Consider the following 50,434-nt stretch of genomic DNA (forward strand, 5'->3'; position numbering starts at 1 on the left):
GACTGGAAGTCAAAGCCCGAGTTTGGACAGCCCGCGACAAGGCCATTGATTTCCCCGTTTCACTTCGTGGTTTCACCGCCGCTTACAATCGATTTAAAACGGCGGGGAACAACTGATGGGTTGGCGGTCCCTTTTCCTGACCACAGCGTTGGGTCTCAGTGCGATCCTGCTGACAGCAACTGCCGTTTCAGCGCAAGGCGTCTCGCCGGGTGATTTGCAGCGCATCGGCAACGAAATTCTTCAGCAGCAAACTCAGCAGACCGAAGAACAGGAACAACGCCGCCGGGAGTTCGAAGAACGTGAGGATGTGGTACAGGACCAAGCCGCTGGAGAGGAGCTCTATGTTCCTCCCCCGGGTGGCCCCTGCTTTGAGATCCGCAGTATTGATCTCGAAGGTTTTGAGGCATTCAAACGTGAGCCCGAAGGCTATCGCGATCTGATTGGCACCTGTGCGACAGCAGCCGACATCGCGCAGACATTGAACCTGATCAACACATTCTATCAGGAGTTGGGGTTCATCACGACCCGTGCATACGTGCCTGAACAGGACATTGCAGATGGATCGCTGGCGATCACCATCGTGCCGGGCCGCATCGAAGGCTATGTCTATGGAACCGGCCAGCCAGCGGATGCGCGTCTGAACACGGCCTTCCCTACTGCACGTGGTGACCTTCTGAACCTGCGCGATCTGGAACAGGGGTTAGAGAATATCAACGCGCCCCGGTCGGCCAGCGGCCAGTTCCAGCTCGTGCCCGGAGAAACACCTGGCGGGTCCTTCATTCAGGTTGACGTGCAGGACCGACGCCCATGGTACTTGGATTTCCAATTCGACAATTCCGGTTTTGAGTCCACCGGCCGGATCAAAGGCACCAGCACATTTGGACTCGATAACGGGTTAAACCTCAATGACCAGCTGCGGATCGGAATCACCACCACTCCATTTGAGGAGCGCGGAGAGCGCTATTCGGATTCTATTTCTGTCAACTGGGGCTTGCCGGTAGGCAACTGGCTGTTCAATGCTGATTTTGGAGCGAGCGACTATCGCTTCATCACCCAAGGCATCAACCAGTCCTTTGTCACAGAAGGACGCAGCCAGTACCTGATCCTACTGACTGAGCGCCTGTTGATGCGGAACCAGACATCGAAGGTCTATGCCTACGGTGATCTGAAGCTGAACAGAACCAAAACCTCGATCAACGATATCGAGATCACCAGTCAGCGCCAGCGCCTCACAGTTGCCTCGCTTGGCCTTCGGGGCGAAAGCACCATTTGGCAGGGTCGGCTGTTCTGGAACATAGGCGTGAAAGCCGGGCTTGATGCGCTAGGGGCAGACATTCCTGAACTCAGCGTCATCGATCAGGAATTCCGTCTTGTGAAGATCCGCGCTGATTTCTCTGCTCCGCTTGGAAAAAGCGGGCTTACCTATCGGGGTACACTGGCCGGGCAATACTCGGACGATATCCTACCTGGCATTGAGCAGTTCGGCATTGGCGGCTGGAGCACGGTTCGAGGCTTTCACGACAACAGCCTCTACGGCGATACAGGAATCTATCTCCGCAACACAGTCGAATGGGGTGCCTACAAAGCGCCAAGATTTGAAGTGCGCATAAATGCGGGCCTCGATTTCGGGTATGTCAAACCCTCTGCCTTGCGCCGCTGGTCTCAGGATCACCTGGCCGGTATCAGCCTGGGTGCCGATATCATCATGAACAATCAGGTTACCTTGCAAATGCAGGTGGCGCACGCTTTGAGCCGACCTGACGAGTCCCCACCCAACACCAATCCAGCCTTCGAGTCCGACAAGACTGTTGGGTATCTCAGTCTGAGGTTGCAGTTCTGATGAAGCGTTTTGTTGAGCAAAGTAATTTGGGAAGCCGTAACCATGCGTAGTCGTGTTTTTGAGAAAGTTGTTTCTTCGGTCCTGACGCTTGCGTTGACGATACAACCTGCTTTGCTTCATGCGCAGAACATCCAGCCTGTCGGCCCGAACACTGGTCCGCGCCCACATGTCGACCAGTCGCTAAACGGCACAACGGTCATTAACATCTCGACCCCAAATGGCGCAGGCGTCAGTCACGATGTCTACACCGACTTTCAGGCAGATGATCTGATCCTGAATAACTCGGCCACGATCACCAATACGCAGCTTGGCGGTGTGATTGAAGGCAACGGCAACCTGACACCGGGACAAGAGGCCAATCTTTGGATCGGTGAGGTTGTTGGCGGGAATCAGACCCAGCTGGGCGGCATTCTGGAAGTGGCTGGAAAGCGCATGGATGTGGTGGTCGCCAACGAGTTTGGCATCACCTGCAACGGCTGCGGTTTCATCAACACGGGTCGTGCGACGCTGACAACTGGTAAGCCGCAATTTGCCGACAATGGTGCCCTCACCGGGTTCGACGTACGGCGGGGCACGGTTACAATCGGGGCCGGAGGTCTGAACCCGGAAAATCGGATAGGTCTGACCGACACCAGCCGCGTCGATGTGATTGCCCGTGCCGCAGCGATCTACGGCAAGATGCGTGCAGATCAGCTCAATGTCGTCGCCGGCGCCAACCAGGTGGACTATAACTGGTCTTACGATCCAGAAACGGGCGCGGTGACCGGGATCACCGAGCAGGCCGGTGAAGGTGCGGCCCCTGCATTGGCTGTGGACGTCGCCGCTCTTGGTGGCATGTATGCCAACGCAATCCGTTTGATTGCCACCGAAAATGGCGTGGGCGTGCGTCTGAATGGGGATATGGCGTCCTCAACCAACATTGCGCTGCGGGCTGATGGGCAGCTTACGCTGGGCGCTTCTGCTGGTGGTCATACACCGCAGATCCGTGCGGGCGGGCGCGTCCAGGTCCGCAACCAGGGCCCGATCCTTCTGGAAGGTGCGATCACCTCCGAGAGCGGTGATTTGATCGACATCAGAACCAGCAATGGCGACCTGACCTTCAACGGTCAGGCAGCGGGCGGTGCAATCCGCCTGGAAAGCGCGGGGATGCTGAACATTTCCGGCGCGATTGTGGCGCGCAACGCGTTTGCGGCTGCATCAACTGGCAGCTCTGTGGGGCTGGACGGCAACTCCGAAGTCTTCGCTCAGTCCATTGATGTGAATGCGCTGACACAGCTGACATTCGACGGCAAAGCCGCTGCCCTGGAAGTGGCTTCGCTGACGGCCGGAACTGAGCTTGTAACAGGTGCGGATTCTGAACTGGTTGCGGAGTCTGTGGCTCTCAACGGTGATAACGTCCGGATTGAAGGTCAGGCCCAGGCGCTTGAAATATTGTCTGTTGCAGCGACTTACGGGTCGGTTACTCTCACGGGTTCGTCACGCGGGCAATCTGTAACCATAGCGGGTGATGAGGTCCAGACAAGCGCCGGATCGCAGATCGCTGCCGTCGAATCCCTGTCCGTGACGGCTCAGGGTCAGGCGATCATCGATGGTGATCTGGTCGCAGGGCAGCAGGCAAATTTGTCAGTGACAGCGGGGGATCTCGACCTCCAAGGGCAGATCAATGCGCTCAACACCGATGTCGCTGTATACGGACAAACCAGCCTTGGTGCCGATGCGCTGTTGGTTGGGCAATCCGTGCTGGAGTTTCAGTCGGGTTCACTGAACGGCGGGCTCAATGCATCGCATTTCAACCAGCTGCGCGCCGGTGAGGGCCTTGCAGTCACGCTGAACACAGGTGGGTTGTCTGTCGGCGCCTCAGAACAGGTACTGTTTGATGGAGACCTTCTGCTCGATCTTGGCGGGGAAATAGAAAACCGCGGCACGATCAAAGCCAGCGGTGACCTTCAACTGCGCAGCGGCTCGGATCTGAACAACCTCGGTGGTCTGCTGAAGTCCGGTGACACAATGCAGCTTGTGGCCCGTGATGGCACTGTTCTCAACCAATCTGGACGCATCGAGGCAGATGGTGGTCTGGCCATCGAAGCAGAAACCTTTGACAACCGTTTCGACAGTATTGTGACTCAGCCCTCACAGTCGGGTGTGGAGATATTTGCGGGGACTCCGGACAATAAGACAGCCAGCCGAAGGGTTACAACCAATCCAGCTGATCTCGAACTAGAAAGCTGTTTCACCAGCAGCCGGTCGAATGGCGGTGCAGACAGAGCGAGCAGCTGCGCAACCATTTATAGCTTTGACGGCGTGTTCTCGAACCGGGGCGGTGTTACCTGGAGCACAGGCACCTCTATTGCGGCTTCCGGGGCTAAGCCGGAAATTCTGTCGGGCGCGGGCATTGCAATTCAGGCAGATACTGTGCGTAACGACGCTGGTTTGATCTCTGCTGAAGGCGGCATCGACGTTCAAAGCTCGAGTTTTGCTAACAATGGGTATCAGGACACCCGGGTCACGCACACTGCGACCTACACGAGAAACCTGACCATCGAGATCAACGAGGGCAGCGGTGGAAGTGACGCGGCCTTCACTACACGCACAGAAAGAGTGACCTATTCGCCAGTCTCGCGTGAGACTTCCAACGGAGCTACGTCGGAGATTGGCCAAATACTTGCGGGTGGTTCTGTCAACATCAGCAGCACATCAGTCTTGGCGAATGGCGACATTAGATCCGGAACCTCGAACGTTGTTGCGCCGCGTGATAGTTCCGCCGTGACAAGCGCGCTGCTACCTGAACTGGTTGTCCCTGGATCGTCTCTCACACCGGTTCAACCAGAGCTTCAGGAACTGGCCAACTTGGATACCTTGATTGGAGAGGGTCGGACAAACTTCGGGACAACTCCGGTTTCCTACGAAGACTTTATCTCTTCCGACTATTTTCTGGATCGCCTGCAAATCCAGGATGAGCTGTTCCAGAACATCAATCGACCCGCTGAATGGAATGGATATCCGAGCGACGGCACCTCCTATGAAGGCGGGGACGCAGTTCAGGGTCCGGGGACAGGATTCAACGGTTTTGGTGACCGGTTCGGCTTGTCAGATACAGGCTTGCTCGCTTCCCTGGACAAAGCCAACACCTCAGAAACTGGTGATCTGACAATCGTTGCTGGCCGGGTTGCCGGTTCGGGTGGGTCGCTGATTTCTGAGAATGGCTCATTGTCTCTGACATCCTTCGGGAACATTACATTCGAGGACACCGAACTTGGTGGTGATCTGGTTGACATCATCACAGGCGGGGATTTCTCCGGTAAAGCTCTGGTGATCAGATCGGCTTCTGACACCTCTATATTTGCTGCCGGAAACGTCGTCATCGAAGGTCTGGCGCAGACAGAAGAATATTACACAAACACAAGCGTCACCAAGATCACCGAGAATCTTGCCTCGCGCTTTGACGTGGGTGGTGACCTGTCGATCATCTCCTCTGCTGACATGACGTTAGCCGGTGTTCAGGCCCAGGTCACAGGGGACACGCGTCTGACGGCGGGCGGCAACCTCTATCTGCTCGCTGAGCAATCCGGTGTTCAATACAGCGAAGGCGATGCGAAGAACGGAACGGATCGCCTGACCCTCACCGCCCAGGTTACCCAATTGTCCACTGGCGGCGACTTTATCGCCAACGCGGGCGGTGACGCGGTCCTGATCGGCACTCAGATTGATGCGGGCGGAAAGGCCCATCTGGCGGCGGCTGGCGATGTGGTTCTGGCGGCCGCGCAAGACATCGCCCAATCGGAAACCCGCAAAACCAGCAGCGGCTTCCTGTCGAAGAAAAAGGAAACGCGATCCACGCTAGCCGTCACCAATCGAGGTGTCGGGATCACCGCAGGCGGTGACATCGATGTCGTCGCCGAGACCGGTGACCTGACCACAGCTGGGACAGAACTTGCCAGCGCCACAGGTGATATCAACCTCACTGCGACTGAGGGCAATATCCTCGTTGGCACCTACACCGACGTGTTCGAAGAGACGCATATCAAAGAAAAGAGCTACCTTGGTGGGCTGCTGAGCAAATCCAGCCAGTTGCATACGGTCGATCACATCAACACCGGCACAGATGCGTTGGCGGCCCTGGATCTAAGCATCGTGTCCGGCACTGACACAACGCTTGTCGGCGCAACGCTGTCTGCTGGTCAGAACCTGAACATCACAACAGGTGGTGATTTCTCGGTACAGGCCGCCATCGACAGCCACCGCTCCGAGTTTTTTGAGACCGACATGGGTCTGGTCACCATGACCACGATCACCGAGACCAGCTTTACGGAAACGGCCGTGTTGACCGAATTGCTTGCCGGGCAAGGCATGAGTTTCGACGTCAGTGGCGATGCTGAGTTGGTGGTATACCAAACCGCAGGTGTTGATGCGCCGAACCCGCAAGATCTCTATCCTGAGGAACTTCTGGCCATAGACGGGTTGGAACTGATCAGCCAGGAACTGGCAGATGAGTACTTCTATGAAGAGAAAACGCAGCTCTCGCCTGCGTTTAAGGCGCTGGTGTCAATTGTGGTGGCGGCATATATCGCGCCTCAGCTGGTCGGTGAGTTGCTGCCAAACCTGACCTCGGTAGCCGTCTCCAATGGAGCCAATGCGTTCACTTCAACAGCACTCGTCGAAACGTTGGATGGTGTCGTAGCCGGAGATCTCGATCTGGGCGCGATTTTGGAAGCAGCTGCGTTCTCAGGTGTGTCAGCGGGACTCACATCAGGCATCAACCTGAACATCCCCGAAAACAGCCCGCTGAATGATGCCTTGATCAGTGGCCTTGGCAACCCGAAAGGTCCACAACTTACGGTGGCCGGCATTCTGGAAGGGGCGTTGGACGGCTCAATTTCCTCCGGTCTGAGTTCAGCCGTCTATGGGACTGACTTCGCGGATGGTTTCTCGGCAAGCCTTGTACAGACAGTCACAAACCTTGCGCTGGCAGATGCCCAGTTTGAAATCGGTGGGTTGTTCACTGACGCGAATGGCAACCCCATCAACGGTGGTGAAGGCTCAGCAGGTCATATGCTACTTCATGCACTCGCGGGTTGTGCCGCCGCCGAAGCCACCGGTGCGGATTGTGCGGCGGGCGCGGCAGGTGGAATTGCGGCCAGTATCTATTCCGGAATCGCCGGGAGTAGTTCCCTCAGCATTGAAGAGCAGAATCGATTGGCTTCTGTCGTTGGAGCCGTTGCCGGGTATCTGGTTTCAGGCGGAGACGCGGACAACGTCAGTACAGGATCGTTCGTTGGTCAATCTGCTGTCCTCAACAACTATCTGAAACATACAGATCTGGCGAATATGCAAGCCGCTCTCGAAGCGTGTCATGCGCAAGACGGTGGATGCTCAAAGGCGGATCAACGTGATATTGCAGTTCATTTTGCCAATGTTGGTCTTCAGAATGACCGCGAGCTTGCAAATACCTGCTTCACCAACGAATGCATAGATAGCTTTTTGGCTGAAGCCGTAAGCTATGATGAAGCTATAGCTGCGTTGTCTTCGGAGAGCCCCTATGCAGCACAGCTTCTGAGTGTTTCTGGTGCGCTGTTTGTATCTGGTCCTGCGCAGCAGCAACTCGATCAGAACATAGACTTCCTGAACGGCTATGAGGACTACCAGGAAACTCGCTGCGGTGGCGTGTCCGATGGTGCTTGCGCCGAAGCCTACACTGAGGCTTACGCCGGCTACCTAGACGATGTCGAAACAGTCGAGGCGACGAAGCAGTTTTTAGCGGTGGTAACCGGTGCTGTGGCGCTCGGCCCCTCTGTCTGTGCGGCTACTCCTAGAACGTGCGTTGCGCTGGGTGTTTCTGACGTAATTGAATGCGCCTCTGGCAACATTACATCGTGCTCTCCTGGACCAAACCTTCAGGGCACCGGGATCAAGGTAGAAGGTAGCGTACCCAATAGTGGGCGATTTAGCGGAATTCAGGCACAGAACGCCGATGAAGCTCAATTTCTTCGAAATGCAGAGGCCACATTCGGAGGAAGCGAAACTTGGACAACGGTAACTCGACATCGCGGAGAGTTGGTGGTACAGCGTTCGGATATAGAGTTAAGCCCTCAAAACATCACTAGGATGAAAAATGGCCAAGCCCCTTTTGTTCGAAATGCAAACGGTGCTTGGGAGCCTTTGCAGCTTCACCATGTCGGACGTGAAACGGGGCAGATGATCGAAGTAACTCGTTCCCAGAACCAATACAATCCGACTTCAGGCGGCCCACTTCACATTCCCGGTCCGGGTTCCCCGGTAAGACAACCAAATTATTCCAAATCCTATTGGCAAGAACGATATCAAGATTTTGTTAAATCAGGGCAAATAACTGAGTGAGAGTGCACGACAATGGATGCCAAAACAGAGTTTGATCAGATGTGTGCGACTGGAGAAGTTGCCGGTCCATGCTCAGACAAAAAAATCCATGATGCGGAAGCTGAACTTATGGTTGTTTTTCCAGTTCAGTATCGCGAATTTTTGTCAGAATACGGTGCCGTAGTACTTGATGGTGTTGAAATCTATGGTCTGCCAAATGTTAATGATAGCGAGATGCCGCTCTGGCAAGACGTTGTTAAGGTTTCTCGGCAGCTTAAGGAGTGGCGGCAAGCCGGCAGTGAAGTCCCTGCTTACGTTCCTATCGCGGATGATGGCACGGGAGTTTATTTCTATCTGGACACAAATGCGGGGCCTAAAACGAGGATCATTGCGATAGGTCCAGGCATCGAGCAGGTAGTATCATCTGACTTGTTTGAGTTTGCACTAAGTATTTCTAATGGTGAACTAACTTTTTGATTTCCCCTACCCTGATGAAAAGGCGGGCTGCTTACCGAACTAAACCGTCAAGACCAGCGACGGCGGCAGAAATTAAGCATGATACCTTCAAGTTCACTACGCCAAACGGGGGGCAAGACATCGTGGTCAGGGGACACTAAGAATATGAATGACATCAAATCTAGCGCGGACTTCGCTGATGCACTTTCGTTCTTGTTGGACGGCGAGAGTTTTCCGGCTGAGAATACCGACACACGTAGATTCGTTGAAGCGATGCAGGCTTGGCTGAGGGACGTCGAGGGCAACAATAACTGGTTTGATAAGCCAAGCGATGATTACATCACTTGGTCGGATTTATATAAGCTTTTGCAGGCGGCGTCAGTCTATGAATAGATCATCCCGTCTCCAGTTTCCGGCGAGATCGATCTACTTCAGGTACGAGCGATCAGATTTGTAGTTTCTTGATGTTTCTCGGTGAAGATCTGTGAACTCTAGTAGATTTGTACGGACGCTGTGGATTATTGGACGCTGGAAGCAGTTGGATGTTTCAGCAATATGGTCTCAGTTTCACTACACAGGTATTCCAGATGAAACATCGGTCTCATTTGGATCGGCTGACATCAATCGGACTTCTATAAGTGCATCCAAAATCGAGGAGATTCTTGACGGTGCTCATGTTCCATCATTTGAAGTGTTGGGAGACGGGTTCAGCTTCAGTTATGGACAAAACGCTGGTCAAAATTACGATCACGTGTTCATCAAGTCTAACTTGGCAGTTTTAACCCCTGAGTTTTGCGACGAATTAATCTCATCAACACTAGCGGACGATCTAAATTTCACGCAGGCGCATTTAGTTGATGAAAACTATCAGTACTATCAGAATATTAGTGATCCGCTTGACTTTAAGGCGTTCGGTCTGTCGATGGAGGGCTTGCCCATGAAATCCAACGGTTTGCCATTCCCACTTGAGCAACAGATAGTAGATACCAGCCAAAATCCTGGCCGCTACCGGCTCTGCCTGAATTATGTAGAAGTTGCTGCAGGATACATGTGGTTTGGAGAAAGTTTTTGGAAGCTTATAGGGCGTTCTTCACAATGCGTTCGTGAACGTTTGCCTGCAGAGGTATCTCTAGTACACGCTGAGTGCTGGAAGCTGCGCTCTCAGGTGGGCGTTTTTACCAATAGTTGTACAGCTGAATTGCAAGAAGGCGTACGTTCAGCTCTGTTTGATGACGTTCCGCCAAATGGTTGACGCGCGTCAAATGACCAACAAGAGAAGTGAGTAGCGTCGTCCAATACCAATTTCTGAGAAGATTATCGTGTTTCAGAGACACTTGGGCAGCGAAAGTCACGGCTGTAGTTCCTAATTATTCAACTTGTCGCAGTTCTGTGAAAGTATACTCCGGCTTGCGCTGCGTCGTTCCCGCTCTGCCTCTCCAAGCGCCGCGGTGGATCACTTGGGACAAGCTTTAAACCTGCTTTGGTGAGCCATATGGCTTAGAGACCATACATCGACTGATGATGGGGAGTGCCTAGAAAGTACTTTCTTCTGGGTCAAAGTTCTGCAGTTGAAAGCAAACAACGCCACGATTCAATCTTAGTAAAAGAGAGGTTATAGGCGGACTATTGCCGGTCCGCGCTTGTTGTTCCAGTTCGAATTCAACTCAATTAAGATGTCAATACCTAATGTCGCACCCACTCGGCTGAGCTCAATAACACTCAATCGTTTTTATTGCCTTGAATTCAAAAAAACATAAAAATGGGCTTCAACCTGGCTAACCGTAAGTTTCAAAAGAGATTGTTTGTTTATTTACATCGTATTGAAAGTAAACAGTTATTTTGACTCTTAACTCTATTGTTTGAGCTGATAATTGCCGATTGCGTGCGAATAATTTTCGCATCGCTGTATAGCGCGGTCGTAGTTGAAAATTGTAGCCCGTTCGCCCGAAAATTTAAGCTGTTGACCTGTGAGAATCGCGTCTGCTACGCCGATTCTAGCAATCAATTAAATGTTGCTACTTGAGAGGAAAGAAATCCGATGCGTTCCGATCATGTCCTCATGTTCAAGGCGATTTTGACCCTTTCGGGGTCGTCTATATGCGGCTTTGCCGATCAGATTGGGCGGCATCAGAGTTCGGTACAAAACGTGCTGTCGGGGGCGCGGCGGAGCCGTTTCATCGAGGAGAAGATATGCGAACGCCTTGGCAAGCCTTTTGCAGAGGTATTCGGCAGTGAAGAAGTGAGCGCAAAGAGTGAGGGAGATCGAAAATGACATGATCTAGAAACGAAAACCCCCCACGAAAGCTCTCGCTTACGAAGGGGGATGACAACACTGGGTGCTGTTTGTTTGGTAGCTCTTCATCCCGTGTTTCATAGCAAAAGTCAAGAATGGCGCGCCGCAATATAATATTGCGTCCGATGCCGCTTGTTTTTGCAAAATTTCATTGCCCTTGGTGGCAAACGGGGACGGAGCAGCACATGCCACATCTCGTGCGAAAGGCGCGGCCACACACTGCGATGCCCCCAAAGGAACGAGGAGCACGCAAGTGTATGATCCGATTTTTCTACCATCTCAAAGTCGCGCGAAGCGACAGTATTCGAATAAGTCAAAAGGCAGGTTGAGCGGCGTAGGTCCGGTCAGCACTTCGCGGCATCCGCATCCGTTCTCATTGGGTTTCGAAAGCGGTGTAGAACGTAAAGTGCGTGCAATGCTATTGGCGCGCCCCGACGTCGTCGACATCGTCGACCAACCATTTGAGATCCATGCAATCGATGAAAATGGTAAACCCTGCAAAAGCGTGCCGGACTACTTCGTCGAGTTTGAAGATGGTTCTTCGGCAGCAATCGAAGTCAAACCGACAGAGCGAGTGGTGTCGCTCGACTTCGAACAGCGGTTGGAGTTTTTCAGCCAGTTCTTACGACCAGATCAAGCTGACGAAATCATCCTGATCTCAGATGACTCCTATGAGGAATGGGAGGCAATCAACGCTGAACGTCTTCTGGAGATGCGCAGGGATCTGGACGAGGAAGCGGACGCAGCGATCCGAGAGTTGGGCTTGCGTCTGACATCGCCAACGACGGTGGGCGATCTTGTTGAAAAGGCAAAGATGGGTGGCCGCGCATTTCCGGCCATCTTCCGCGCGATCTACTCCGGCGTTCTTCGTCAGGTCGAGGCAGGAACAATCAATCTTTCAACAATCGTGGAAAATGGAGCAGAAAAATGAGTGGTAAGGTAATTTTCGCGGAGCAAACACAGCCCAAAGTCGACGGGATTTCGAAGCATATCGTGCGCTATGAAAGCAACGCGATGGTGACGTGCTGTTCTGAGACTGGGGGGTTTGAAGAACATACCTACAACGACATCATAGAAGGCCTCAATACGGGGCGCGTGGAAGCTGATCACGCCCATTTTGGGCTGCCTTGCGCGGAATTGCGGGCGAATTTTGAAGTGGAAATGGTTTCAAACCTACCGATCCATGCGCAAAAGAAATTGTTGTTTAAGCAGGCCTATTGCGACGCACTTCTTGAGCTGCTCTCGAGGGGAGATATCAAGCGCACTGAACAAAGCCTTAAAGACAACAGGGTTCTGATCGAAGAACTGGTCAACAAGTTGTTCACAACATCCAGTACCCGGGAACGAAAGAAATACGCTTGTAAGACCAGCTTCTGCGAACGATTTGATTTCCCGAGTGCGAGTCGGGGCCTGAAATGGCTGCGGAGATACGAAAAGATGGGTCGGTCGCCGCTCGCCTTGATCGACAAACGCTATCTCTCTGGGCGATCGGGGCTTCAGATGTGCCATGAGACGCAAGTTTTGATGAATGAGTGCGTGCTTGGATATGCGTCTTATAAACGGCCGTCCAAAGTCATGGTTGCAAAGGACACACAGCGTGCTTTCCGCAAAGCAAATGTTCAGCGTATTGCAGATGGTCGCGAGCCTTTGGACATACCATCGCAGTCGACAATTATTCGGGCAATCAATGCGTTGGAGCCATACCACGTAAAGTGCGAACGAGAGGGAGTTGATGCCGCCAATCGGCACTTTGCAATTGTGGAGGAGGGTGTTGACGTCCTGCGACCGATGGAGCGTCTGGAAATTGATGAATGGAAGGTTGATCTTATAACCTTGCTAGCCAAAGCAGGTATGTTCGGGCGTCTGAGCGATGAACAGATAAATGCGCTGCCGCAAGGCCGTCGCTGGGTATACATTGTCGTCGACGTCCGGACCCGCTGTGTTCTGGGGCTGAAAGTCGCGTCAGATTACAGCCCGGTAGATGCGATTGCTGCCCTGGAAATGGCTACGCGTGACAAAACCGAACTTGCAAAAGCCTTTGGTTGTCAAAAGCCTTGGGATCAGTTCGGCGGAATTTACAGCGTTTCGGCTGATCAAGGCTCGGCCTTCATCAGTTTCGAGTTCAAGCGTGCAGTCGTCGATTTAATGGGAACGGTGTCTTTCCCGCCTGCTGGTGTTCCGAAGCTCCGTGGACATGTCGAACGGTTTTTCAACACTTTCGCGATCGAACTGATGCCACTGCTGTCCGCAAGAACATTTTCAAACGTGGTGCAGAAGGGAGATTTCGAGCCAGAAGCGATTGCCGCGTTGACCGATGACCAACTTGCTGAGGTGCTCATACGGTTCGTGGTCGATGTGTATCACCAAAAACCACATGCTGGTCTGGATGGTCAAACACCGGCAAATTGCTGGGCGGAACAGGTGGAAAAGGTGGGGCGACTTGCCCCACCGGATCGCCGCCACCGCCTTGCTGCGCTGGGACAAAACTACACCCGCACGGTGTCAGGCAGAGGTGTCAGGTTTTGCGGTATCCACTATTCCAGCCCGGAGTTACGCGATCATTTTCTGACTTCGACCAAACGTAAGGTTCAGATCCGAGTTGACCGCAGTGACCTGGGTTGCATCGAGGTTAACTTGGATGGTGGCTGGGTTCCTGCAAAGCCGTTGGCGCAGGGATTTCACGGGTTGTCATTGGAAGCCTGGACACATGCCTGCCAGATATTACGCCGTAAATACAAGGCTGAGGCAGACATTAATCAGTCATGCGTCGATCAGGCGATCGAAGATATCTCCGAATTAGATCGCCAAGCGTGTTTGCGCATAGGTGTCACCCCTCAGGCGATGACGCCGGAACAAGTCAACCAGAACCGCAAAAAGCTCTTTTTGGGTCTGAATGTGATAGCGGGCCAGAAAACAGCCTCCAACGCGAAAAAGCATGGGTTGTTGGGGCTTCGCTTTCCGGGCGGCGGGCGACCGGTCAAAACTGCGGAAATCGAAGTTTCATTGGCTGAAGAGGACGAAGTGCCTGATTTCAATCGGGAACTTACCTGCAAGTTGGAGGATGAGTGATGGAATTGGATCGTTCAGAAGAGATCAGCCAGATAGTGGCTGATCTATCCGCCCGTTTCGTCAGTCACGCTGGCTACAGAGAGTTAGAGCGAGAATTCAATCGCCTCCTTTGGAAGCGTCGCGCAAACATCGCCTCCGGGCGTAGTCCCGAAGCACGAGGACTGATTGTCATTGGGAATTCGGGCAGCGGTAAGACTACGGCCGTGGATCGCTTGATCGCGCGCCATCCTCAGTTGGACCTTGGTAGGGATGGATCAGAGACCCTTGAGGCATTATCGGTTCGTGTGCCCAGCCCAGCCAGTCTGAAGTTTGTCGGTGAGAAAACTCTACACGGCTTTGGGATCACGACCGAACGTAGCAGGACCAGCAATTGGTTTTGGGACAAGGTGCAATTTCATGCGAAAAGCCGGGGCACGCTCTTTGTGCACTATGACGAAGCACAGGATTTCATCTCAAACTCCAAAGGCACCGAAATCAAACCAGTCATGCAGACACTCAAATCGTTCATGCAAAACAAACAATGGCCGGTTGGGTTGGTGCTCTCAGGGTTGCCTTGGTTGAAGGAACTGATGAACCTGGATGCTCAACTGTGGCGGCGCTTCAAACCCATTCATTTCCCGCAAATCAGCTATACAACCCATGGCCCGGATATCATGGCAATACTGGAATCCTACGTGGGTGTCGTGGGCCTGAAGCTGGGTGAAGGCATAAACAACAAATCGTTCTTGCGCCGCCTGATACATGCCGGATCCAATGAGTTTGGCATTACCGTCGAAATGATCGTGAATGCGATTGAGGAGGCCTTGCTGGATGACAGCAGAACCATCAGCATTCACCACTTCGCAGAGATGTATCAGTCGAGGGTTGGGTGTGTCCAAGCTCTCAACCCCTTTGTGGCTGATGATTTCAAAGTGATCGATGCTGGGAAGCTACTGGGCGGGATCGATGACCTCCAATCTGAGAGGATGAGGCAGGCGATCGAAAGCTATCGGAGGGCAAGCTGATGCAAGGAAAGCTTCCTCTTAGCGTTAACCTTGTCGACGGAGAAACGCCCGCGTCACTCGCAGTTCGGCTGGGCCGCAAGAATGGCAGTGAGTATGCTGCAGATTTTTGCCTGGATCGGGGTTTTCGATTGCAGGATGTAGCGGATGGCAGAGCTCAGGCTCTGTCGTCACTCGCCGTGCTTGGCGGAGTGAGCTTGGCTGACTTGAAGCGATTTTCGGTCGAGAGAATAGGCGAAACGCAGTATTCGGTTGCTGGTCAAAGACTGGAAAAAAGATGGATACAACGTTCGCGGCTTCGTTTCTGCCCCCGTTGCGTCGCCGAGGATTTAAGTGGCCCAACGCTTCATGGCTCGGCCCTCCGCGCTTACTGGCATGTTCCATTCATACGGACCTGTCAAAAGCATCAGGTGCCAATTATGGAAATCGACCACATCTGCCATACAAGAGGTCCCCACGATTTCACGGGTCGATTGAAAGACCTTGGGATCAGGCCTGAAAAGCTCGTCCGAAACTGTGGCCGACGCAAACCATCGACGCTTGAAACTTACCTGACCGGGCGGATCGATGGGTTTTCGCGAGATCCGTGGTTGGACGGGTTACCTTTCAATGCTGTCGCAATGGCCAGCGAGGCTCTTGGATTGATGATGGCCTTCGGTCGTGACAGGAAAATAGGCGCCTTGTCACCCGGAGAGCGGATTGAAGCTGGGGCTTCAGGGTTCGGAGTGGTTCGTGATGGAGAAGAAGCCATTCGAGCTTGTCTGGCAAACCTCCACCAACGCGGCGGCGCTCCAACCTGGTTTCAACGGCAATTCTATGGCTACTTCTTTCTATGGTTAGAGGCTTCGCATTCTGAACTTTACGAACCCATCAGAAAGATCATGCGAGATCACATCGTGCAGACTTATCCGGTTGAAGACGGTGAAGTCATATTGGGCGAAGCATGCAAACGCCGACGGGTCTATAGCATCAGGACTTTGAAAGAGGCGACCGGAATTGAGCCTAAGAAGCTCAAACACATTTTACATCAACACGGCTTTCTGGGCAGAGATGAAAAGACTGGCAAGTTCGAAAGGGGTGTTGTCTTCAATGCGGACGACATTGATCCAATAGTCGCGCGTTTCAAAGGGTCAGTTTGCCAATTGGCTGCACGCAGACGTGTCAACGCCCCGCGCGCGCAGTTCGACGTACTCTTGAAAGCTGGATTCATAGAGCCAATTGGCGGGGCGGGTGATGCCCGGCCAAGTTATGATCCTAAAGGACTTGATGATTTCCTTACATCTCTGCAGGAAAATTCGACGCCAGTAGATGCGGACAACGAGCATTGCGTTGATATCCAGACTGCATGCCGTAAGACGGTGACGGGGGCGGCGGAGATTGTTGATCTCATATTGTCCAAGCGATTGAAGTTCGTCGGCCGTCGATTAGGGCAGAAAGGATACTTGTCGTTGCGAGTTGATCCTCGCGAGATAGCTGAGCAGATGAGGTTGGCTGCTCCCAAGGGGTATATGAAACCAGAACTCAGAACTCTTCTGGGTGTGAATGATCCGGCGATCAGATACCTGGCTGATATTGGTTTGCTTCCGACCAGCAAATCTCGCCACCCAATATCACGAAAAGCTATATCTATCGTCACTTACGATGCGATGGACGCGTTCCTGTCGAAGTATGTGCCGGTAAAGCTTATGTCCGAGCTCTGGGGAATTCACATCCGCACTGTGGGGTACGGCCTGTTGAAGCGTGGTGCGACACTGCTACCGATGCCCAAAGACTGCAGCGGTAGGATATTTTTGCGTCATGATCTGCAACGTGTCACCGATCGCCAAGTACCTGATGCAAAATCTGCGATGGAGATGTTCAGCAACTGGGCGAAGATCGAAGGGGTCGGAGATTTCAGACCCCAATGAAACGTTGCTTACGTAAGTGTTTGTAAAACTGACCATTTATGTCACCGGGCCGCGCCGCAGCAGTCAGTGGCCCGGCTAATCAATATCTGTGATCATATCCAAGATACCTTTGCGCAAACTGTCTCTCGCGTATTGAACAGTAAGAAGTGCCTGTTCGATCTCGTGATCATCGCCGCTGTCATAAGCCGCCTTAATCAGTTCGAACTGTGCGGTTTGGCTTGTAGCGAGTGCGTATTCCTTTTGTATATTATTGACTGGTTCTTTCCTTTTTTACTCGTTGTTGGTTGTGGAGTTTGCTGCCTTGTTTGCATGCTACGCTGTCAAAAGGACACCTTCTCTGAAAATAGTGGCTACTTTAGCATGCGGCTATGTTTGATGCTCGCAACAAAACAAGGGCCTTCTGCAATGAAAAAGGTCATTCCGGATGGTTCGCATCAATTGATGTGGAGCGACACATAAGGTGACATTTATTGACGCCGAGTTGCCATTTCTCGGCGTCAAACCTGCAACTGTCATAGCAAAATTTTGCGGTTCCATCATTTAAGGCGGAAAGCAGAACTTCGCTGCGCATCGGTTGAATGACCAGGATGCAAATTAAAGCGGTCGTTCAGTGTCAGCCATCGCTGTCGCGGTTCTCGTCATCTAGTGGTCATGAATCCTGACCTTAGCAGGGGAGGACAGGCGCTTCTCGGTCCGCGCGTGCCAATGGAGACTTCCGTTGATGTATGGGTTTGACTATTCTCAAAGTGGCGAAATTTGACGTTAATTCATTACGATAGGTATTAAAGTGGCGAGAAGCATCACTGACGAAGAAATCGGCTTGATAAAAGCCTTACTCGCTAGAGGCGAACGCAACGTAGATATTCAGTTCTATTTTAACCGGCAAGATAGGCCAGTTAACTCTGGGCGCATTAGTCAAATTCGCAACGGAACCTACGGGCCAAACGTCCCTGCTGCATCACAAGCTGACCTCACGAACTTTCTTACAAATTTTCAGGTTGCTGCGGTTGGCGTCGTGAACCAAGGCGCAGCTACACCGACAATAGCAGAACGTGCTGCGCAGCGCTTTGAGCAGAGAGCTGACGGTAACTGGTATCTGAGCGATGGAGAGACGACCGAGCAGGAGTGTAAAGCGGAGTTCGACCCTAAGAAAATGAACCCACTGGTAAGGGCAATTGCCGCTCTCGCAAACAACAAAGGTGGTTTCATCTTTTTGGGCGTGGATAATGCAGGCTGCCAAGTTGCTGGACTACCTGACGATACATTCGACAATACAGATATTGTACGGATAAGCGACAAGGTGAAGACTTTTCTAGTTCCGACACCAGACTTTGTTAAAGAGACCATCCGAATTGGCGGAATGAACGTCGGTGTTCTGTATGTCGAGAAGTATAACGTTCCTCCGGTAGTGGTATGTCGCGATAGTGACGGGTTAGAAGACGGCAGCATCTTATTCCGCTATCCCGGGCAATCTGCGAAAATTAAGTTTGGCGATCTTCACGCGATGCTTCGCGAGAGAGACCAAGCCAGCCAGAGTGTGTTGCTTCAGTCTGCTCAACGACTTGCTGACATTGGCACCGACCGGTCGCTCATCGTGGACACAAATGCCGCGACTATGGAAACCTCCGATATGAAACTTACCATCGACCGAAAGCTGGCTGATCAGCTTGAGTTTATTCGGCATGGTGAATTTGAAGAAGTTGAAGGTGCTCCCGCTCTCCGCCTCGTCGGAGACGTCAAAGCGGTCGATGCCGATGGAGAGGCGTTGGAAAGTATCGAAGGACGTGCACTCACAGCCGACGGAGTTCTACAAGCTTTTCTGACAAAAGCACAAGTTCGGACGCCTTTAGACTATGTAAACGTATCCGCCCAAGTTCAGCGTCAATGGTTGCCGATGTTTTACTTCTTGAACCACGCGGAGGCGACAAAGGCTCAAGCAATTGAAGCATTGGATGGAACCGTAGCGGTCTACGCAAACAGCAAAGCCAACGCCTTAGAGCGATTGAGAGGCCAAAGAAGCGCGTTCAGCGCCGCCGGAGGGCAAGCTGTTCCAATTCTCGCAAAGATGATCGACGGGGATTTTGCAGGTCTTTTGGAGGAGGCGGATGATCGCGCCATAGCCAGAGCCATTCAGGCGCTACCGGACGGGTTCGACAACTTTGAACCAGTGTATGACCTTCTTCTCAACCTGTTTGATAGCGCCGGAACTAATAGCGCGAAAAAGGGCGGTGTCTTCAAAGCCTCCGCACGGCTAGACGAGTTGGCGTTCTTGCCTTTAATCGCCGAAGAATGAGCCACGTTCTCCAGAAGTAAAGCTAGCAGGTGCCTGTACGGCTGAACTGACCGGGGGGGACTTCGCCTACTGGACAATGCTGCACGTCACCGCCAAAGGCTGTTTCGGAGGCATTGTGCCGCAGCAATGGCTGTCGTGCGAATGTCCACAGAAGGCCGAATTAGATAGCTTGCCGCCCTCAATGCCGCTTTGCCCCCTTTAAGCGTTTCCTTGTCTTTCCGTCGGCCCGCTCGAACCGCTCGTTGAACCATTCTATGCTATCGTAATTGGAACCAGCGACTAGCTTGCATCCGCAATAGTAACGGTTACCTTCCCAAATCATCCCAAAACTTCTAGCAGATCTTATTCGGTACATTCCAACAATCTGTGGTGCTCCCCCACTTAATGAGTCTCTGCCTGCTTTGATCGATTGAAACAACGCCTGGAAAGCATGGCGACTTGTTCCCGCTTCTTCTTGGTGGTTGGAGATCGCAAGCTGTTTCCGGAGACTATCGCGTCCGGAGCCTCTTACGGAGGCAAAGTGGGATCGGTCCGATTGTAAGTCGATTTCGATATCCTTCCAAACCTGACCATCGGATTGGAAACTTACCTCCCAAAGTCTGAAAGAGCATGTCATCCCGCTTCCAGTTCTCGAAGCATGAAAAAGCTTGAAGTCAGGGACCTCTGCACTGACCGAGTTCTCAAGAGATTTCTTGATTGTACTTACCCACCTACCATGGCGTTCGTCAGCACAATTCATCTCGTCGTAGAGTAATCCAGCATCTATCTGACGCGTGACTTGATTGATTATCTGAGTCGGAAAGAAAGCCGATCCGCAATATCCAAATATGTCAGGGCTCGCACTGGACGCAAAAGTTTTTTGTCCAGCATCCCATCGCCGCGATGCGTTCCCCCATGTAATGCGACTGTCCGAAGCGATGTAAATGGCGCAAGGTCCACGTGAATCGATTGAAAGGTGCGATGCAATGGTCGTCATTGCGGAACTCCTCGCAACTGTTTATTCTCGGCCTCAACGGTGGAGTATCTGCAGCTCGACCAAATTTGCAACTCCAATCCGCTCCTCCAAAATCATGAATGGAGTGCTCGAGGTGAGGGCCCGCTGACTTTGTTGGCGGGCTGATTGGTTTTTGCGGTGCCTCAACCTGAACGACCGCTTTGTAGAAGGAAAGGCAGCGCCACGTGACAAGACCTATTTCTGCTTCGGAACGTTCGCTACAGCCTTCACCAAGGGAGGGAAGCTGACCTTCGCTAAGGGTGCGAAACTGACTGGGTCCCGTCTAGAAAGCAGTCATTGTCCATGCCAGTCTCAAAGGTCGGATTGTGTATAAAGGGCTAGTACGCCTATGAACCCTGACGTCACCAGATTTTGTACTACCAGGCCCTTGAAGCGGATTTTATAGTACCTATGTACATGTTGCTTCGGGGCATAGGACCCGGATGAACCGTGTTAAGGACCGCAAGCGTTATCTTCGCGCGCGGCGGGATCATCGGCGTGATTGGGTTCATGTCGCATCCTACTTGGCACAATGTGGTTGTAATATACCACGCTAGGTTATTCCGTACCGGAGGGCGCTTGCGCCTGTTGATGGGAGCTAGGTTCAAATAGCCCGGGCAGTTTTTGACGAACGGAGTCGCTATGCCCGGGTTTTACCTACCTACTGAAGAAGAATTCGATCCCCACACCGACGCTTTCATTCTTCACTGCCTCGCAAAAGAACGCCAATATCAGCACTTCGATCTCCCTTTGTCAGACGAAGCTCGAAACCAGCAGTTCGACTTTTCGTCCGAGGTCGCGCCACATCGTTTTCTACCACTGTTGGGGTACACAGATATCACCCGGAAATTTGTTCGGGACGATAGCGGCAACCGACACGAAAAGATTAAGAAGCGGCCCATTCGTTTTGCGGCTCACGAAGATGCCGCATACCTGCAAGCATATGCTGATCACCTTGGACCAATCTATGAGGCCGCACTTGTGGAAGACGGAACGAGCGGCAGTGTCCTTGCCTATCGGCGTGGAGGGGGAACCAATATTCACCACGCAAAGTCGCTCTTTGACGAAATCTCACAGCGGCAAAATTGCAGTGTATTCGCCTTGGACATTTCTGGGTTTTTTGACTGCCTCAACCATGATCATCTGAAGTATGAAGTTTCGCGTTTGGTCGGCGTAGATCGGTTGAATGGGCACGACTGGACGGTCTTCCACAATGTCACCCGATATTCTTGGGTGGAAAGCGATGATCTGGATACGTTGCTCGGTAGAAAACGTAAGCGGCACGGGAGGGTGTGTACACCCGATCAATTCAAATCGCATGTCAGAGGTCGTAAAAGTGGCTTGGTCCGTAAGCATGAATTCGATTTTGGTATCCCCCAAGGAACCCCTGTCTCTGGGCTGTATGCCAACATTTACCTCCGGACTTTTGATCAGGAAATTTTTCGAATGGTGAACAGTATTGGTGGTTCCTACCGTCGCTATTCCGATGACATCGCGGTCACACTGCCGCTGGGAGCAAAGCAAGATCATGTTGTCGGACTTATTGAAAAGTTCATCGCAGACTTTGCGCTCGCGCTGTCTGCCGACAAAACGGAAACAGCAGACTTCAACGGCGGCGCCTTGGTTGCCGACAAACCGATTCAATACCTAGGATTCACTTTCGATGGAGAGCAGACCTTGATCCGACCCTCTTCTATGGATGCATATCGCTCAAAGATGAAACACGGCATCCATGCGAAATTGGTAGCGGCGAAGCAGCAAGGAATTCCATCGTTTAAGGTGTTCAAACGGGAACTGTTGAGTCGATACACGCACAAAGGAATACGGCGTAACTTTATACAGTACGCTTATAAATCGGCTGATATTTTCGATGCGCCAGAGATCAGGCATCAGGTTAGAAACCACATCAAGTGGTTCAACAAAGCTTGGGATCGTGAAGTGGTCAAAGTCTACGGCGGTTTGGTCACTTCGGCATAGCAGTCAAAAATACAAAGAGGAAATTATGGAAGTTTGGTTTTGTATAAGCGGAAGTGTCGTTGCAAAGAGTGAAACAGGCATCGTTCCCCCGATTGGCTCAGAAGTCACGATACGAATGGACACGTACAAAAAGGGACTGGAAGCGGGGACTGTTTTGACATTCACGGTTAGTGAAGAGTTTCCACCGCACTACGACTACACTGCCGATGTGGTGTATGTCGATGTGAATGGTTGGGAGGTTCATAAACCTCATGAGGAGGTAGATGATTGATCAAGCATTGGTGGAATGGCACTTTTATTCCCTATGACAATGACGACGACAGCGGGGTTTTCTTCGTCGGAGGAACCTACGAACGGCACTGGTCTGCAAACCTTGCGCGTGCGGTGGCCGGTTTCGTTGCTCGGGAATGGAAATGGGTGATAGGAACAACACTTGCAGTCTTGGGTCTTGCAATGACCTACGCTCGCTTCTTTTGAGGGATTAGTACGTAAGTCATGAATCCAAGAGCTCCACAACTACTCCTCAAAATCAATGGAATGAGGTGTTGCGCAAGCTCGGTGAAGACTGATGAGGCTCTTCTTAGAGTACGGATAATGGCGTTATGCAAACCAACTGAGCCTAAACCTCCAATACGGACCCAAATATGAGCAACGATCCGTTCAAAAATGACGCGTTGAGTCGTGCCCTAGAGCTGAGCGAGGGCCCAGCAGAAAAGCTTATCCGCCAGATGGAACACAATTCGGCAACACGGATACTTCAGGAGCTTGAAAGCTCCCCTGCAATGCGGGCTGCCCAGATGATGGAGCGGAACGACATCAATAGGATCATAGATGCCGTCACCGCAGCTCATATGTCTTTCGAGGCGTTCACCAGATCACAGCAATGGGCAGAAGTGTCCAGTGCGATAGCTGCTGCGCATAGCGCTCTGGCGAGGCCTGAAACCTTTGAAGTGTTGCACCAAATTGATGCAAATCTGAAGCATCTTGTGACGAATGTGCCCCAAGCGGTTGTCCCGTTAGCAGATCAACTTCAGAGCTTTTCAGTTGCTGCTGCTGCGGCCGTTCACCCTCTTAGTGAACACTTGCAGAACATAGAAGCGTGGCAGGCCTCGCTTACCGAGAGGATGGGTCAGCTCCAGAACCCTTGGGCTATCGAGGATCACCTTGGCGTTTCATTTGTCGGCTTTGCGCGCATCGCGCGCCTGCATGACATATCCAGCAGTACCGAGCCGTTCGACCCGGCGGGCCAGGAAGTATTCTCGGAAGAACTGGGGGAGCCGGTTGCCTTTGACGAGGATCAATCCCCGGAAGACCGGGAGACCGCACAGATCGAAGCGGGACTGAACGCGGAAGTCGTCGCTTTCCCACAAGACGCATATCCGCAAGTCTTGTTCTCAGCAGGCTTCGAGCTGCGCTTTGCAGCGGTCGCACCGGTCAAGACGGACGGCGGCGAAATCGGGGAGTATGATCCGCAACATGCTCATTTTCTTGGCGAGATCGAGAATCGTCTTCGCTCCGTGATTGAGGCGGAGCTTCGCCGGATCGAGGGAGAAGCCTGGCTTCGGCGGCGGGTTCATGGCGACCTTCGTAAGAAGTGGCAGGACAGGAAGATAGCGGACCACGAACAACGCGGGGACTCCTTCCCTCACCTCTACTATGCAGATTTCATGGAGCTTATGCACATCATCTGCGAAGGTCGAAACTGGAAGGAAGCGTTTGCGCGTTTCTTCATCTCGAAACAGGATTTTCAAGTTTCGATGCAACGTCTCGCGCCAGTTCGCAATACCATTGGCCACAACCGGCCTTTGGTGCGAACCGACCAGCTGATCCTCTTGGCCGAGGGCACTCGAATTTTGCGCGCTCTGGGCGTTCATATCTGATGCCAGCACTACACTCTAGCCAGAGATTTCCTAACTCCAGATGCCTTCATGGACCGATCAGGTCGTGATTGTCGATACACATGAAATGAATGCCAAGAACTTATATGTTGCGCTCACCAGAGGGGCGAAGAGAGTTGTTGTATGCTCAACAACTCAGTATTTGCCAGCCACCTAGCACGTCAGAAAAGTTCGCTTCTTGAAAATACTGCGCGTTGTACGAATGGCTGGCCTAGTTAAGCTGAGGTGCGGCGTCCAATCGGTCGGTGGAGGTCGGCTGAGGGCCGTGACCGAGAAAGTAGGTGTAGACACAGCGAACTCGTAAAGTGTTCACATTACTAACAAGTTTCGAATATGTTTCTTTTTCGAAATCTTGTGTGGAGTTACGAAGTTTGCCAACGCGTTCTAGAAGCCATCAGTTAGAGGATTTATCGATCCGCGAATTCGAGCGCTTGTTGCCTGATGCTTGGGCACTTCGCCGGAAAGACAAAGACTACGGCGTAGATTTGGAGGTCGAAGTTTTCGACGACGAAGGAAAGTCTACAGGGCTCATGTTCTTCGTCCAACTTAAGGCTACTGACGACATTGCCAAAGCGCAGTCGGTTCCAATTAAGGTCGACCGCCTCGAGTATTTGGCGTCACTAGATACGCCTTCGATGGTAGTCCGCTATTGCGAACCTAGTAAGACGTTCCATTGGCTATGGTTGCCGGAAATCTATGCACGAACCTCCCCACCAAAGACAGAGACCATAACTATCGGCTTCAAACCTGCTGACGGATGGAATGACGACACAGCGGACGGAATTCCCGCGACCCTACGAACTTTTCGCGCTTTGCGGACAGGTTCTCGCAGCATACCTTTCGGATTGGAAGTTCACTGTGATCAAGTTGGACCAAACGCAGCTTTTGCGCTGAACGTCGCGGTCAGCAAAATTGTTGAGATCTCCCCGCGTTTTACGACTAATTGTAACCCCGAAAGCTGCCTGCCGCTGCTCATCTTGTTGAAGGGTGAAACGCTAAGGGTTTCGATAGATTCCATCGCATCGATATCCATTACAATTGATCCCACCGATCAAGATGAGATCCTCCAGATCCTTAGCTATGTGATCGCTTGCATGGCCCATCGTTCAGACTTTAAAGAGCACTTGCATGATTTGGCTGGTTTCTTTGTGCGTGAGAACCTTTCTTGTGAAAGCAGGGAGCTTGCCTCTGTTGTTGCGTCCAGTGTTGTCGACCATTGTGAAATGGCGGCAATCATCGCAAGCATCAACGGGATCCATGAAAGGCAAGATGACAACTATTTACGCTACATCCGCGCCCTGCTTAGTTGCCCCGCACCGCACGAAAAGAAACTATCGGCATTGCAACGTTTCTACGAGGATGCCATCGATGCACACGCCACTCAATCAGTGCGCGAACAGGCAGTCATACATTACTCTTTTGGAAATTCACTGCGGATTGCTTTTGAATACGAGGCCGCGTTCAAGCAATTTAACTTAGCAAGACGCAAGTATCCCAGATATCTAGAAAAGGGTTACTTTTTGGCGGAATTGGGGGCCACGCTCTATTTCTTGCAGCGGTACCGACTGTCATCAAAGGTCTACGAAGCGGCCCATGCGATTGAAGCAAACGCGCAAACCGCAATTTGTGCGGGTGACGCATACTTGTTCAGGGGCCAACCCGACAAGGCTGAAAAATTCTATGATGAAGCTTCAAAGTCCAACGACCAATTTGAAGCCACCGAGGCGAATGTCAAAGCTCATGCGGCAAGTTGGTTTGTCGAGTTCCTCAAGCAAAACAATCACGATCCAAATGTATTAATATCCAAACCGGAGTTCTGGTCCGATGTAATGCAGAACGCCATTGTTGGTGAGCATTACGAGCATGCCTTTTGTGCGTCGATAATTCTGAGCTACCTATTGGAGAACGATCCAGCAGCATGGACCGATGCAATCCAAATTTCGTTTCGGTTAATGTTGGAAGGCGGCGAACCTTCCATAATGATATCGACGCTGTCATGTGCAGTGCAACGATGCGGGTACCAAGCATATTCCTATTTCAGAGGCATTCTTGCCAGTAATGGATGCCCAACAGACGTTGTGCAGATGTTTGATCAGATCGCGAAAACCTTACAAGACGAACGAGCTTCCGTTGAACAGCCCTCGACGATTATGCGCCTCATCGAACCGCCATCATTTGATAAAGCATTGCGATACGAGTGTAACGAGAGATAGTGTCGACTTAGGCCGCGATGCAGTCATACAGCATGTCAAATGCTGCGTTCACAGGTCAATGTCTGCTTCGGTGGCGCTGCGTCGCAGTATTCCAAAACACTGTGAACGGCGGCTCAGGGCCGTTCACAAAGCGGTTTCCTTCTTCCACAGATTAGATTCCACACTGGCTCCGATGACCGCAGTGAATTCAAATATTATGCGCTTTTCGAGTTCAGGCATTCCTCACGTTGCAATTCAGTGAACTGAATTCTTGAGAAGATATAGCTTGATCACTGGCCAGCGTATTTCCTAATAGGTTGAGTCGTTACTATAGGGCAACAAACAAAAGTGTATTTGTGCTTAACATGAGTAGAGAGAGCAAATTTCTAAGTCTGGTGCTTCGGCACAAACCTGAAGAAATTGATCTTCAGCTTGATAATCATGGGTGGGCTCGCGTTGACGAGTTGTTGCGAAAGCTTAAGAAATCCGGTCGGAAACTCAGTCACGACGAACTCATTCAGCTTGTCGAAACCAGCGACAAGAAACGCTTTACTCTGTCTGAGGACGGAAAGCGTATCAGAGCGGCACAAGGCCATTCGATTGAAATAGATCTTGGTCTGAAGCCGCAACAGCCTCCAGGCGAGTTGTATCATGGAACAGCCAGCGCGAACTTAGATGCGATCTTTTCAAATGGTCTGGTACCGGGGAAGCGTCAGCAGGTTCATCTCTCTCTTGATCCTGATACCGCTGAACGTGTCGGGCAGCGCCATGGTCGTCCGATTGTGTTGCGCGTTGAAGCTCAGCGTATGTTTGACGACGGGTTTGAGTTTTTCCGCGCCGACAACGGTGTCTGGCTTACCGATGCGGTGCCTGCACGTTATCTGGGCTTTGGTCAGATTTCAGAGCAGTAGAGCCAAACGGATTTACGAGTGATCGCAAAAACCGCAGGCGCCGATGCGATAAGTTAATAATCGTTTTGATTATTAACTAACCATTTGAAATAACTTTATTAATTGGGGATTTTGCACTTGAATTATCTTGTGTGCCTCACCGAGGATTGTATTGTGTACACTAGGTGACACCAGATCTGGTGCGCCCGGAAGACGGCTGATTTCTGAGGCAAGCGATTCAATGAACGAACAGCGCACGGATGCAGAAACTCTGAAGTACCAGCTCAAGATGGCTGGACTTGCGCTGGCTGATGTGGCCGAGAGCGTCGGTGTCTCACGTAGCCTCGTAAGCAAAGTGATCCATCGCAGCCGGAGTTCAGAACCGGTTCAAGAATTCATTGCGAAACAGCTCGGGACGTCAGTCGAAGAACTGTTTGGCACGGATAAACCAAAAAAGGAGAACCCGGATGAATAAATAAGCAACCCCCGGGAAGACGAAAACCCTCTTTCGTCAATGACGATCGAGGGCTCTCAGTAGGTAGATTTCTAGGCCACCTCTGACGAACTTCCCTTCTCATACGCCAAAAGTCAAGCTGCGACGCCGCTCTGCGGCGGCGCTGGCTATTGTTTTTACGTAAAATGAAGGAGGCGCATGATGTCGTCACCAGAATCTGGCCCTGTGGCCGATGATCAACAACAATCTAGCCCGAAATCGGAACTTGAAGCACGGCAATCCTATGTCGATTGCTCCCAAGGAATCGTGAGGGTTCCAATGGGCAGTGCCGGAACCAGAAAGCTCAGCAAGAGATCGCGTCAAAGTAGCCGGGGAGGTATCCCATACTTTAGCCCAAAGTTGCAAAAATATGTGACTCTGAAAACTGAAAGCCACCTGGAGGGGGCTTGTCACTATGTCGCAATGGCGGATCCGAATGTTGTGCACATCTGGGATCAGCCCAAACCGGTGCAATACTATGAATGGGATGGTCGCAAGGCAGAATACACCGCAGATGCACTGATCGAATACCGATCCGGCTTCAAAATCTTGGTTGAAACCAAGCCGTCTGCGATCGCGATTAAACGACAAACGGAACTCAAGCTAACGCGGGTTGCGGAATTTGTGCCAGCTGACTTTGCCAATCAGGTTACGCTGTTCACGGAAAAGAGCTGCCCGAAGTGGCTCGTCGCCGATGCACGTCGCCTACATGAGTTTCAAAAGCATCCTGACCCTGAAGCGGATGACGCGATCCGCGAAGTAATCGATCGCCTGAGTGGTACGACCACTTTGGGAGCACTGGCAGGGAAGACTGACCTGGCTGGCCGAGGCTTCCGGGCAGCATTTCGTGCCGTTTTTCGGGGTGAAATCCAACGGACAAATGCGGGATCGCTAACCGCTAGCAGCTCTGTTTTCAAAGTGGAGGCTGCAGCATGAAAATTGCACCCATTTTCCGCATCTATCCGCATGACAAGGTGGACTACAACGGAGCAACGTGGCGAGCGTTTGCGCACGGTCCTAACGGCGTCACACTTCGCTGCATTGATAATCCCGAGGTGTTTGACACCATATCCCACGAAAAGTTGCGGCGCCTGTTAAAGGCTCCGCATTTTAAGATTTGGCCGGGGCACTATTCCCAGAGTTCGGCCCGTCTACGGGCACTGGGAACAGAGGAGTTGATCGCTGATCAGCCTCTCTGGCAGCAGCAAAAAATCCGGGACCGGCTGTTTTGTATTCAAAGATGGTTCACCGAAGAAGATGCGGGGAGAGTGAAGCGCACTCCGCTCAACGCTAAACCATTCATAACTGCATTAGATATCGAAATGATGAAAAGATGTATTGGAAGGACGCTTCAGCAAAAGAAGCGGCAAACCGGACAAATTGTAGAGGTAACCTTTGGCCCGTCCTTTGATACCCTGATGAGGTGGGTCAGGAAGTATGAGAAGTCGGGCTACAACCCTCTCAGTCTCAAGGATGGCAGATGCAATTCAGGCAATCACAATCGAAAGTTCTGTGATGAAACATATGCGTTCATAGACACTCAAATTCTGGCATATGCGTCTCCGGAAAGGCGTTATGCAAATGAAGTTGCCTTTGAGACGCAGCTTGCAATCGATGACATGAACGAAGCGCGTCTTGAGGCGGGTCAAAACCAACTCGGTCGGCCCTGCGCCAGGCAGATCGAGCGGTATATATCAGAGCTTCCACCCTTCCTTGTAAAATGCGAACGCGAAGGCATAGATCGCGCACGAGGCATTTTCAACTGCTCGTCGACTGGCCTTGAAACACTCTTGCCATGTGAGCGTTTCGAGATGGACGGTTGGAAAGGCGACGTAATGCTTCTGCTTCATGATGCAGGAATATCAAGTAAACTGCCGCCCGAAGTTTTACAGAGAATTCCCAGAAGCCGTGTCTGGGTTTATGTCGTTATTGATCATGCCACACGCTGTGTTGTCGGGCTTCGTGTTGTGCTGAATGGCAGTGCAGATGAAACAGTCCGTGCCCTCGAGATGGCAACCCGCGACAAGACGACGATATCTGATGCTGTCGGCACGACTTTTAATTGGGTTGAAGGAGGCGGATTCTCAATGGTCGTTTCCGATCAGGGCAGCGAATTTGCAAATGAGCAATTCGAGACGGCAGCAATTGCAGCGCTCGGTGCGTACGAAAGAAACCCTGCTGCCGCCCCATCTCTTAGGGGTGTCAATGAAAGGCTCTTTGGGATTTTTTCAACCAAGATCACCCCGATGATGAGTGGCCGCACCTTTGGAAATATCTTTGAACGGGGCGATATTGATCCGGCTTCGACCGCCGCATTAACGCCGGAACAACTTCTGCGGATTCTGATTTGGTATGTTGTCGATATCTATCACCGGACCCCTCACGCAGGTATCGGGTACGTAGCTCCCTCAGTCAAATGGGCCGAGCTTACCAAGGAGGTAGGGGCATCTGCGCCGCCGGACGGCTACCGGATGCGTGCGGCATTTGGAGAGATGATCACCCGTCAGGTTGACGGTACCGGTGTCCTTGTGAATGGGATTCGGTATACAAGTCCGAAGCTTAGAAAATTCTTCATCGACAACTATATGTGTGACGTCGATATTCGTGTTGATCCTTACGACATTAGTTGGGTTGTTGTGCGCGTCGATGACAACTGGATTGCGGCATATTCTACCATTCCTGATCTTGAAGGGGTGACATCCGAGGAATGGGCTGAGGCCAATCTCGCGAAAAAACGAAAGGGGCAGGCGCAGTTTGAACGCGACCTGCCAGCCATTCGAAAAGCAATTGCAGCCATCAGAAAGATCAACGGGGATGCTGCAGCTCTGGTGGGTCTAACTCCCAAGAGGTTGACTGCGGATTACATAAACCAGTTGGAAGAGGAGCTCTTCAATGGTGAAGAAGTCATCCCATGGCGCGATCCGGAGCCAGTTCCTGATGTTGGTCAGGTTTTCACTGGCGGTATCCCAACCGGTCAACCCAAACAGGGTGAGAATGATCTAGAGTCTCCAATCGTCGAAGCTCCAAAGCCGTCAGGCTTGAAGCCCAAATGGACTCTGGAGGGCGGAGAATGAGCGATTTGAGCAGAGAGGAAACTCTGGCAAACAGCGCTGATCGCATGGTTCAGCTCGGCAAATTGTTTGTGCGCCATGATCGGTTTGTTGATCTTGAACAGCGGATTGCTGCCTTGGCCAGGCAGCGGCGTGCTGAGCTCAAATTTGGGGAGATCAGGAGGCAGAAGGGTCTTTCAGTGATCGGCGAGTCTGGTGCGGGTAAATCAGAAGCACTTAAGAAAATTCGTCAAAACTACTGTGTGCCGCGCAAAAACGCGCCCGATGAACGTGTCGGTGAGTTTGTAACGGTCGAAACACCTTCACCGGCAACACTGAAGTCAACCGGCATCGCAACACTGGAAGCCCTGCAGTTTGATATTGTGGGAAAACTAAGTGCGCCTGAACTTTGGAAGTTGGTGCGCCATCATCTCGCCGAGCACAAGGTGTTCTTTTTGCATTTTGACGAGGCTCAGGACTTCATTCTAAACCAGTCTGGCCGTGAAGCGAGCAGCGTGATCAACACGATCAAGAGCCTGACCCAATCTGAGACCTGGCCGGTTTCGGTTATATTGTCAGGTAATACCGTTCTGGCCGATATTCTGGACAGTGACTTTCAGCTTGGACGGCGGCTTCCACCCGTCCATTTTGAAAATCTGGCACCAGAAGCCGACCTGGATGATGTTGAACACATCCTGTCACAATATCTGAGTGCTGCGAAGCTGGAGTTTAAGCCACCCACGGAGATGAGCGACTTCTTGGCAAGGCTGATAGTCTCTGCCTCGGGGCAGCTTGGTCTGGTTTTCGAGTTTATTCTGGAGGCAATACAGCTTGTCTTCGACGCCGGTAGAACAACCCTGGAGACAGGTGATTTCAAAGAGGTCTATCGACATCGTACCGGAGCCGTGGATGGTGCTAACCCGTTTGTTGCGGACGATTTCAAAAGCATCAATACGCGAGTCGTTCTGGAAGGGAAGCTGGTCAGGAAAGGGGGGCACAATAAGCCTTGGGCATTGTCATGAGGCGAGCAAGACTAGGGTTAACTCTCCCAATCGGGCGAAATGAACCAGCAGTGGCTTACGCCTCTCGATTGGCTGCCTTAAACGGCTGCTCCAGTCTCTGGGCGTTCTGCAGTCTGGTGGGTCTTTCCGCTTTGAAGCTCTCGCGCGCTGACCCAGAGGAACTGAGCCGCCTTTCTGATCTTTCGGGTATAGTCGTCTCGGATTTGGCGCGGTTCTCCATTCGGACGAAAACACGCGCCACACGTACTCTTGGAGGTCAAATATTTCCGAACAAAGATATCAAGATTCAAACCCAGTACATCTGCCCAAAATGCGTTCTGGAAGCCGCCGATGATCGCGAATGGTATCATGTTCCCCCCGATGTGTTTTGGTATCTTGATTTTGTGCGAACCTGCCCGAAACACGGATTGTTGCTGATCCCAATGCCGGAGCAGCAGGTCGGCTGGTTTCCATATGATTTTACGGCTCGTTTGTCGCAGGCTCAGATTGGGAGAGAGACCCTGGTTGGTCTGATGACGCATGCTCCAACCAGAGTGGATGAATTCTCTATCGCTTCATTCTCCGGGAACACTGACAGTACCTGGCTGGCGGGCAGCAGTGCCTATGCTGTGTCCCGTGCGAGCGAGAGACTGGGTTGCATAATTGAGGGATTCAGATCTGCCAGGCAGTTAAGTCGTCAAGAACTGGCCAGGCTGGCAGATGTTGGCTTTGCAGTGCTATCAAATGGGCCGGCATCTCTGCGATGCGTGTTGGAGAAACTCATAGAGCAACGCGGTCGATCCAGCCTGCGCAAAACTTTCGGCGTGTTTTTTCATCTTATGGATGGGAAAATGGGTGATGCAATCCCAATGGTCCGGGCTGTTCTCAGAGACGTCGTTCTTGAGAATTTCGTTATACACCCGGGTGACAAACTACTTGGAGAGGTGTGTACGACACGAAGGTTTCACACCCTTACGTCCGCCTCCGATCTGACCGGTGTACATCCTGTGAAGCTTGCAAATGTGCTGAGGTCGGCAGGTCTTATGGCTGAGATATCTGCGTCAGATCCCATCATGATCGAAGCGGAACCGGCGGAAGAGATGCTTCAAAAGCTGTCCTCCTCGGTACTCACAAAGGATGCGTTGAGTTTCCTCGGGCTGCCCTGGCGGCACTTGATGAGCCTTCAGGATTCCGGATTGATTGCGCCGGTTAATCCAGCCTGTAGAGGGCAATACATGTACTGTCTTCATGAACTGAAACACCTGCGGGACGCGATGTGTAAAAACGCTCGCGTATTGTCGGGAGAAAGCGCGGATCTTGTGCCGGTCTATAAGGCTGCAAATCAATCTGTTTGCAGTATCAGTGAAGTCGTAACCCTACTGACTTCCGGGAAACTTCAGGATGTCGGTCTTGTTGGAGGCGTGCAAGGTTTTGATGCTATACGTGTCGATCCCGCCGAGGTTTTTGAGGCACTGCCAGCTTATCGGGAAGTGACCGATGCAATGACACGGGAAGAGCTTCTGAAGCATTTCGGTGTCTGTGGGAAAACACTGGCCTTCCTGCTGCGTGAAGGTCACTTTGATGAGTTCCGAACCCGATGCAGGCAGTCTCGAAAGGTGCGCTCATATATAACTATTTCCAGCGTTGAACGGTTTTCCCAGACCTACGTCAGCCTTAGAAACCTGGCCCAGGAAATGCAAATTTCAGCACGCAATCTCAGCTATCTGATCAAAGGGGCTGGGTTGTATGAACTGCCAGTGCCGGAAAAGTGCCGAGGGAGATTTTTTCGGCGTGAAGACGTGCTATCTGGAAACGAATTAACGGGCTTGAATAGCTCAAATAAAACAGGAGGCAGCCTTTGAAACTGCTTTTCCTTTCAGACCTGCACAATGACTTCTGGGTGGATGCCGACCGTGATCCTTTTGAAGGCATCGAGGATCAAATTGGCGGGCTCGACCACCTTCTGATAGCGGGCGATCTTACCAACAAGCCAAAGGTGCGGTGGAAGTACGCGTTTGAGAGATTGTCGAAGCTGCTGCCTCTGGAAAGAGTTTCAGTTTTCCCAGGCAATCACGACTTCTATGATTTTCGCCTCGATGGCGAGGACCGTCTGGAACAAATCGCATCCGCATTTGGGGTCGGGTATGTGCAAAAGAAGCAGCTCGTTTTTGGCAGCACACGTATTCTTTGTGCGACACTTTGGACCGACTTTGAGTTGGGAGCAGGTAGAACCATCAACGAAAGTCACGCCTCCGCGCGAATGAATGACTTTAGGCACATTCGCGTTGCTTCCAAGGGATATCGAAAGCTGAGGCCGTCCGACCTAGTATTAGCCCATCGCAATCAACTCGATTGGCTGAGTGGCGCTCTCGCCGAGGATTTTGACGGCCAAACCTTCGTGGCAACCCATCACGCGCCTCATCCTTCCGTGCTTGAGAACCACGACGGCAACATTGCTGCCGCCTATGCCAGCGATCTGAGTGAGCTTATTCTGAAGCATCGCCCCGAACGCTGGTTCTTCGGGCATTGTCACGGGGTTAGAAATTCAAGTGTTGGCGATACCCAGCTGATCAATGTGTCACTCGGATATCCCGACGAAATTGCGGACCCTGCAGCGCGGATCAGAGATCTGATTTTTGAAATCTGAATGTCTGAACTCAACCTGAAGGCGGTTTACATAACACCCGTTCAGCGACGTTCGCGGTTCGTTACGATATCGTGCTTCAACCAAAAGCTGTCTGCGCACGCCCACCAAAAGAAGCGCGCGCAGACTGATTGATATCGCTTCGCCGGGCATATGGCCCGGCTTGATGGGCCCCGACGGGTCCGCCGCCATCCCCATCACCGCACTTGATCCGCCCCACCGTGCGGCGTCTCCTGCGGTCCCCGCGCTTCATGGGTCCGGGTCCCCAATAACCGTTTCAATCAACCGCGAGAGATCATGAAGTGAAGGCCTCGTTCTCGGTGATCTTTTCAAATGCGGGCAAGAACGCGTCATGGTGCAGCGACAAGTAACGCGTGATCCGTTCGCAGCGCATCAGTTTCGCGATGTAACCACGGGTCAGGACCAAATTGAGATGATCGGCTCCGTAGCTGTCTTCGACAAGGCGGACCTCGCGTTCCAGGTTGGCAGACTCGCGCTCCATAAGCTCCAGTTGCTCGCGGGAAATACCTTTGATCTTTTTCGGCGTTGCCGCCGACACCAACTGGTTTTCGGGCGTCGCGGCCAGAAGCGATCGGGCATAGTTGATCGTGAACTTGTTCATGGCGACCATGAGTTGCGCCGCTTCAATCTGCCGGATCGGCTTCATTTTCTTCAGAATCTGAAACCCGGTCAAAGCCACTTGTTTATCTTTCAATAGTTCCGCCGCCTCGTCGGAGATACCATCCAGAAGCTGGCGTTTCTGTTTCAGGGTCTTGATGTTGACATTGAGCGCGCTCGCCAGACGGGCCTCCGGCACGCCAAGAGTGAGGGCTCTCAGGATCATCTTGTGCTCTTGAATGGTCGCGAGACGAGAGATGCGTTTGTTGTAGGTGAAGGCTTCATCGTCGGTGGAGACAAGACATCGCGCATGTGTCTGACCCTGGTCCTTCAAAACCTCAAGGCGCAGATGCCCATCAAGCAATGTATATTGACCAGCGTTGTAAGGGTCGCGGGACACGACAATAGGTTCAACAAGGCCAATTTCCAGAACAGATGCCGCGATCTGTTTGAACTTAATGCTGGCCTTCTTTTGCGGGGTGACCACATAGAGTGGCGCGATCTCCTCGAATGGAAGCGTTACCAGTTCCTGTTCAAAAGCAGCTGCAACCGTCTGTTCTTCCCGGGTCACCGACATGCGGGCGCCTCCTCGGACTGAGTTAGGCGGTCTGCAACTTGTTTTGGCAGACTGGCCAACCCTTCGGCGCGAAGCAAAGTGATGAAGTTTTCGTCAGTCATCAGGGTCTTGAGCGCTTGTGTCAGAAAGAGCAGTTCGCTGCGCGTTGCACTTGCTTTTCTCAGCAACACTTTCTTTTTCTCAACATCGTTTTCATAGGTCTTAAGCAGTGTCTCGACAGATAGACTCTTGCGTGGCCGTTCGACACTGTTCGCGCGACCCTTGCCGTGTTTCTGGCGCGCTTCGACAAGACGCTTGGCTGCAAGGAGTCTTCCGCCGCGCAGGAGCTTTTTCTCATAAGCCTGCCGGAGAACACGTTGCACGCCGACGTCATCCGCGTCCGCAATGTCAACGGCAACACTGACCGGAATCTTACCGCTCTCCACTGCACGCAGCAGGCGATGTTCATGACTTTCCAGAAGCTTAATAACGCCGTGGACATACTTCTTGGACAGCTGGGTCTTGGCGGCGATTTCAGCTTCAGAGTATCCCTTTTCCTTGAGGCGCCCAATATCTCGGAGCAAATCCAGCGAATGGTGCTGCCTGCGCGCCAGATTTTCTACCAGGCTCATTACAAGGCAGTCTTCGCTGCTGGCATTGATGACGATTGCCGGGATTTCAGATTGGCCAAGAACCTTGAATGCTTCCAGTCGGCCCTGGCCGCAGACCAATTCGTATACCGGCTTGTCTCCGTCTTCAGTCTCACGCGCCGCAACCGTAATGGGTCTTTTCAACCCAAGCTCTGCAATGTTCGCAGTGATCTCATCGAACACCTTTTTGTTCCTGAGCCTTGGGTTGACCACAGTGATTGCATCGACGGGAACAAGAACAGTGTGCTCGACTGGGGCGTAGTTCATCACGCTACCTCCAGTATCGGCGCACGTGCAGCCATGTCGAAGAAATGCGCCAGGTTGTCGAAGCGGAATGCATCCAGGGACAAGCCGTTGTTTTCCGCCAAGCGTAGCTTTGATTTGGTCATGTCAAAGGTGGGCAGCAAGTAGTAGTCGAGGGGCGCGGTATTGGCCTGTCCCATCCTGACGACGATGGACAAGTCCGGAAGTTGGCCGGTGCTCAGGCGAATGTTCCAGCGATACGCGCCCGCGCCTGTTTGCATGCAGCGTGCGATGACAATGGAAACGGTGAACTCGTCATTGATGATGAGAGTATCTGCATTGTGGCTTTGAGCGACGTTTCCGCCAACGGCTTCGACCCCGGCGATGATGTCCCGGACGATGTCGGAATGCAGGCTGCGCAATCGTCTGTTGATCTCAATGTAACGGTAATCTCTGTCAGGTTTGAAGCCGACGAGGCTGTAAGCGCGCAACAGGCTACCAAATCTGTTCTGGTAGGCGCCGCTTGATGGAAGCTTTGGCGCTTCATTGATGACAAAGCCTGAGAGGTAGCCGTTTTCTTCCAGTACCTCCTTTAGCCGATCCAGCATTTCATCGTCGGACAACACATGTGAGCGGGCTGCAATGATTGCTCTGGCAGCGTTGAACAGGTTTGCGTCAACGATTGCTTCAAAGGCACCAACTGCGCGGACCCAGTTTTCCGGATCGTTCTGGACATGGCGTTTCTTGAGTTTGAAAGAGTGGCGGTTCCAGAGATTGTTCCCGATGTATTTTTCGTTGGTCAGAATTTGACGTACAACCGCTGGTGACCAGTCCCGATCCAGATCAGTTCGGATGCCGCGTCGGTTCAAGTCTGACGCAATCTCAGCTTCGGACCAACCGTCGTTTACAAACCTCAAGAAGATCTGGTTCACTGTTGCGATTTCATCAGCGGGACCCGGAACAAGTGTTACCCGATCGGTCTGAATACTCTTGTGTTCACCTCGCGAAAGAATGCCCTTCGTACGACCGGCTTCATCGATCAACATGCGCCTGAGCCCGAACCCAGGTGCGCCGCCTTGCCGGTAGCCCAACTCAATCAGTCGGCGCTGTCCTGCAAAGACCTTTTGCGACAGCTCGCGACTGTATTCGCCAGCCATCGCGCGCTTGACGCCTTTCACAATGGTGGAAACGGGACTTCCGTCGTTTTCGAATTGCTCGGCGCAATACTCGACTGAAATGCCAGCGCGCTTGCAGATATACTCATAATAGGCGCTTTCATCCGCATCCTGAAAACGGCCCCAGCGACTGACATCATAGACCAGGACTGTTTTGAAATCGGTCTCACCTGCTTCGATGTCGTAAATGAGTTGCGAAAGACCAGCGCGTCCTTGAATGCTTAATCCGCTTTTGCCAGCATCAGAATAGGTTTGGACTATCTTGTAGCCGCGTTCTTCCGCATATCGCTCGATGGCGTCGGCCTGGTTTTCGGTTGAGTATCGCTGGTGCTCGGTCGACATACGAACGTACTGGGCTGCGTTCCGGCGTTTGTCTCCGTCTGATTTGTTATTTGGCCAACTCAATGACGTGGCCCTCCATATTCAAATTCGTAATTTTGCGCAGCTGTTCTGCGATTCCTTTCACGAACTTATCGGAAGGGAGACGGAAACATGTTTCATAAAAAGGGCAACATCTTTCATAGAGGCAGCCAGGATCTGGTTTCGGCTGTAGAATATCGAGAGGCAGTTAGGTCTGCGCTGACCTATGAACTGGGGGGCGCGGGCCGGGCGGCGAAGGCAACGATAAAGTGGACAGGAGTAAGCGAAAGGACCGCAAAGAACTGGATAGCCGGTTCATACGGCCCAAGTGGTGAGCATTTGATTGGTTTGATGAAGCACTCGGATAGTGTGATGGACGTGGTTTTGGAGCTAGCTGGACGTCATGAGACTTTGGCAATGCAGCGCGTCGAGCTCGTGAGACGGGAACTCAGAGAGGTATTGAAGGTATTGGACGCGATCTGTGTTGCTGACGATGCTTCGAGTGGAAACTAGCGACAACCAAAGCTCATTGCGGTCTGTATGCCTTGTAGCAAGTGACCGAATTTTCTCATCCATCGATCGAAAGGGTTTGGATTCTACACGCAGTCATTGTCGGGCAATGCCGAGGGGAGTTTTCAGGCGCGAAGACGCGTCATTTGGTTGAAATTTAATGAGAATTGCCGTGGGTTGGGGGTTGCAGCACTTCTTTTGTTCGATGAGTTGCAAGTTACGTGTCGGAAAATGGCAAGTTAGATGTCGGCGCTATCAGGAAGCTCCACAAAACAAGGGGATTCCCGTCGCTAAAAGTGTCACCTTATGTGTCGTTCCAGAATTGATGTTGTGGTGCTTCAGGCGACACGGTCATTATTGTCACCAAATGACCTCTAACTGCGATCTGCCGACCTGCTGACGGAACCTAAGAAGCGCTAGTTTTTTTACGTTTCTTGTCTGCAGGAAATTTACTGGCCTTGTCGACCGAAGCACCTCCGGCGAGGTGCTTCGGCTTCTCTGTGCGACTTAATGCATGGCATTTGTTCCAAACATTTGCTTTGGAGTACTTCGCAGTTCTTCAAGCGTCAGGTGCAGGTTCAAACCATGAACCTTTAATAGAGCAGCACTTTAAATTCGTTCATCGAGTGGCGTTGCGTCTGCGACAAATTTTAAGAACTGCTCCGGGGGAGTGCTAAGTGTGCGCGATAGTATAACAAGTTCTGGCACATCTATGTGCCTTTGGCCGATCTCAATCCTGGCAATAAATAACGGATGACACTTTAACTTCTTGGCGAGCTTCGCCCGCGAGTATCGTTGGGCTTTGTCGGCGGCGATAGGCGCGGAGATCAGCGCGAGATGCCCTGACGAGCGGAGAGATTTGGCCGCTTTGGTGTCCGTTTAATGCTTCGGACATTTCCTAATCTCATTTTCAGAGTGTTTAGAAAGTCAGATTAAATATCTAAGTGCGGATGATGAAAATTGCTAAACATATGATCAACGCAGCTTTTTTCCCCTGTTTTGCGTTTGCCCGAGAGCCACTCACACTAACTTCAGACGAATATGAGCACATGGAGCCTATCTACTAAATCCTTTGCGTAGCGCCCAGTAGGACCACTGACGAAGCAAAGGAAGCGTTATTAGCGCCTTTCGATCAACCACTTGCCAATGAAGTGGAGACTCTGATTGTGCGTAGTTCATGCGGCGCGAATTTCGATACGAATTTACCCAGCGGTTGCTGTCCCCAAGTTCCTACAAGAATCGTGCTTCGACCAGCATGATTGTCAATCCTAGTATCTGATACCTTTGCACCGGCAGTTGATCAAATCAATTCGCCGGAATCTAAGCGATTGTTAACGTTGCTTTTATTGTGTTTGATCGGTGCAGAAAACAAAGCTCTTTCTGAAATCGAACTGGCATTATGTCTAAGAAAAGTTGGATTTTCACAATGGCTTGACGATCTGAAGCAACCTTTGAAACCGCCCCATGTGCCTACGGCGGCGGCATTCCAGATGAAATATCCCTTACGCAAAACCTGTTGTTTGTTGACCTTCCAGCGCGGGAACCGGGCATACAGCCCAAATGAGTCGTAAAGCAAGAATACACGTTTGGGGTGGCAGGCATGAAACCGAACAGGGATAGAAAGGCTGTTACGCGACGCGGAGTGATTGCCGCGTTTGCTGCGACAACTCTTTTTCCAGCACCGGCCGTTTGGGCCCAATCGATGACAACCGAGGGGACGCGCCGCAATGTTTCTTCATTCCGCGTTGCTAAATGGCAGGATCACTTTGATACGCTTAAGAATGGTGTGATCCTGTCCGATACACAGTCCAAGGTCCTGCAATATTGGTCAGAAGACGAGAGCGTCTATCGGATGTATCCAACCAGCGTGCCGCTGACGGAAGACCTTACAAGGCTGGGCTACACCACAGTAACTCGCAAGGTTGAGGGGCCATCTTGGCGACCGACACCAGCAATGAAAAAGCGCAACCCCGCTTGGCCCGACTATGTGGGCCCGGGTCCGGAGAATCCTCTGGGGACACATGCACTTTATTTGAGCTGGCAATACTACCGGATCCACGGCACCAACGACACACGCAAGATCGGAAGAAGATCCTCCAATGGCTGCATCGGCTTGTACAATGAGCAGATCGCGGACTTGTTCGAACTGGCCACCGTAGGCACGCAGGTAAAACTGATCTGACCATGGTCAAGTCGGCTTTTCTGGACAGGTGCTTAAGCTCGGTAACTGACAACGACGTGAAATAGTAAAATGGATAAACTTACACTCATGATAGGCGGTGTGGCGATCGCAGGTGCCGTCGCAATCGTCTACAATCTAAATCAGCAACCAGCTGGCCATTCGATGACGACACCTGATACGTCGACGCTGGCGTCGGGAGATCCAATCCAAAACGTCAATCTACCGGACCAGCTAAGCGAATTTGCGGCCGTCGGCAAAGTGGCATTCGACGCAAAATGCTCGGCGTGCCATGGCGGGAATGCAACTGGTCTGGAGGGCCTTGCACCACCATTGGTGCATAAAATCTATGAACCAAGCCACCATTCGGACGAGGCATTTTACGTGGCCGTCCAGAATGGTGTTCGGGCACACCATTGGAAGTTCGGTAACATGCCGCCGGTCGATGGTTTGACCCGCGCGGATGTGAAGGGCATCGTGGCGTACATAAGAGAGTTGCAGCAAGAAAACGGGATTTTCTGAAGGTGACGAGTCGAGTGGGCACAGCAATTCGTTACTCCATCCTGTCAATTGCGCTGGCTATTGGCGGGCTACTTGTGACGGCCGATTCTGCTCATGCACATGGCGGTGATTCACAGCATGTGATTGACCAAACCGACTCTGCGGACGTCGAACATGTCAAGCAGGGTCATCCCGGCCATTGTCATGGCGGAGCGATCTGCAACGCTGTTGGACTATTTTTGATGGGTCCAACACTGCCTGGTCCCCAAGGCACGGAACGAAGATACTCGATCCCTCGGGCTCAATACCGGGTTCTTAGTATTATCGCGTTTGACCCACCACCGCCGCGTGTCCTGATCTGACGAGTCGAATTGCGCTCAAGATGGGCGCGTCGAAGCAGACGAAAAGGACAAATAAATGAACTTTCTAAAAATGACTACAGGCGTGGCCCTGGTTTCTCTATTTGCGGCGGCCGCCTTGGCGCATGGTGGCGCAACCGGCGTCGTCAAAGAACGCATGGACGGTATGTCCGCGATGAAGGACAGCATGAAGGTCCTTACACCGATGATGCAGGGGAAAACGCCCTACAATGCGCAAACGGTACGAAGCGAAGCCAAGAAAATCGGAAGCCACGCCGGTGAGAGCATGACTAAGCTGTTTCCAGAGGGATCTGATGGCAAACCCTCGGAGGCCAAATCGCAAATCTGGCAGGATTGGGGTTCCTTTACAGAAATAGCCAGACAGTTGGAAATCTACTCAGAAGGCCTTGCGCTTTCGGCAGACAACGGGCTGATGGCGTCCGGATCGGGTCATGGTTCCGGCATGATGGGCGGCAAATCCATGATGGGAGGTCGTTCCATGAGGGGAGGTGGTTCCATGATGGGAGGTGGTTCCATGATGGGCAGCGGGATGATGGCTGGCAGTCCAAACTTAGCACAGCTGTCTGAAATGCCGGCAGATGGTGTGTTCATGATGCTGAGCCAGACATGCTCGGCGTGTCACACGCGATTTCGGTCGGAATAGGAATGCATCATGAAGCCGATAATACGGTTGGGTCTTGCTGCCGCCGTTACGGCGTCAGCAGGGTTTGTTGCTGTGATGGCTTGGCCGATTGGCCAGCCCTTACAAGCTCTCGACATTCAAGGTGACGTTAACCGCGGGGCGTATCTGGCAAGGGCAAGCGGCTGTATCGCCTGCCACACAGACTTTGCCAAAGGAGGTGCGCCCTTGGCCGGTGGGGTGGAGTTGGATACCCCGTTCGGCACGCTCTTTTCGCCGAACCTGACCACAGATCCCGATCACGGGATCGGTGATTGGACCATCGAGGAATTTGCCCGCGCTGTGCGTCAGGGTGTGTCGCCCGACGGACAACCCTACTACCCGGCCTTTCCTTATCCGTTCTATGCCAACTTCACGGATCAGGACATCGCCGATCTTTGGGCCGCCTGGCAAACGGTTCCGCCAGTAGCGGAACCGTCAAAAGAGCAGGAAATGGTGTTCCCCTTCAATCAGAGATGGGGCCTGAAGCTGTGGCGGGCGGCATTTTTGGAACCGCCGCGGACCGATCCCGTGCCGGGCAATGATGATGTATGGAACCGGGGCCGGTTACTCGTTGAAGGTGCCACGCATTGTGCCGCCTGTCACACCGGGAGAAACCTGGCTGGCGCAAGAAATTCTGACACGGAACACTTCAAGGGAAGTGACTCACTGCCGGGCGGTGACAAGGCACCGGCCATCGACTTTGAGACCCTGCAAATGCGTGGGTGGACAGTTGATGATCTGGCCTACGCGTTGCGCACCGGCGTCATGCCTGATGGCGATGTCTTCGGCGGGGCCATGGGAGAGGTTGTAAACTATGGCACCAGTTTTCTGACAGACGAAGACCTGAAGGCAATGGCGACCTATCTGCTGGATGTGCACGACGGGGGATAATCCAATGCGAGATCAAGTATTCTTTGGAAGGAAGTCCTAATGAAGCTCAATCGCAGGCAATTCGTTGCAGGCACGTCGGCACTAATCGCAGCGCCGACTATCGGGAGGGCGGCTACCGCCCCCCGAATAATCGAGGCGCGTTCAGGATTGGCGCGTATTGCCCCCAACAACTATCCGGAAACCGAGATATGGGGATATGATGGCGGTGTTCCAGGCCCTGAAATTCGTGCCCGGCAAGGCGAAACGGTTCGTCGGACACTCCTGAACTCGCTACCTCAGCCTACAGCAATCCATTGGCACGGATTGCGGGTTCCGAACAATATGGACGGGGTGCCGGGCCTTACGCAGGAGGCTGTACCAACCGGCGGCAAATTTCAGTATGACTTGCCTCTGAAGGACGCGGGGACCTTCTGGTATCACTCTCACAACCAGTCAACGGAACAAGTGGCCAGGGGCCTTTACGGCACGTTCATCGTCGACGAAACGGACCCGCCGGACACGGACCATGACATCACGATCCTTCTGGATGATTGGCGGTTGGGTAAGGACGCTCAAATAGTAGATGATTTTGGTGCAATGCATGATTGGACCCATGCAGGTCGGATGGGAAACAACGTTCACGCGCGCATATCGCCAATGACCGAAGTTTTGACGAACCAGCGATTGCGAATTCGAATGGTCAACGTGGCAACTGATCGGATCATGTATGTGTCAGTAGGTGGCGCAAACGGGAAACTGGTCGCTTATGATGGCATGCCTGTAAGGCAGCCAGAAGATTTCGAAACACTTGTTTTCGGACCTGCGCAGCGAGCAGATTTGATTGTCGACGTCACAGCGGAATCGAACGAAGCCGTTCAAATAACTCTTCACGAACGCGATGAATCATTTGTTATCGCTGAGATCCCGGTTTCGGGAAGCGGTACATCTGCCAGCCGCGGTGAGATCGAAGCTCTGCCACCCAACCCTGTTTCTTTTCTTAAAGATGTTTCTGACGCCTTAAAGGTTCCATTGGTGATGGAAGGCGGGGCGATGGGCGGACTGCGTCAAGGTACTTACAACGGCCAAGTCATGAGCGCTAATGAGTTGGTTCAGGAAGGACAGATCTGGACATTCAACGGAGTCGCAGGGTTACCCGAAGACCCGCTCGCTTCTGTTTCGCGTGGCGACATAGTCCGTATTCAGATGCAGAACGACACCGTCTTTGCGCACGCCATGCATTTGCACGGGACGCACTTTCAGGAAGTTCTGCCGAACGGGAGCCTGGGACCTCTGCGAGACACAATACTGGTTGACCGGATGGAAACGCGGGAGATTGCGTTCGTTGCGGATAACCCGGGGGACTGGCTGTTTCATTGCCACATGCTTTCGCATCAGGCCGCTGGAATGAAGACCTGGCTGAGCGTGGCGTCATGAACAAGAGCGCGGCGAAATGGGTGTCACTAGCTGCTGTGGTGATCATTGTCGCGGTCGCTGGCTGGGGCCTGAGCGGGCGCGCACAAAACGGTGCATCAGCGGATTCGGCACGTGGTGCAGTTTTGTACGCCGAAAACTGCGCGTCATGCCACGGGGCAGATTTGGAGGGTCAACCAGATTGGCAGACACCTGATCCAGATGGCGTCTTGCGAGCTCCCCCGCATGACCGAACAGGGCACACCTGGCATCACGGCGACAAGCTGTTGTTCGATTATACAAAGCTTGGCGGGTACCAAACACTAAAACAGATGGGCGTCGCTGATGTCAAAAGCGGTATGCCAGGTTTCGAGGACACTCTGTCGGATCAGGAAATCTGGGACATCCTTGCCTTCATCAAGGAGAGTTGGCCGGATCGGGAACGCAAGCTGCAAGAGCAGCGCACCGAGGCAGAACAAACGGAAGGAAACTGACGTGAAACGATTTTTTGCAGGCTTAATTGCCATCACTATGTCGATTGGTGCTGCTATGGCGAGTGCTGACGAATTGTCTGACTCCGATGTAAAACGGCTGGCTCTGGAAGCCATTATGGAAAACCCCGAAATCATCATGCAGGCGATTCAATTGCTTCAACAGCGCGAAGATCAGGCAAAAGCCGAAGCCATTGGAAACGTCTTGGAAAATCAGCGTGAATTGCTGGAACAGGATCCGAATGCGCCTGTCATCGGAAACCGGGAAGGTGATGTAACCGTAGTCGAGTTTTTTGACTATAACTGCCCATATTGCAAACGCGCGGCCTCGGTCGTGAAAAACGTAATCGCAGGCGATTCCGAGGTCCGAGTTGTTTACCGAGAATGGCCCATACTCGGAGAAGGTTCCGACTTTGCGGCACGCGCCGCGCTTGCCTCACGAAACCAGGGAAAATATGAAGAATTCCATTGGGCGCTTATGGCTCTGAACGGTCGTGCCACTGAGGCCAGTGTCCTGAAAGTTGTTCGGGAACTTGGCCTGGACGAGGATCAATTGCGCGTAGACATGGAGGCGCCGGAAGTCGACGCGCATATTCAGGTGTCCATGGAATTGGCCCGGCAGCTTGGCTTCAGTGGCACCCCTTCGTTTGTGATTGGAGATGCGCTTGCCCCGGGTCTGATCGCCGAAGATGAAATGACCCGGCTAATCGAGGCAGTCAGAGACGCAAGATAGAACTAAGGGACGACAGCATGTGCGCCCCTAAGCTTCTGTTGCGAACGTGGCTTCGTATCCCTCGGACTCAGAGCTGCAAGGATATGATCAAGTTGATTAGCGCTTAAGACACGTACCCTGCGGTTTTTCATGTCAAAGTCCAACTGTGCGGAGGAACTTACTGTGTCAATGGCTTTGTCTATAGCTGACTTGCGGTGCCCGCAGCTCATATCCGGGATACTTAGCGTCGTCATGAATGATGAGAAAGAAAGTCAGCCTCATCCCTTGACCTTCCACTTGCTGGAACCCTTATGTTGCCCGTCAGCAGAACATACGTGGTGACAATATGACTGAAAATTCACATGCGCGGTTCCAGGTTCAGGGTATGAGCTGTGCTTCCTGCGTTGGGCGCGTCGAGCGCGCATTGAAAGATGTGCCAGGGGTTGATGCCGCTTCGGTTAATCTCGCCAGTGAAAGCGTTCAGGTCGATTTCCGCGATCCAGCCGATAAAGCGGCCATTGCTGATGCGTTAAACCGCGCCGGATATCCGGCGCGGACCGCAGAGGTCACGCTGGATATTCAGAACATGTCCTGCGCATCCTGTGTAGGGCGCGTTGAACGAGCCCTGGAAGCCGATGGCGGCGTCTTGTCCGCGTCGGTCAATCTGGCCACTGAAAGTGCAACTGTGCGTTATGCTGAGGGTGTCACAACACCCGAAGCAATCGCGGCGCTTGCGGCATCTGCCGGCTATCCGGCGAGCCTGCGATCCGCAACGCAGACCGAACCACAAGACCGCAAAGCGGCAGAGATCAGCCATCTGGCGCGGCGAACAAGCTTCGCCGCTTTGCTCGCTTTGCCGGTATTCATTCTCGAAATGGGCTCGCATGTTATTCCGGGCATGCACCACCTGATAGCGAGCACCATCGGCATCCAGAACAGCTATTACCTGCAATTCCTTCTGACCACGATCGTTCTTTTGGGGCCAGGCTTGCAGTTCTACACCAAGGGATTCCCTTCCTTGGTCAAAGGCGCGCCGGACATGAATTCTCTGGTGGCCCTGGGCACTTCGGCGGCCTATGGGTTCTCGCTTATCTCGACCTTTGCGCCGCATATTCTTCCTGCCGGAACCGCAAATGTCTACTACGAGGCCGCAGCGGTAATCGTGGTTCTTATATTGCTTGGGCGGTTCCTCGAGGCGCGCGCCAAGGGCCGAACGGGTGAAGCGATCCGAAAACTGGTCGGTCTGCAGGCAAAAACAGCACGAGTTGAGCGCGACGGATCGGTTGTCGAGCTACCGATTGAGCAGATCGTTGTAGGGGATATTGTGCACGTTCGACCGGGCGAAAAAATCGCGGTGGATGGTGCCGTAATGACCGGCGCGTCATATGTCGATGAAAGCATGATCACCGGAGAGCCGGTTCCCGTCGAAAAAACCGAGGGCGCAACTGTGGTCGGGGGGACCGTAAATGGCGCAGGTGCATTGACGTACCGTACTGAAAAGATCGGCGCAGACACTATGTTGGCCCAGATCATTCAGATGGTCGAACAAGCACAGGGTGCCAAACTTCCGATTCAAGGCCTGGTCGACCGCATCACGCTGTGGTTTGTGCCGGTAGTGATCGCAGTGGCCGTTGTGACAGTGCTGGTATGGATGTTGTTCGGACCCGATCCCGCGCTTAGCCTGGCGTTGGTGGCCGGGGTTGCGGTACTGATCATTGCTTGCCCCTGCGCCATGGGGTTGGCAACACCTACTTCCATCATGGTCGGCACTGGCCGCGCTGCCGAGATGGGCGTCCTGTTCCGAAAGGGCGATGCCTTGCAAATGCTGCAGGAAACCACCGTTGTTGCGGTGGACAAGACGGGCACCCTGACCGAAGGGCGTCCGGAGCTGACCGACCTGATTGTGGCCGAAGGAATGACCGAAGACGAGGTTCTGCACCTTGTTGCTGCTGTTGAGGTCACTTCCGAACATCCAATCGCCACAGCCATCGTGCGCGCGGCAGAAACCCGTGGTCTGGAGCTTTCCAAGCCAGAAGACTTCACGTCGATCACCGGTTACGGGGTAAGCGCCTCAGTCGAAGGCCATAAAATCCTGATCGGAGCCGACCGCCTGATGAGTCGCGAAGGGGTAGAAATGGGCGCGTTGTCTGATCGGGGCGCTGAACTCGCAATCAACGGAAAGACTCCACTTTATGCTGCCGTAGACGGGGCTATCGCGGCCGTAATCGCTGTGGCGGACCCAATCAAAACCACCACGCCGGACGCAATCGAAGCTCTGCACGGGCTAGGCCTGAAAGTAGCGATGATCACCGGCGACAATGCCTCTACTGCCAAATCCATTGCGGCGCAGCTTGGCATCGATCATGTCGTGGCTGAAGTTCTGCCCGAGGGTAAAGTATCCGCGTTACAGGATTTGCGTTCAAATGGCGGAAAACTGGCCTTTGTGGGTGATGGCATCAATGATGCGCCTGCTTTGGCGGCAGCTGACGTAGGAATTGCGATCGGGACAGGCACTGACATTGCCATCGAAGCGGCTGACGTCGTTCTGATGTCAGGCGACCTGACGGGCGTGGTCAATGCCTTCGATATTAGTCAGCGCACCATGCGTAACATCCGCCAAAACCTGTTCTGGGCGTTCGGCTACAACACACTGCTCATACCGGTTGCGGCAGGGGTGCTTTATCCGTTTGGCGGCCCGCTGCTGTCGCCGGTTTTGGCCGCAGGTGCCATGGCGCTGTCCAGCGTATTTGTCCTGACCAATGCGCTGCGGTTGCGCTGGGTAAAGCCGATCAAAGTTGGGCGAGAACAGATCTCGCAGAACACCGAGCAGACGCTGCGTTCAGCGCCTGCTGAATAGAATAGGAGAACCGCTGTGAATATCGGAGATGTAGCAGAACGTTCGGGTCTGCCTGCCAAAACCATCCGCTATTACGAGGATATCGGGTTCATCAAACCCAAGCGGAGCCTCAATGGGTATCGCCATTTCGACGAAAAGGAACTGCACAAGCTGGCCTTCATCGGGCGGGCCCGCTCATTGGGCTTTACCATTGAGGATTGTCGTTCACTGCTGGCGTTGTACGAGGACAAAGAACGTGCCAGCGCGGACGTGAAAGAAATTGCAAAACAGAATCTGAAAGAGATCGACGATAAGATTTCCGATCTGAAGGCGATGCATGAAACACTGTCTCATCTGATCGAAGAATGCGCTGGCGACCACCGCCCAGACTGTCCAATTCTAAAAAACTTGGGCCAAGCGTAGTTGACCTTGTTGTTTGATCTGCCTCCAAGTTTGGCAATCTTTTTCTTCAGACGTTGCAATCCGCTCTTCTCTAGTGCGTGCCGCGCTATCAATTGTAGTTTTGTTGGCTTCGGGTCAGCACGTTGCCACGATCACACTACGTCCGCAGTACGGTGAATGAGTTGATCCCTGTTTTAAGAGAAACGCTTTTAGTGTGCGTCTGTCTTACTGTGACAATCATCGGCTCTGTTGCTTTTGCAAACAACGACTTTGAGATCGCAGACAGCCACAAACTGTATGGCGTTTCGATCGCGTCAAAAGCATCTGAATTCAAACACAACAATCGACGTTCGCATTCTACCACCGATCAAGATTGCGCGGACGACTGCGTGAGTTGTGGCGGGGCATGCCACACTGGAACCTGTTGCGTTGGTGAAAACCCGACCCAATTAGGACTTGCGGTTTTGGTGGAAGCTTATGGCCAGAGAAACCGTAACATGGACACGGATAACCAGAATTCTCAAGCGCCTCTGACGCCCAATCTTCCTCCACAAATATCCTAACATCCAAAGTCCCGAAAGTGCGGGCTTTCAAATTGTTTCTGTTCGAGCATGCACTGCGGTCGTCAGGAGATTATTATGCGTGGAAGAGAGGCTAAACTATCAGTATTTGCCTTGGCGCTCATCTTATCCAAACGGTTGCGACATGCGTGCGCTATGCACCGAAAGCGAACAGAAACAGGGCTGATCATGATCGCGTGCTTGACACAAATCATAGCACTTGCCTGCGATTTCGGTCACAAGACCGAATATCACAGCGCAGGCGTAAACACGGAAAGGAAATGACATGACCACCACGAAACTTGACCGACGCCTTTTCCTGGCTGGCCTCAGCGCCTCCGGCATCGCCCTGGCTTCACCTACATTTGCAACGACCAAACCGCTGGTGAAGGTTCTCAAGGACCCCGCATGCGGGTGTTGTGGCGCGTGGATTGATATTATGCAACGCGAAGGATTCGAGATGGAAGTGCAGAATGCCTCCTGGGAGACTTTGTCTGAATACAAAGCTAACAAGGGTATTCCAGAAGAGATGGCGTCCTGTCACACGGGCTTGCTCGAGGGCTATGTCATAGAAGGTCATGTGCCCCCGGCGGACATCCGGCGCTTGTTGGCCGAACGCCCTGATGCGGTCGGGCTGACAGTGCCAGGTATGCCCTATGGCTCACCTGGTATGGGGCCGGAGAGTGAGCGGGAAGCCTATTCGGTTTTCCTGATCGGTAAGGATGGCACCACTGAAGTTTTCAACCATTACAAGGCAGCGTGATCGCCAATTTTTTTGCAACAACCGCAAACGGAATTGTCATGCGTTTAAGGTGAATTTCGGTAGCAGCGATTGAAAAGCGAGTTCAAGGTCGGCTAGTCCGATACGGGGCTGGTCCGATGCTCCGAGAGAGTATAAGGCCCACCCAAGACGCTCTACAACTGCTGAAAACGTTAGAGCGACAACGGCGTGTTTGCACGGATCATGGAAGGGCTGGCTTCGGACCATT

At 52.6% G+C, this 50,434-nt stretch carries 39 protein-coding genes (1 of these 39 only partly in view); 35 read left to right on the forward strand and 4 right to left on the reverse strand.

The genetic code is table 11. The features are described from left to right. From ACR0EN_RS17660 to ACR0EN_RS17775, 24 genes are all read left to right on the forward strand, one after another. A protein-coding gene (locus tag ACR0EN_RS17660) for an invasion associated locus B family protein (protein WP_480588075.1) crosses the window boundary here: on the forward strand, nucleotides 1–116 show its end. Its footprint begins 406 nt before the window's first position; only the last 116 of its 522 coding nucleotides appear in the window; its start codon lies off the left edge, out of view; the stop codon is at nucleotides 114–116. Continuing rightward, on the forward strand, nucleotides 116–1,840 hold the full coding sequence (locus ACR0EN_RS17665; RefSeq protein ID WP_480588077.1) for a ShlB/FhaC/HecB family hemolysin secretion/activation protein: 1,725 nt from the start codon (nucleotides 116–118) through the stop codon (nucleotides 1,838–1,840). Before ACR0EN_RS17660 ends, ACR0EN_RS17665 begins: the two co-directional genes overlap by 1 nt. Nucleotides 1,841–1,882: 42 nt before the next feature. Beyond that, a complete protein-coding gene (locus ACR0EN_RS17670; RefSeq protein WP_480588079.1) occupies nucleotides 1,883–8,194 on the forward strand; it encodes a two-partner secretion domain-containing protein in 6,312 nt (2,103 codons plus the stop codon). Nucleotides 8,195–8,206: 12 nt separating this feature from the next. After that, nucleotides 8,207–8,650, forward strand: a complete 444-nt coding sequence (locus ACR0EN_RS17675) for an SMI1/KNR4 family protein (RefSeq protein ID WP_480588081.1) — start codon at nucleotides 8,207–8,209, stop codon at nucleotides 8,648–8,650. A 144-nt stretch (nucleotides 8,651–8,794) separates the two neighbouring features. Next, nucleotides 8,795–9,022 carry a DUF7660 family protein gene (locus ACR0EN_RS17680; protein ID WP_170334038.1) on the forward strand — a complete coding sequence of 76 codons (228 nt, stop codon included), beginning with the start codon at nucleotides 8,795–8,797 and terminating at the stop codon, nucleotides 9,020–9,022. 145 nt (nucleotides 9,023–9,167) lie between these two features. After that, the gene (locus ACR0EN_RS17685; protein WP_480588083.1) at nucleotides 9,168–9,881 is read left to right on the forward strand and encodes a hypothetical protein; all 714 of its coding nucleotides are present in this window, start codon (nucleotides 9,168–9,170) and stop codon (nucleotides 9,879–9,881) included. Nucleotides 9,882–10,667: 786 nt separating this feature from the next. Continuing rightward, nucleotides 10,668–10,901, forward strand: a complete 234-nt coding sequence (locus ACR0EN_RS17690) for a hypothetical protein (protein ID WP_480588085.1) — start codon at nucleotides 10,668–10,670, stop codon at nucleotides 10,899–10,901. A 274-nt stretch (nucleotides 10,902–11,175) separates the two neighbouring features. Next, entirely contained in the window at nucleotides 11,176–11,853 is a 678-nt protein-coding gene (locus ACR0EN_RS17695; RefSeq protein WP_480588087.1) for a TnsA endonuclease N-terminal domain-containing protein, read from the forward strand. Then, a complete protein-coding gene (locus ACR0EN_RS17700; RefSeq protein ID WP_480588089.1) occupies nucleotides 11,850–13,991 on the forward strand; it encodes a transposase in 2,142 nt (713 codons plus the stop codon). Before ACR0EN_RS17695 ends, ACR0EN_RS17700 begins: the two co-directional genes overlap by 4 nt. After that, nucleotides 13,991–14,995, forward strand: a complete 1,005-nt coding sequence (locus tag ACR0EN_RS17705; RefSeq protein WP_480588091.1) for an ATP-binding protein — start codon at nucleotides 13,991–13,993, stop codon at nucleotides 14,993–14,995. Before ACR0EN_RS17700 ends, ACR0EN_RS17705 begins: the two co-directional genes overlap by 1 nt. Next, nucleotides 14,995–16,899, forward strand: a complete 1,905-nt coding sequence (locus ACR0EN_RS17710; RefSeq protein WP_480588093.1) for a TniQ family protein — start codon at nucleotides 14,995–14,997, stop codon at nucleotides 16,897–16,899. The genes ACR0EN_RS17705 and ACR0EN_RS17710 overlap by 1 nt, the downstream gene beginning before the upstream one ends. Nucleotides 16,900–17,686: 787 nt before the next feature. Continuing rightward, nucleotides 17,687–19,192, forward strand: coding sequence for an ATP-binding protein (locus tag ACR0EN_RS17715; protein WP_480588095.1), 1,506 nt, complete (start codon nucleotides 17,687–17,689; stop codon nucleotides 19,190–19,192). Between the two features lie 1,636 nt (nucleotides 19,193–20,828). Continuing rightward, the gene (gene drt2, locus ACR0EN_RS17720; RefSeq protein ID WP_480588097.1) at nucleotides 20,829–22,163 is read left to right on the forward strand and encodes an antiviral reverse transcriptase Drt2; all 1,335 of its coding nucleotides are present in this window, start codon (nucleotides 20,829–20,831) and stop codon (nucleotides 22,161–22,163) included. Between the two features lie 25 nt (nucleotides 22,164–22,188). Beyond that, nucleotides 22,189–22,434, forward strand: coding sequence for a hypothetical protein (locus ACR0EN_RS17725; protein WP_170440698.1), 246 nt, complete (start codon nucleotides 22,189–22,191; stop codon nucleotides 22,432–22,434). Next, nucleotides 22,431–22,640, forward strand: coding sequence for a hypothetical protein (locus ACR0EN_RS17730; protein ID WP_170440700.1), 210 nt, complete (start codon nucleotides 22,431–22,433; stop codon nucleotides 22,638–22,640). The genes ACR0EN_RS17725 and ACR0EN_RS17730 overlap by 4 nt, the downstream gene beginning before the upstream one ends. A 167-nt stretch (nucleotides 22,641–22,807) precedes the next feature. Further along, on the forward strand, nucleotides 22,808–24,043 hold the full coding sequence (locus ACR0EN_RS17735; protein ID WP_480588100.1) for a hypothetical protein: 1,236 nt from the start codon (nucleotides 22,808–22,810) through the stop codon (nucleotides 24,041–24,043). 389 nt (nucleotides 24,044–24,432) lie between these two features. Next, complete coding sequence (locus ACR0EN_RS17740; protein WP_480588102.1) at nucleotides 24,433–26,274, forward strand: DUF4365 domain-containing protein; 1,842 nt, start codon at nucleotides 24,433–24,435, stop codon at nucleotides 26,272–26,274. Between the two features lie 344 nt (nucleotides 26,275–26,618). Next, complete coding sequence (locus ACR0EN_RS17745; RefSeq protein WP_480588104.1) at nucleotides 26,619–27,164, forward strand: RNA 2'-phosphotransferase; 546 nt, start codon at nucleotides 26,619–26,621, stop codon at nucleotides 27,162–27,164. Nucleotides 27,165–27,384: 220 nt separating this feature from the next. Beyond that, the gene (locus ACR0EN_RS17750; RefSeq protein WP_480556893.1) at nucleotides 27,385–27,618 is read left to right on the forward strand and encodes a helix-turn-helix domain-containing protein; all 234 of its coding nucleotides are present in this window, start codon (nucleotides 27,385–27,387) and stop codon (nucleotides 27,616–27,618) included. Between the two features lie 204 nt (nucleotides 27,619–27,822). Beyond that, nucleotides 27,823–28,572 (forward strand): hypothetical protein, encoded by a 750-nt coding sequence (locus ACR0EN_RS17755; RefSeq protein WP_480588107.1) that lies wholly within the window; start codon nucleotides 27,823–27,825, stop codon nucleotides 28,570–28,572. Beyond that, nucleotides 28,569–30,710: a transposase gene (locus ACR0EN_RS17760; RefSeq protein ID WP_480588109.1), complete on the forward strand. Its 2,142-nt coding sequence runs from the start codon at nucleotides 28,569–28,571 to the stop codon at nucleotides 30,708–30,710. Before ACR0EN_RS17755 ends, ACR0EN_RS17760 begins: the two co-directional genes overlap by 4 nt. Then, nucleotides 30,707–31,708: a TniB family NTP-binding protein gene (locus ACR0EN_RS17765; protein WP_480588111.1), complete on the forward strand. Its 1,002-nt coding sequence runs from the start codon at nucleotides 30,707–30,709 to the stop codon at nucleotides 31,706–31,708. The genes ACR0EN_RS17760 and ACR0EN_RS17765 overlap by 4 nt, the downstream gene beginning before the upstream one ends. Continuing rightward, nucleotides 31,705–33,549, forward strand: coding sequence for a TniQ family protein (locus ACR0EN_RS17770; RefSeq protein WP_480588113.1), 1,845 nt, complete (start codon nucleotides 31,705–31,707; stop codon nucleotides 33,547–33,549). The genes ACR0EN_RS17765 and ACR0EN_RS17770 overlap by 4 nt, the downstream gene beginning before the upstream one ends. Next, on the forward strand, nucleotides 33,546–34,334 hold the full coding sequence (locus tag ACR0EN_RS17775) for a metallophosphoesterase (RefSeq protein WP_480588115.1): 789 nt from the start codon (nucleotides 33,546–33,548) through the stop codon (nucleotides 34,332–34,334). Before ACR0EN_RS17770 ends, ACR0EN_RS17775 begins: the two co-directional genes overlap by 4 nt. Before the next feature lie 292 nt (nucleotides 34,335–34,626). On the opposite strand, the gene ACR0EN_RS17780 is transcribed toward ACR0EN_RS17775, so the two are convergent. The 3 genes from ACR0EN_RS17780 to ACR0EN_RS17790 are packed head-to-tail and all read right to left on the reverse strand — an operon-like array spanning nucleotide 34,627 to nucleotide 37,978. After that, the gene (locus tag ACR0EN_RS17780) at nucleotides 34,627–35,526 is read right to left on the reverse strand and encodes a plasmid partitioning protein RepB C-terminal domain-containing protein (RefSeq protein WP_480588117.1); all 900 of its coding nucleotides are present in this window, start codon (nucleotides 35,524–35,526) and stop codon (nucleotides 34,627–34,629) included. Beyond that, on the reverse strand, nucleotides 35,517–36,422 hold the full coding sequence (locus tag ACR0EN_RS17785; protein WP_480588119.1) for a plasmid partitioning protein RepB C-terminal domain-containing protein: 906 nt from the start codon (nucleotides 36,420–36,422) through the stop codon (nucleotides 35,517–35,519). Before ACR0EN_RS17785 ends, ACR0EN_RS17780 begins: the two co-directional genes overlap by 10 nt. Beyond that, the gene (locus tag ACR0EN_RS17790) at nucleotides 36,422–37,978 is read right to left on the reverse strand and encodes a recombinase family protein (protein WP_480588121.1); all 1,557 of its coding nucleotides are present in this window, start codon (nucleotides 37,976–37,978) and stop codon (nucleotides 36,422–36,424) included. Before ACR0EN_RS17790 ends, ACR0EN_RS17785 begins: the two co-directional genes overlap by 1 nt. Nucleotides 37,979–38,065: 87 nt before the next feature. Between ACR0EN_RS17790 and ACR0EN_RS17795 the strand changes: the two genes are divergently transcribed. Then, on the forward strand, nucleotides 38,066–38,446 hold the full coding sequence (locus ACR0EN_RS17795; RefSeq protein WP_480588123.1) for a hypothetical protein: 381 nt from the start codon (nucleotides 38,066–38,068) through the stop codon (nucleotides 38,444–38,446). Between the two features lie 606 nt (nucleotides 38,447–39,052). On the opposite strand, the gene ACR0EN_RS17800 is transcribed toward ACR0EN_RS17795, so the two are convergent. After that, nucleotides 39,053–39,274 carry a helix-turn-helix domain-containing protein gene (locus ACR0EN_RS17800; RefSeq protein WP_170819349.1) on the reverse strand — a complete coding sequence of 74 codons (222 nt, stop codon included), beginning with the start codon at nucleotides 39,272–39,274 and terminating at the stop codon, nucleotides 39,053–39,055. A 769-nt stretch (nucleotides 39,275–40,043) separates the two neighbouring features. Between ACR0EN_RS17800 and ACR0EN_RS17805 the strand changes: the two genes are divergently transcribed. The 10 genes from ACR0EN_RS17805 (at nucleotide 40,044) to ACR0EN_RS17850 (ending at nucleotide 50,208) form a co-directional block, all read left to right on the forward strand. Next, complete coding sequence (locus ACR0EN_RS17805) at nucleotides 40,044–40,625, forward strand: L,D-transpeptidase (RefSeq protein WP_170819291.1); 582 nt, start codon at nucleotides 40,044–40,046, stop codon at nucleotides 40,623–40,625. A gap of 69 nt (nucleotides 40,626–40,694) precedes the next feature. Beyond that, entirely contained in the window at nucleotides 40,695–41,144 is a 450-nt protein-coding gene (locus ACR0EN_RS17810; protein WP_170392477.1) for a c-type cytochrome, read from the forward strand. Nucleotides 41,145–41,540: 396 nt separating this feature from the next. Further along, the gene (locus ACR0EN_RS17815) at nucleotides 41,541–42,146 is read left to right on the forward strand and encodes a c-type cytochrome (RefSeq protein ID WP_480588125.1); all 606 of its coding nucleotides are present in this window, start codon (nucleotides 41,541–41,543) and stop codon (nucleotides 42,144–42,146) included. Between the two features lie 9 nt (nucleotides 42,147–42,155). After that, nucleotides 42,156–43,055 (forward strand): c-type cytochrome, encoded by a 900-nt coding sequence (locus ACR0EN_RS17820; RefSeq protein WP_170819288.1) that lies wholly within the window; start codon nucleotides 42,156–42,158, stop codon nucleotides 43,053–43,055. Between the two features lie 39 nt (nucleotides 43,056–43,094). Next, a complete protein-coding gene (locus tag ACR0EN_RS17825; protein WP_480588128.1) occupies nucleotides 43,095–44,468 on the forward strand; it encodes a multicopper oxidase family protein in 1,374 nt (457 codons plus the stop codon). Continuing rightward, complete coding sequence (locus ACR0EN_RS17830) at nucleotides 44,465–44,938, forward strand: c-type cytochrome (RefSeq protein ID WP_170392473.1); 474 nt, start codon at nucleotides 44,465–44,467, stop codon at nucleotides 44,936–44,938. The genes ACR0EN_RS17825 and ACR0EN_RS17830 overlap by 4 nt, the downstream gene beginning before the upstream one ends. 1 nt (nucleotide 44,939) lies before the next feature. Beyond that, a complete protein-coding gene (locus ACR0EN_RS17835; RefSeq protein ID WP_480588130.1) occupies nucleotides 44,940–45,668 on the forward strand; it encodes a DsbA family protein in 729 nt (242 codons plus the stop codon). A 325-nt stretch (nucleotides 45,669–45,993) separates the two neighbouring features. Then, nucleotides 45,994–48,504 (forward strand): heavy metal translocating P-type ATPase, encoded by a 2,511-nt coding sequence (locus ACR0EN_RS17840; protein ID WP_480588132.1) that lies wholly within the window; start codon nucleotides 45,994–45,996, stop codon nucleotides 48,502–48,504. Between the two features lie 15 nt (nucleotides 48,505–48,519). Then, complete coding sequence (cueR, locus tag ACR0EN_RS17845) at nucleotides 48,520–48,906, forward strand: Cu(I)-responsive transcriptional regulator (RefSeq protein ID WP_170392471.1); 387 nt, start codon at nucleotides 48,520–48,522, stop codon at nucleotides 48,904–48,906. Between the two features lie 825 nt (nucleotides 48,907–49,731). Continuing rightward, nucleotides 49,732–50,208: a DUF411 domain-containing protein gene (locus ACR0EN_RS17850; RefSeq protein WP_170392469.1), complete on the forward strand. Its 477-nt coding sequence runs from the start codon at nucleotides 49,732–49,734 to the stop codon at nucleotides 50,206–50,208. The last annotated feature ends 226 nt before the right edge of the window (nucleotides 50,209–50,434 follow it).

The organism is Ruegeria sp. AB7 (genome assembly GCF_056542625.1).

Coding starts and splice junctions, on each gene's coding strand:
- ACR0EN_RS17665 (WP_480588077.1), top strand. CDS start 116: ATGGGTTGGCGGTCCCTTTTCCTGACCACAGCGTTGGGTCTCAGTGCG.
- ACR0EN_RS17670 (WP_480588079.1), top strand. CDS start 1,883: ATGCGTAGTCGTGTTTTTGAGAAAGTTGTTTCTTCGGTCCTGACGCTT.
- ACR0EN_RS17675 (WP_480588081.1), top strand. CDS start 8,207: ATGGATGCCAAAACAGAGTTTGATCAGATGTGTGCGACTGGAGAAGTT.
- ACR0EN_RS17680 (WP_170334038.1), top strand. CDS start 8,795: ATGAATGACATCAAATCTAGCGCGGACTTCGCTGATGCACTTTCGTTC.
- ACR0EN_RS17690 (WP_480588085.1), top strand. CDS start 10,668: ATGCGTTCCGATCATGTCCTCATGTTCAAGGCGATTTTGACCCTTTCG.
- ACR0EN_RS17700 (WP_480588089.1), top strand. CDS start 11,850: ATGAGTGGTAAGGTAATTTTCGCGGAGCAAACACAGCCCAAAGTCGAC.
- ACR0EN_RS17705 (WP_480588091.1), top strand. CDS start 13,991: ATGGAATTGGATCGTTCAGAAGAGATCAGCCAGATAGTGGCTGATCTA.
- ACR0EN_RS17710 (WP_480588093.1), top strand. CDS start 14,995: ATGCAAGGAAAGCTTCCTCTTAGCGTTAACCTTGTCGACGGAGAAACG.
- drt2 (WP_480588097.1), top strand. CDS start 20,829: ATGCCCGGGTTTTACCTACCTACTGAAGAAGAATTCGATCCCCACACC.
- ACR0EN_RS17725 (WP_170440698.1), top strand. CDS start 22,189: ATGGAAGTTTGGTTTTGTATAAGCGGAAGTGTCGTTGCAAAGAGTGAA.
- ACR0EN_RS17735 (WP_480588100.1), top strand. CDS start 22,808: ATGAGCAACGATCCGTTCAAAAATGACGCGTTGAGTCGTGCCCTAGAG.
- ACR0EN_RS17745 (WP_480588104.1), top strand. CDS start 26,619: ATGAGTAGAGAGAGCAAATTTCTAAGTCTGGTGCTTCGGCACAAACCT.
- ACR0EN_RS17750 (WP_480556893.1), top strand. CDS start 27,385: ATGAACGAACAGCGCACGGATGCAGAAACTCTGAAGTACCAGCTCAAG.
- ACR0EN_RS17760 (WP_480588109.1), top strand. CDS start 28,569: ATGAAAATTGCACCCATTTTCCGCATCTATCCGCATGACAAGGTGGAC.
- ACR0EN_RS17765 (WP_480588111.1), top strand. CDS start 30,707: ATGAGCGATTTGAGCAGAGAGGAAACTCTGGCAAACAGCGCTGATCGC.
- ACR0EN_RS17770 (WP_480588113.1), top strand. CDS start 31,705: ATGAGGCGAGCAAGACTAGGGTTAACTCTCCCAATCGGGCGAAATGAA.
- ACR0EN_RS17780 (WP_480588117.1), bottom strand. CDS start 35,526: ATGTCGGTGACCCGGGAAGAACAGACGGTTGCAGCTGCTTTTGAACAG.
- ACR0EN_RS17785 (WP_480588119.1), bottom strand. CDS start 36,422: ATGAACTACGCCCCAGTCGAGCACACTGTTCTTGTTCCCGTCGATGCA.
- ACR0EN_RS17795 (WP_480588123.1), top strand. CDS start 38,066: ATGTTTCATAAAAAGGGCAACATCTTTCATAGAGGCAGCCAGGATCTG.
- ACR0EN_RS17805 (WP_170819291.1), top strand. CDS start 40,044: ATGAAACCGAACAGGGATAGAAAGGCTGTTACGCGACGCGGAGTGATT.
- ACR0EN_RS17810 (WP_170392477.1), top strand. CDS start 40,695: ATGGATAAACTTACACTCATGATAGGCGGTGTGGCGATCGCAGGTGCC.
- ACR0EN_RS17815 (WP_480588125.1), top strand. CDS start 41,541: ATGAACTTTCTAAAAATGACTACAGGCGTGGCCCTGGTTTCTCTATTT.
- ACR0EN_RS17820 (WP_170819288.1), top strand. CDS start 42,156: ATGAAGCCGATAATACGGTTGGGTCTTGCTGCCGCCGTTACGGCGTCA.
- ACR0EN_RS17825 (WP_480588128.1), top strand. CDS start 43,095: ATGAAGCTCAATCGCAGGCAATTCGTTGCAGGCACGTCGGCACTAATC.
- ACR0EN_RS17830 (WP_170392473.1), top strand. CDS start 44,465: ATGAACAAGAGCGCGGCGAAATGGGTGTCACTAGCTGCTGTGGTGATC.
- ACR0EN_RS17840 (WP_480588132.1), top strand. CDS start 45,994: ATGACTGAAAATTCACATGCGCGGTTCCAGGTTCAGGGTATGAGCTGT.
- ACR0EN_RS17850 (WP_170392469.1), top strand. CDS start 49,732: ATGACCACCACGAAACTTGACCGACGCCTTTTCCTGGCTGGCCTCAGC.